Origin of the sequence: Flavobacterium sp. IMCC34852 (assembly GCF_030643905.1) — a bacterium.
In the GTDB taxonomy this organism is placed as follows: domain Bacteria; phylum Bacteroidota; class Bacteroidia; order Flavobacteriales; family Flavobacteriaceae; genus Flavobacterium; species Flavobacterium rivulicola.
In genome coordinates this window covers 2,710,001-2,767,671 of record NZ_CP121446.1, presented here as the reverse complement: position 1 = coordinate 2,767,671, position 57,671 = coordinate 2,710,001, and the positions used below count along the sequence as shown (strand labels likewise).

General features: G+C 34.6%; 43 protein-coding genes, 3 tRNA genes and 2 rRNA genes (2 of these 48 running past the window's edge). 13 read left to right on the top strand and 35 right to left on the bottom strand.

Translation table 11 applies throughout. The annotated features are described in order from the left end of the window. Nucleotides 1–371, top strand: partial view of an SIMPL domain-containing protein gene (locus tag P7V56_RS11940; RefSeq protein WP_240976675.1) — the 3' portion only. Its footprint begins 370 nt before the window's first position; the window shows 371 of its 741 coding nt (coding positions 371–741); its start codon lies off the left edge, out of view; its stop codon occupies nt 369–371. 63 nt (nt 372–434) lie between these two features. Here P7V56_RS11940 and P7V56_RS11935 read toward each other — a convergent pair whose 3' ends face one another. The 6 genes from P7V56_RS11935 to P7V56_RS11910 form a co-directional block, all read right to left on the bottom strand. After that, nucleotides 435–974, bottom strand: coding sequence for a hypothetical protein (locus P7V56_RS11935; protein ID WP_171222894.1), 540 nt, complete (start codon nt 972–974; stop codon nt 435–437). Between the two features lie 340 nt (nt 975–1,314). Then, nucleotides 1,315–1,396 (bottom strand) — tRNA-Tyr (locus tag P7V56_RS11930). A gap of 149 nt (nt 1,397–1,545) precedes the next feature. Next, entirely contained in the window at nt 1,546–1,917 is a 372-nt protein-coding gene (locus P7V56_RS11925) for a TlpA family protein disulfide reductase (protein WP_240976674.1), read from the bottom strand. 35 nt (nt 1,918–1,952) lie between these two features. Beyond that, a complete protein-coding gene (locus P7V56_RS11920; protein ID WP_171222893.1) occupies nt 1,953–2,717 on the bottom strand; it encodes a DUF4369 domain-containing protein in 765 nt (254 codons plus the stop codon). A 78-nt stretch (nt 2,718–2,795) separates the two neighbouring features. Continuing rightward, nucleotides 2,796–4,208 (bottom strand): MBL fold metallo-hydrolase, encoded by a 1,413-nt coding sequence (locus P7V56_RS11915; RefSeq protein ID WP_171222892.1) that lies wholly within the window; start codon nt 4,206–4,208, stop codon nt 2,796–2,798. 64 nt (nt 4,209–4,272) lie between these two features. Further along, nucleotides 4,273–5,058 carry a sulfite exporter TauE/SafE family protein gene (locus P7V56_RS11910; RefSeq protein ID WP_171222891.1) on the bottom strand — a complete coding sequence of 262 codons (786 nt, stop codon included), beginning with the start codon at nt 5,056–5,058 and terminating at the stop codon, nt 4,273–4,275. 206 nt (nt 5,059–5,264) lie between these two features. On the opposite strand from P7V56_RS11910, the gene P7V56_RS11905 reads away from it, so the two are divergent. After that, the gene (locus P7V56_RS11905; protein ID WP_171222890.1) at nt 5,265–7,226 is read left to right on the top strand and encodes an endonuclease; all 1,962 of its coding nucleotides are present in this window, start codon (nt 5,265–5,267) and stop codon (nt 7,224–7,226) included. Nucleotides 7,227–7,282: 56 nt separating this feature from the next. Here the strand turns inward: P7V56_RS11905 and P7V56_RS11900 are convergent, their stop codons facing one another. Beyond that, on the bottom strand, nt 7,283–9,097 hold the full coding sequence (locus tag P7V56_RS11900; protein WP_171222889.1) for a sensor histidine kinase: 1,815 nt from the start codon (nt 9,095–9,097) through the stop codon (nt 7,283–7,285). Between the two features lie 368 nt (nt 9,098–9,465). Continuing rightward, on the bottom strand, nt 9,466–9,957 hold the full coding sequence (locus tag P7V56_RS11895; protein WP_171222888.1) for a thermonuclease family protein: 492 nt from the start codon (nt 9,955–9,957) through the stop codon (nt 9,466–9,468). Between the two features lie 89 nt (nt 9,958–10,046). Here P7V56_RS11895 and P7V56_RS11890 point away from each other — a divergent pair, with 89 nt between their 5' ends. Beyond that, nucleotides 10,047–10,850 (top strand): hypothetical protein, encoded by an 804-nt coding sequence (locus tag P7V56_RS11890; protein ID WP_103804742.1) that lies wholly within the window; start codon nt 10,047–10,049, stop codon nt 10,848–10,850. Between the two features lie 1,347 nt (nt 10,851–12,197). Here the strand turns inward: P7V56_RS11890 and P7V56_RS11885 are convergent. From P7V56_RS11885 to mnmE, 21 genes are all read right to left on the bottom strand, one after another. Beyond that, on the bottom strand, nt 12,198–12,953 hold the full coding sequence (locus P7V56_RS11885; protein ID WP_171222887.1) for a phosphatase PAP2 family protein: 756 nt from the start codon (nt 12,951–12,953) through the stop codon (nt 12,198–12,200). Between the two features lie 61 nt (nt 12,954–13,014). Continuing rightward, nucleotides 13,015–13,776 carry a COG4705 family protein gene (locus P7V56_RS11880; protein WP_171222886.1) on the bottom strand — a complete coding sequence of 254 codons (762 nt, stop codon included), beginning with the start codon at nt 13,774–13,776 and terminating at the stop codon, nt 13,015–13,017. Between the two features lie 42 nt (nt 13,777–13,818). Continuing rightward, a complete protein-coding gene (locus P7V56_RS11875) occupies nt 13,819–14,697 on the bottom strand; it encodes a diacylglycerol/lipid kinase family protein (RefSeq protein WP_171222885.1) in 879 nt (292 codons plus the stop codon). Then, the gene (locus P7V56_RS11870) at nt 14,697–16,658 is read right to left on the bottom strand and encodes an LTA synthase family protein (protein ID WP_171222884.1); all 1,962 of its coding nucleotides are present in this window, start codon (nt 16,656–16,658) and stop codon (nt 14,697–14,699) included. The genes P7V56_RS11875 and P7V56_RS11870 overlap by 1 nt, the downstream gene beginning before the upstream one ends. Nucleotides 16,659–16,734: 76 nt before the next feature. Then, entirely contained in the window at nt 16,735–17,157 is a 423-nt protein-coding gene (locus tag P7V56_RS11865) for a PepSY-like domain-containing protein (protein WP_171222883.1), read from the bottom strand. Between the two features lie 87 nt (nt 17,158–17,244). Then, entirely contained in the window at nt 17,245–19,659 is a 2,415-nt protein-coding gene (locus P7V56_RS11860) for a TonB-dependent receptor (RefSeq protein ID WP_317174654.1), read from the bottom strand. 60 nt (nt 19,660–19,719) lie between these two features. Next, nucleotides 19,720–20,985 carry a sensor histidine kinase gene (locus P7V56_RS11855; RefSeq protein WP_171222882.1) on the bottom strand — a complete coding sequence of 422 codons (1,266 nt, stop codon included), beginning with the start codon at nt 20,983–20,985 and terminating at the stop codon, nt 19,720–19,722. Then, nucleotides 20,978–21,655, bottom strand: coding sequence for a response regulator transcription factor (locus P7V56_RS11850; RefSeq protein WP_171222881.1), 678 nt, complete (start codon nt 21,653–21,655; stop codon nt 20,978–20,980). Before P7V56_RS11850 ends, P7V56_RS11855 begins: the two co-directional genes overlap by 8 nt. Before the next feature lie 149 nt (nt 21,656–21,804). Next, complete coding sequence (locus P7V56_RS11845) at nt 21,805–23,832, bottom strand: Piwi domain-containing protein (RefSeq protein WP_171222880.1); 2,028 nt, start codon at nt 23,830–23,832, stop codon at nt 21,805–21,807. Between the two features lie 18 nt (nt 23,833–23,850). Continuing rightward, nucleotides 23,851–24,489, bottom strand: a complete 639-nt coding sequence (locus tag P7V56_RS11840) for a DUF4391 domain-containing protein (RefSeq protein ID WP_171222879.1) — start codon at nt 24,487–24,489, stop codon at nt 23,851–23,853. Further along, on the bottom strand, nt 24,486–27,713 hold the full coding sequence (locus P7V56_RS11835; protein ID WP_171222878.1) for a helicase-related protein: 3,228 nt from the start codon (nt 27,711–27,713) through the stop codon (nt 24,486–24,488). Before P7V56_RS11835 ends, P7V56_RS11840 begins: the two co-directional genes overlap by 4 nt. A gap of 5 nt (nt 27,714–27,718) precedes the next feature. Continuing rightward, nucleotides 27,719–30,859: a type III restriction-modification system endonuclease gene (locus P7V56_RS11830; protein WP_171222877.1), complete on the bottom strand. Its 3,141-nt coding sequence runs from the start codon at nt 30,857–30,859 to the stop codon at nt 27,719–27,721. Further along, nucleotides 30,856–32,709: an ATP-binding protein gene (locus tag P7V56_RS11825; protein WP_171222876.1), complete on the bottom strand. Its 1,854-nt coding sequence runs from the start codon at nt 32,707–32,709 to the stop codon at nt 30,856–30,858. Before P7V56_RS11825 ends, P7V56_RS11830 begins: the two co-directional genes overlap by 4 nt. A 1-nt stretch (nt 32,710) precedes the next feature. Further along, nucleotides 32,711–34,648 (bottom strand): site-specific DNA-methyltransferase, encoded by a 1,938-nt coding sequence (locus P7V56_RS11820; protein WP_171222875.1) that lies wholly within the window; start codon nt 34,646–34,648, stop codon nt 32,711–32,713. Between the two features lie 77 nt (nt 34,649–34,725). Next, nucleotides 34,726–37,002 carry a DUF3987 domain-containing protein gene (locus P7V56_RS11815; protein ID WP_171222874.1) on the bottom strand — a complete coding sequence of 759 codons (2,277 nt, stop codon included), beginning with the start codon at nt 37,000–37,002 and terminating at the stop codon, nt 34,726–34,728. Next, complete coding sequence (locus P7V56_RS11810; protein WP_094168444.1) at nt 36,999–37,277, bottom strand: helix-turn-helix domain-containing protein; 279 nt, start codon at nt 37,275–37,277, stop codon at nt 36,999–37,001. The genes P7V56_RS11815 and P7V56_RS11810 overlap by 4 nt, the downstream gene beginning before the upstream one ends. Before the next feature lie 3 nt (nt 37,278–37,280). Further along, complete coding sequence (locus P7V56_RS11805; protein ID WP_171222873.1) at nt 37,281–37,583, bottom strand: helix-turn-helix domain-containing protein; 303 nt, start codon at nt 37,581–37,583, stop codon at nt 37,281–37,283. Nucleotides 37,584–37,704: 121 nt separating this feature from the next. Continuing rightward, the gene (locus tag P7V56_RS11800) at nt 37,705–38,775 is read right to left on the bottom strand and encodes a DUF6617 family protein (protein ID WP_171222872.1); all 1,071 of its coding nucleotides are present in this window, start codon (nt 38,773–38,775) and stop codon (nt 37,705–37,707) included. A gap of 1 nt (nt 38,776) precedes the next feature. Further along, entirely contained in the window at nt 38,777–39,883 is a 1,107-nt protein-coding gene (locus P7V56_RS11795; RefSeq protein ID WP_171222871.1) for a site-specific integrase, read from the bottom strand. A 7-nt stretch (nt 39,884–39,890) separates the two neighbouring features. Next, nucleotides 39,891–40,262 carry a helix-turn-helix domain-containing protein gene (locus tag P7V56_RS11790; protein WP_171222870.1) on the bottom strand — a complete coding sequence of 124 codons (372 nt, stop codon included), beginning with the start codon at nt 40,260–40,262 and terminating at the stop codon, nt 39,891–39,893. 218 nt (nt 40,263–40,480) lie between these two features. Further along, nucleotides 40,481–41,890, bottom strand: a complete 1,410-nt coding sequence (gene mnmE, locus P7V56_RS11785) for a tRNA uridine-5-carboxymethylaminomethyl(34) synthesis GTPase MnmE (protein ID WP_171222985.1) — start codon at nt 41,888–41,890, stop codon at nt 40,481–40,483. Nucleotides 41,891–42,029: 139 nt separating this feature from the next. On the opposite strand from mnmE, the gene P7V56_RS11780 reads away from it, so the two are divergent. Continuing rightward, complete coding sequence (locus tag P7V56_RS11780) at nt 42,030–42,863, top strand: universal stress protein (protein WP_171222869.1); 834 nt, start codon at nt 42,030–42,032, stop codon at nt 42,861–42,863. Nucleotides 42,864–42,917: 54 nt separating this feature from the next. Here P7V56_RS11780 and dnaN read toward each other — a convergent pair whose 3' ends face one another. The 5 genes from dnaN to P7V56_RS11755 all read right to left on the bottom strand — a co-directional run bounded on the left by dnaN (nt 42,918) and on the right by P7V56_RS11755 (nt 47,756). Then, on the bottom strand, nt 42,918–44,036 hold the full coding sequence (gene dnaN, locus P7V56_RS11775) for a DNA polymerase III subunit beta (protein WP_171222868.1): 1,119 nt from the start codon (nt 44,034–44,036) through the stop codon (nt 42,918–42,920). Nucleotides 44,037–44,098: 62 nt separating this feature from the next. Further along, the gene (gldG, locus tag P7V56_RS11770) at nt 44,099–45,781 is read right to left on the bottom strand and encodes a gliding motility-associated ABC transporter substrate-binding protein GldG (protein ID WP_171222867.1); all 1,683 of its coding nucleotides are present in this window, start codon (nt 45,779–45,781) and stop codon (nt 44,099–44,101) included. Then, a complete protein-coding gene (gldF, locus tag P7V56_RS11765) occupies nt 45,781–46,506 on the bottom strand; it encodes a gliding motility-associated ABC transporter permease subunit GldF (RefSeq protein WP_171222866.1) in 726 nt (241 codons plus the stop codon). The genes gldG and gldF overlap by 1 nt, the downstream gene beginning before the upstream one ends. 119 nt (nt 46,507–46,625) lie before the next feature. Then, entirely contained in the window at nt 46,626–46,922 is a 297-nt protein-coding gene (locus P7V56_RS11760; protein WP_171222865.1) for a putative quinol monooxygenase, read from the bottom strand. Nucleotides 46,923–46,931: 9 nt separating this feature from the next. Further along, nucleotides 46,932–47,756 carry an SAM hydrolase/SAM-dependent halogenase family protein gene (locus tag P7V56_RS11755; protein ID WP_171222864.1) on the bottom strand — a complete coding sequence of 275 codons (825 nt, stop codon included), beginning with the start codon at nt 47,754–47,756 and terminating at the stop codon, nt 46,932–46,934. Between the two features lie 123 nt (nt 47,757–47,879). On the opposite strand from P7V56_RS11755, the gene P7V56_RS11750 reads away from it, so the two are divergent. The 4 genes from P7V56_RS11750 (at nt 47,880) to P7V56_RS11735 (ending at nt 51,324) form a co-directional block, all read left to right on the top strand. Next, the gene (locus tag P7V56_RS11750) at nt 47,880–48,833 is read left to right on the top strand and encodes a PhoH family protein (protein WP_171222863.1); all 954 of its coding nucleotides are present in this window, start codon (nt 47,880–47,882) and stop codon (nt 48,831–48,833) included. Between the two features lie 342 nt (nt 48,834–49,175). After that, nucleotides 49,176–50,123, top strand: coding sequence for a phosphoribosylaminoimidazolesuccinocarboxamide synthase (locus P7V56_RS11745; RefSeq protein WP_171222862.1), 948 nt, complete (start codon nt 49,176–49,178; stop codon nt 50,121–50,123). 148 nt (nt 50,124–50,271) lie between these two features. Beyond that, on the top strand, nt 50,272–50,646 hold the full coding sequence (locus tag P7V56_RS11740; RefSeq protein WP_171222861.1) for an ankyrin repeat domain-containing protein: 375 nt from the start codon (nt 50,272–50,274) through the stop codon (nt 50,644–50,646). 195 nt (nt 50,647–50,841) lie between these two features. Beyond that, nucleotides 50,842–51,324, top strand: coding sequence for a hypothetical protein (locus P7V56_RS11735; RefSeq protein ID WP_171222860.1), 483 nt, complete (start codon nt 50,842–50,844; stop codon nt 51,322–51,324). Nucleotides 51,325–51,398: 74 nt separating this feature from the next. Here the strand turns inward: P7V56_RS11735 and P7V56_RS11730 are convergent, their stop codons facing one another. Continuing rightward, nucleotides 51,399–52,487 (bottom strand): M42 family metallopeptidase, encoded by a 1,089-nt coding sequence (locus P7V56_RS11730; protein ID WP_171222859.1) that lies wholly within the window; start codon nt 52,485–52,487, stop codon nt 51,399–51,401. 81 nt (nt 52,488–52,568) lie between these two features. On the opposite strand from P7V56_RS11730, the gene P7V56_RS11725 reads away from it, so the two are divergent. The 5 genes from P7V56_RS11725 to P7V56_RS11705 all read left to right on the top strand — a co-directional run. Beyond that, a complete protein-coding gene (locus P7V56_RS11725; RefSeq protein ID WP_171222858.1) occupies nt 52,569–53,240 on the top strand; it encodes a DUF4294 domain-containing protein in 672 nt (223 codons plus the stop codon). A 511-nt stretch (nt 53,241–53,751) separates the two neighbouring features. Beyond that, nucleotides 53,752–55,267 (top strand): 16S ribosomal RNA (locus tag P7V56_RS11720). An 87-nt stretch (nt 55,268–55,354) separates the two neighbouring features. Continuing rightward, nucleotides 55,355–55,428 (top strand) — tRNA-Ile (locus P7V56_RS11715). Between the two features lie 84 nt (nt 55,429–55,512). Further along, nucleotides 55,513–55,586, top strand: a tRNA-Ala gene (locus tag P7V56_RS11710). A gap of 183 nt (nt 55,587–55,769) precedes the next feature. Continuing rightward, a 23S ribosomal RNA gene (locus P7V56_RS11705) occupies nt 55,770–57,671 on the top strand; it runs 972 nt beyond the window's last position. The 16S and 23S rRNA genes sit together here with 2 tRNA genes alongside, the layout of an rRNA operon.

Below are 57,671 nucleotides of genomic sequence, written 5' to 3'. Positions count from 1 at the left end.
AAACTTTGAGCATCAACCTAAAAGATTTGTCAAAGTATGATGAAATTATGATGGGATTGAATGATGCCGGGATTAATTCAATTCAGGGTGTTGAATTCAAATCTTCTAAAATGGAGGATTATGAAAGAGAAGCCAGAAAAAAAGCCATATTAAATGCCAAACAAAAAGCTAATGATTATGTGTCGGTTTTAGGGCAAAAAGTGGGCAAAGCCATTTTGATTACAGATAATTCCAGTGTTCACATACCAATGCCTTATTTTAAAGGAAACATGATGGCAATGGCTGCAGAGGCTGATGCACCAAGAGAAACATTAGCTGTAGGTGAAATCGAGATTGTTACAAATGTGAGTGTAGTTTTCGCATTGGAGTAATCAATAATTTCAAATAAAAAAATCCCGTCTAAACAAGACGGGATTTTTTTTATAAAGATTTTTTTATTTCGGTAATGGAGCTCCAACCGCAATACCACATTGGTGTCCGGGTTGTCCGTGTGGCGGATTCATGCCGGGAACCGTGGTGGTGGTTTGTGCACCGTCAGGATTTAATATCGCAGGAGCTCCGGTTGGCTGAGTTGCTGTTTGAGTTGTGAATTTACTCGGATCAATTTGTTGTGTAGTAGCTGAACCTATTTTGGGCTGGTTGTTATTCCCTGCAGGAGAATTTAGTGGTGCACCAACCGCAATATCACAGCGATGTCCCGGTTGTCCATGTGGCGGATTCATTCCTTTTTTGGTTACTACTTGTTGTGGGTTAGGAGTTAAAGTTTGACTGGCCGTAGCAGGTTGGTTTTGACCCGGAGCCACATTTTGAATAGCGGGCTGTTGGATGTTTGTTTGTGCCGGGATTGATTGAACCCTTGGCATTATAATTTCTTTTGGAGCATCACTTGTGGTTGCGGCTTCTTCTTCCTTTTTACAAGAAGTAAACACAAAAGTTACCGTCAATAGCGAGCCAATAAATAGATTTGATTTCATAAAAACAATTTTTTAGAATTTCAAAGATACTTTTTTTGATTATATGTTCAACAAAAAAAGCATTAGCTATGGGATGTAATAGTGTTAAAGTTTTATAATTAAGTATTTATAGGATTTTGCGTTTTGGGGAGAGCAGGATTATTTCATGATTCGTAAGGGTTCACCCTTACGAAAGCATTGTAAAAAAAACATCAAGTGAACTTGTGGTTTTTTTGTTTAAAATACTTGTGGGGAGAGCAGGATTGCTTCGCTATCCTGAGCAAGGTGCCCTTGCTTAAAGCAAAAAGTCCATAACATTTATAAAAGTAAACTTTTAACATGTTATAGACTTTTCATTTTGTGGGGAGAGCAGGATTCGAACCTGCGAAGATGTAATCAGCGGATTTACAGTCCGCCCTCGTTGGCCGCTTGAGTATCTCCCCAATGCTTATAGCGACTGCAAATATAAAAACACTTTTGAGCTTGACAAATAAAAAAGGCACTTAATTCTTTAGCTTTTTTTAAGAGGTTGGTTTTAAATGAAATAAAAAAATCTCCTTGGGGAGATTTTTTTATTTTTTATCGTTTTGATTTATTTTGTTTTCAAAAGGGCTTGGATTTTGGCCTTCAATTCCTCGTGAGGTAAATCAATTCCAACAATTTTTCCTGATGCATCTAATAAGAAAGTGGTAGGGATTAACTCTATTCCGTATTGCTTAGCAATCGGGTCTTCCATTTCTTTTAAATTGGAAACTTGTGTCCAAGTTAGTTTGTCTTTAGCAATGGCTTCTTTCCATTGGTCTGCATCTTTATCTAAAGACACACTGATAACATTGAATCCTTTGCTGTGAAACTCGTTGTATAAAGCGACCACTTTTGGATTTTCTTTTCGACATGGCATACACCACGAAGCCCAAAAATCAATCAAAGTTACTTTGCCAAGACTTTCTTTTAAAGACACCATTTTTCCATCGGGATTTGGTGCTTTAAAGTCGGGCGCTATTTGATTAACTCTGAGGGTTGATTTGGCGTCGGTTTTTTTTTTAACGCGTCAAGATTCTCTTTTATACTTTTTGCCGGCTTGGTTTTCTTTAAAGAAGCATCTAATGAATTGAAAACATCTTCAATGTTTTTCGGTGTAAACTTCGGATTACTCATCATCATTTGAACAATTAACACACTGATGAATGATTTTGGGTGAGTTTTAGCATAACCAACCGTAAATTCTTCCATGTTTTTTTGAATCTCTTTTTGAATAGGCTCATATTCGGCTCTTAGTTTGTTTGCAATGGCTGTGTCTCTTGTTTTTTCAACTTGCTCAATCAAGGCTTTATTTTTGGCTTCAAAAGCTTTCATTTTCTTTTGTGCCGCTTTTTGCATCTTGCTTGATTCAGTATTGAAATTAGTAAACTCTTCATTATTGTAAGTTCCTGATAATTTTGATTTGAATAAGGTGTCTTTATCTACTTCAATATCAATTTCACCACCTTCTAAAATTAAAGGAAGTTTGTTTTGTAGTTTATCAAATCTGAGGTAATGAATTTCCGGTTCGCCGGTTTTACCTTTAATTTCAAACTTTCCATCTTCAATTTTCACAGTATCTATAGCAGTGAATCCCATGCCCATTGGACTTTGTTTTTCTAAGAAAATCAAACCTGTTTTCATGCCTTTTACATTTCCTGTGATAATGTATTCTCCTTCTCCCAAATTATTACAGGCAAAAAGAACTACAGCTACTGCTACTAAAAGAATTATTTTTTTCATTTTTTCATTTTAAATTTTAAGATTGCAAATGTATTTAAATTGCAATAGTTTAAGTGTTTTTTTTGTTTTTTTATTTAATTATTTTTTAGTCGAAGGACAAATAAATTGGGTACATGAAACACCGGTTTGCCTGATACCATTCATTCCTTTTTCTACGTTTACAATATTGTGAATTCCTCTTGATTTTAAGATGGATGCCATGATTACAGAACGATAACCACCGGCACAATGTAAAAAGAAATCTTTACCTTTTGGGATACTTTGAAAATTTTCATTAACCGTATCTAACGGGATGTTAAGTGCGTTTTCAACATGTTCTGCTTCATATTCACCCGGTTTTCTGGCATCAACCACTATGCTTTGATCGTTTAATTGGTTTGAAAATTCTTCAGGTGAAATGGATTGAATACTGTCGGTTTCAAAACCGGCAGTTGTCCAAGCTTCAAGACCACCATTTAAATAACCTAAAACATGATCAAAACCAACTCGTGATAAACGAGTAATGGTTTCTTCTTCTCTTCCCGATGGAATAACCAATAACAGTTTTTGGTTGACATCTTTCAATAAAGAACCAACCCATGGTGCAAAATTACCTTGGATTCCGATAAAAATGGAGTTGGGAATATGTGCTTTTACAAAATCATTTTCATGCCGAACATCTAATACAATTACATCGTCTTGATTGGCAATAGCCTCAAACTCATTGGGTGAAAGTCCGATATTACTTTTTTGAATGATAGTGTCTAAACTCTCATATCCTTTGATATTCATCATTACATTTTGAGGAAAATATGCCGGTGGTAAGCCTAAACCATCCAATAATTCTTTGGTAAATTCCTCTTTGGTCATATCCGATCGCAGCGCGTAATTGGTTCTCTTTTGGTTGCCCAAAGTATCGGTAGTCTCTTTACTCATATTTTTTCCGCAAGCACTACCGGCACCATGGCTCGGATAGACGATTAAATCATCGCTTAAGGGCATAATTTTGTTTCGCAAAGAATCATATAAATAAGAAGCTAATTTTTCCTGAGTCAATTCTTCGGTCAAAGCTTGTGCCAAGTCAGGTCGGCCTACATCACCAATAAATAGGGTGTCTCCGGTAATTATGCCATGTTGTTTGCCATTTTCATCGGTCAATAAGTAACAAGTACTTTCCATAGTGTGTCCGGGTGTGTGAATGGCTTTTATAGTGTAATTCCCAACTTTGAATTCTTGTTGGTCTTCGGCTATGATAGCTTCAAAAGCAGGCTCAGCGGTTGGACCATAAACAATTTTTCCGCCACTTTTTTGGGCTAAATCCAAATGACCTGATACAAAATCAGCATGGAAATGAGTCTCAAAAATATATTTTATACGGGCATTGTCTTTAGTGGCTTTGTCCAAGTAAGGTTGCACTTCGCGCAGCGGATCAAAAATGGCAGCTTCTCCATTGCTTTCCAAATAATAAGCTGCTTGTGCAATGCATCCGGTGTATATTTGTTCGATTTTCATAATGGTAATAGTTTATGCAAATTTAAAGATTAGATGTGTAGTTGCAATTTCAATTTAGAATACTTTATGAAAATAATTCTCGGTAAAGAATAAGTATTGACATCACAAAAACGAAATAGGAAAATATCTTTTTGAGTAGTTTTTCATTGAGGTATTTTTGGGCAAACAATCCGATAAAAATTCCAATCACAGACAATGAAGTAAAGCCTAACAAGAAAGACCAGTCAATAGTGATAGTTTGTACATCTCCTAAAAAGCCTATTAATGAATTGATGGTAATTATTAATAATGATGTCCCAATAGCTTTTCGAATGGTCAATTGGGCCAAAGTCATCAAAGCCGGTATAATTAAAAATCCACCACCGGCACCGATTAGCCCTATCAAAATACCAACCAAGAACAATTGAAAAATCACCAGATATTTGTTTTTAGGAGTATTTACCAAGGGTTCTTTGGTTTCTTTCAGCATCGAAATGGCAGCCAAGAGCATGACCATAGCAAAGAGCAACATCAAAAAAGTGCCTTTACTCAATTGAAGCGATGCAAAATAAAATAGCGGATCAGGAATTGCAGGGACTATGAATTTTCGGGTCAAATAAACTCCGATTACCGAAGGAATGGCGAATTGCAAGGCCGTTTTGGGTGCTACTAAATCTTTTTTAAAATTTTGGATTGTCCCGAAAGCCGAAGTGGTTCCCACAATAAAAAGCGAGTAGGCTGTAGCTGTAATGGGATGCAATCCTAACAAATAAACCAATATAGGAACGGTCAGTATAGAGCCGCCACCGCCGGTAATTCCTAATACGATACCAATTATAAGTGCTCCGATATAGCCTAAAAATTCTATCATGATTTGTATTACATAATCAGGGTAAAAATAGTGTATTTATGTTAAAAAAGTTCTTTGATTTTTATGTGCTAAAATTCTTCTACGAAAGCTAATTGTTTAAAGTATTTTCTTAAAAAGATAAATCGTTATCAGCCAAATGGTCATAATTAAATTGATTTTAACTTTAAATAGTTTGCATATCGATAAATTTGACAAAATTTCAATTAATGCTTAAGAAAATATTGTGCTATCTATTGGTGCTGTCCACATCAATGATACAAGCTCAGGTGGTTATCAATGAACTTGATTCTGATAACCCAAGTACTGATGATAAAGAATTTATCGAGTTAAAGTCGGCTACGCCCAATTTCTCACTCAACGGTTATGTTTTGGTCTTTTTTAACGGAACAGGAACATTAGCTGATAAAAGTTATTACACCATTAGTTTGAATGGATTAACAACTGATGTCAACGGCTTAATTCTAATCGGGAATAATTTGGTATCTCCGGTTCCTGAACGAATTTTCACCAACAGCTCTATTCAAAATGGTCCTGACGGTGTTGGACTCTATCTGGGTTCAACAGCTGATTTCCCTATCAATACTACGGCTACAACCGTTAATTTGATTGATGCTTTGATTCATTCCAATAACAATACGCAAGTCCCTTCTTTGCAAACTTTGTTAGGTGTGACAACCCAAGTTAATGAAAATGCTAATAGTTTAGGAACGACTCAGTCTATTCAACGCAAATCAGATGGCACTTGGGAAGTAAAAGCACCAACTCCCGGAGCTAACAATGACGGAAGCGGGTTTATTTTTAACGGAATAATCATCACGGTTGATACAACCCACAAGAATGAAAACGATAGTTTTACCATAACCTTTACTGCAGATACTAATGTGACTGCTGATTTGACTTTTAATTTTTCCTTAGATAACGCGGGTTTCACCACAGCGGATTTTACTGGAAATACAACGGTTTTTATTCCTCAAGGTTCCAATACATTTACGACCACCTTAACGCTTGTTGACGATGTTTTAGATGAAGGAGATGAAGTATTGAAAATAAAATTCGGGACCTTGCCTTTTGGTTATAACCGAAGAAATGACAATATTGAGATAAGAGTAGTTGATAACGATTTTACGACTTCACCGTTCGGTACACCTTTGAATCCAACTTATGGAAATGTTACAGCAACCATCCCAACAGGTTACTATGATTCATTAGAAGGCTTATCGGGCAGCGCTTTAAAGCAAGCGTTACAAAATATTATCGCCAATCCTTCAGTAGTTCGGGCGCACAATTACGGTGATGTTACGGATATTTTAAAAGTAGCCGATCAAAATCCGTTAAACAGCAATCAAGTGTGGTTAATGTATGTTGAAACACCCAGAGCTAAGTTAGATTTTCAAACTACATCCAGTAATGTAGGTTTTTGGAATAGGGAGCATATTTACCCGCAATCTCGAGGTGGATTTGCCAACGCGACAGATGACGTAGCCGATGGTATAAATATTTGGTTACCTACCAGTGCAGATGATATTACCGCCGGACATGGCGATGCACACCACATTCGTGCTGAAGATGGTCCGGAGAACACTTCCAGAAGTAACCGTGATTATGGTTTGACGGGATACAACGGACCAATCGGAACTCTGGGTTCCTGGAAAGGTGATGTGGCTCGCTCTGTATTTTACATGGCGGTTCGTTACAATGCTTTGAGTGTCGTGAATGGTGATATTCCTGATACAACTGTGGGTCAGTTGGGTGATTTGGCTTCGCTTTTAACATGGAACCAAACCGACCCGAGAGATGATTTTGAAATGAATCGCAACAATTACATCTATACTTGGCAGTACAATCGAAATCCTTTTATTGATTATCCTGCTTTGGCTGATTACATTTGGGGAGCTAATGTTGGTCAGGCATGGTATGCGGCGTTGGCGGCTAATGAAAATACAACCGTCAAATTTAGTATTTATCCGAATCCATCCAGTGAACGCTTTACGATTTCCGGAATTGATACAGAAGCTACGTTAGAACTTTTTAACAGTATCGGAATGAAAGTATTTGAACAAAAAATCGTTGGGGAAACTACTATTGAACCGAACGTAATCTCGGGTATTTATTTGGCCAAAATTAGTAAAGACAATAAAACATACACCAAGAAAATTGTTGTCAGATAATTGTTTCTAAATAAAAAACTGTTCAAAAAACCTATTGGTCTTTTCAATAGGTTTTTTTATTTGAAATAAATTTTAAACTTGGTTCCGACATTTAGTTCGCTTTCGGTTTCCACTTTACCGCCCATGGCATCAATCTGATTTTTGGTGATAAAGAGTCCGATTCCTTTAGCATCGGGGTTATTATTGAATGTTTTATACATTCCGAAAAGGTTTTCTCCGTTTCTTTTTAAATCAATACCTATTCCGTTGTCTTCAATCTGCAATATTTTATGCGTTTCGTCAAAGCTTAGTGTAATTACCGGTTTTCTCTCAGGATGACAGTACCGAATGGCATTTGAGATAAAATTGTACAATATGCTTTCCAAATATGCAGCATTGTAGTCAATATAAACATGAGTCGGTACTAAGTTGTTAACTGTAGCCGATTTATCCTCTATTTGTCTGCTGAGTAAATCCAGTGACTTTGTGATGAATTGGTGTAAATTTAGGTTTTCTATCGTAAGGTTGATGTTGGTTCTGATATTTACCACATCATTTAAGTTTCTCATTGTCTCATCTAAAGATTTAGAAACTTTTTTCAATAAATGGAGCATTTCATCTTGTTCTTCTTCAGTCTTTACACCGTCTAAAAGATTTAAAATTAATTCGATGTTACTGGTATGTGATCTCAAGTTGTGTGAGATGATATAGGAGAAGTTGAGCAACCTTTTATTTTGTTCAGAAACCAGTTCAAAAGATTGATTGAGATCTTCCTCAACTCTTTTTTTATCGGTAATGTCTTCAACGATGGCAATGTGATTTAAAACTGTTTTGCCTTCTTTCCATAATACGGCTACTACTAAATTAACCCATACAATTTTTCCGCTCTTGTGAATGTATCTTTTTTCAATGCAAAAATTATCAATCTCACCATTTTTTAGTCTTTCCATATTGCTTAGATCCAACTCTAAATCTTCAGGATAGGTAATAGTTTGAAAGTTTTTTTGCAACAGTTCTTCAGTTGCGTAACCTACAATTCGGCTGTATTCTTGGTTGATGGTTATAAAATTTCCGGTCGCGGTATCAATTTTTGCGATACCAACCGGAGCTTGATCAAAAATAGCTCCAAATTCGGCTTCTCTTTTAAGGATCTTTTGGGTTTGAATTTCTATCAAACGTTGAAGTTCGGCAGGTTTTTTTAATATAGCTGTTACCCACAATCCAACAATCACCGCCAAGAGTAATCCTAGCGAAATAGAAGTGTAAAGTTGTCTGATAATGTCATTTTGATTTCTGGAAATCAAATACAATTTCCAATCACCATCAGGAATTTCAACCATTAAATAAGATTTGTCGCTCAGGGTTTTATTATGAGATAAGAAAAACTCTTCTTGCTTGGTGGTGGGATTGGTTTTTGAAAATTGAAAGTAATACTTTGAGTCATCTATTGCGTTGACACCCGATTCTTTAATTAAAGTTTCTAAGCGAATTACCACCGCTGAAAATCCCCAAAATTTATCATTTTTATAGACCGGAAGTCTGCCAACAACCCCAACACCGCCTTGTTTTAATTTGAGCGGTCCGGCAAAATACATCAATCGTGATTTTACTGATTTTTGAGCTTCATATTGTAGATGTGGAGTGTGAAATATGTCGTAATCAATGACCGATTTATTCTCTTCATACGGGTAAACATACTTTATGACGCCATTCGGTACTAATTGAACCGCATCTATTGATTGGTTATTATCAACCAATTGTCCACCGATTTTTTCAAAGTTTTCGGGAATTCCTTTATCATTCAAAGTCATGGCCAATGTCAAAGCCGAAGTGTAGCTGTTTTTAAGAATCTGCTCAAAATTTTGTCTTACAACATTTAAAATGTTAGACATTTCCCGGCGCTCATTTTCTTTAACCACCTCGTACCTCAGTTTGACTACAAAACTTAGTAGTACTACCATGATTATAAAGATAATGGTACCGGTTGTTTTTGGCCTGACTAAAACCCAGCCGGATATTTTTTTCAAAGTTTCTTTGAAGCTCATAAAGGGTTAGACATAAATTAGGTTATTTGTCAAACTTAAAAATAATAATAAAAGTTGAGAGTGTGCAGTAATTTTTACCTGACAAACGGATATTTATTTCCCGATACAATATTTGAAGGTTTTAGTATTTACAATAGTTGCCGAAGATTGGGCAACAAATAGCCATCAAACTGGGCTGAACATCAATAAATACAAGACAAATATAGACAAAATATTTAAAATTTGTTTACTATTGAATATAATCCTTTTGAACTGTTTTTAGCTTGTAAATTCCATTCTTGATACATTGGAAGCATTTCACAAAATACTTCATTATAAGGCTTTGCATAGCCTTCTTTTATCATTATTTCGTTTAATACTCTACCATCATTTAGAATTAAATAGCCTAAAAGTCTTCCATATTTATCAACTAAATTATTTTGTTCCTGTACTAGTGTGCAAACATCACCCAAATTAACTTGATCTTTTAAAAAGTTAAATGATAAATAACCAAGTTTGATTAGTAAAGCAGCTGGAACTTGTAATTCAATTTCGTCTTTTTTTATCTTGTTGCAGTAGTTTATTTCTGGTGCATCAATGCCATATAAACGAACTTCAAATACTTTTTTTGATACAATATCTTCCAAAATTATTCCATCTCCATCAACAAATTTTACAATTTTGAGCAGACTTTTTGTAATGGTGGTTTCTTTAGCATTTAATTGCATTATATTGCTTTATTTAAGTTGTTGTTTATCAGTTAATTACAATGTAAATTTAATAAAAATTATTGTATAATTGCTAAAACACACAACAAATGGCAAAACAAAAAGGACATATTAAATATGTTGGGACGTTAGGAGAAGTTCGTCACTTCAAAATTAAAGGTAATGAAGGTTACTTTGCAGGTCTAAAAGGTGGTCCAACTGCCGAGCAAGTAAAAACTGCACCAGGCTTTATTCGTACTCGTGAAAATATGTCCGAGTTTGCAGCTTGTGCTAATGCTGGTAAATCAGTGAGAATTGGTTTATCTGCTTTAATGAAACAAATGACAGATAGTCAATTTACAGGAAGACTAACTGCTATTATGAAAAAAATAAATATTGAGGATGGTTCAGAGGCAAGAGGTCAAAGAGCCGTTTTGGTTTCGCAACAACCACAATATTTAAAAGGTTTAGATTTCAATAGAAATATTTCATTTAATGGCATTTTTTCTGCTCCGTTCACTTTAACGGCTAACGTAGACAGAAACGAAAGTACTTTAAGTGTTCCGGCATTTAATCCTTTGAACTTTTTGAATATTCCATCAGGTGCAACACATTTCAGAATTATCAATGCTTTATCAGTAATCTCGGATTTTGTTTTCAATCCTGCAACTGGAGCTTATGAGCCAGCAGAACCAATGTTAAATGAAACATCAAACATTTCATATTCGCCTTACACACCTGTAGACGCAGTAACAACTTTAATTGATGTTGTTGCAACTTTACCAGATGCTCCAACGATAACAACAAATGTTGCTGTTTTGGGAAGTATTGGGATTGAATTTTATCAGCAAGTAGGAGTGAACTACTATTTATTCAATGCAGGTAATGCTATGAAAATTCAAGAAGTGTTCTAAAAAAGACCATCAGTTTGTAAAGTTTACTACTTTAAAACCAATTACCCTTTCGAAAGAGAGGGTTTTTTGTTTTGCATTAATTTGTCTATAATGGCGACTTATATAGGGCTAATGGTGCAAATAAGTGCGGAATATCTATCAATCAAGAGAAAAGAAACAAATCCTTTTTTTATACAAAGAAAAATCCAAGTATGCCCGTAACTTTCCATTTATCAATCAACATTCGGATAAGAGTCAACTTGAGCTGTTTTTTTTGAAATAATGCTTACCGTGTGCGTTCAATCGGGAGAAAAAAGTTCTGGCATTATTTTAAAAAAAATTGCATCCAAAGGGGTTTGGGGAAATGGGAGATTTCCCCAACTGAACTTACCTAGTGCGTTGGCAGTAGCGAAACAAGGGTATAGTTTTTTATTTGCTTATTGGATTGTTGATTTATATTTTGTGGTTCTGGCAAATGAAAAACTATACTCTTGTGGGCAAATTTGATTTTTGAGGATGCCTTATTGTTCTTGCGAAATGAGGTTTTTCTATTTTATCAAAATGTTATTCGGAAATGTTATGGCATCTTCAAAAAACAATGAAAACTCTTTCCTAGTGCGTTGGCAGAGGCTCGAAGTAAGGGTATTCTTTTTTAATTGCTTATTGGGATGCTCTGATTGGTTTTCTTGGCTGCTTGATGCCTGCACGTAAATAGAAAGATAAAACTTGAATGTTACTACAATTATTGTTTTGAAAACGCTAGGTATCAAGCAGACGGAAAGCCAATTACTTGGGGTTTTGTGGCAAATAAAAAAGAATACTCTTACTGGCACTATTGGGATTGTGGGTATAGAAAATTGCTTTAACCAAAAAAACAATAAACACAAAAAGCAATTTTTATACTTACAATGTCAATATGAAAATACTTCCTATTTCTTTTTATGCGGTTCGATTGTCTGCGTCTGTTTGGTTTCGGAAGAAGTTATGCGGAAAGATAAATGTTGTATTTAACGTAAACGTGATGCGGAGGTTTACAATTGCTAGTAACGGCTGGCTTTGCGTCTGTTGGGGATTTAAGAGCAGCGTACTTTCTGCTTTGTTGATTAGTTCAAAAGCAAGATATAACGTCTATTTACCACAACTGCCCCAATAGCGCAAAACCACCGTTACTAGCAGTTGTTTCTATTTATTCCCATATTCACACAAAGTATATTTTATCTATTTTGAATTAGCGAAATGAAGCAAACAAAGAATTGATGCTAGGAATACTTGGACTAGGAGCAATTTTTGTGCAGTTGAATGAGATAATGATTTAAAAAAAGATACTTCTCTTTAACAAAAAGTATCTTTTTAAATTAATAGTAAACATTAAAACGTTTTTATGAAACCAACACCCAATTGTTTGCTGTTGTAAAAAGGAGCGATAGCTGACATACTATTTTTTTCTTTGGATTTGAATATTTTTTCCTGAATCCATGGATTGATCCAATAGGCAACTTTTGTACTTAAAATTCCAATTCCAGCACCTGCAACCACATCGGTTAGCCAATGTTTGTCGTTGTAAATTCTGAATGCTCCAGTACCAGCAGCCACAATATATCCTGAAATTCCATACCAAACAGAAACGTCTTTGTATTCTTGCCAAAGAAATTCTGCTCCTGCGAATGCAGTTGCTGTATGACCAGATGGAAAGGAATTGAATGCAGAACCATCTGGACGTTCTACTTTAGTAATGGATTTTAAACTTAGTACAGTAGCTGACATTAACAAATAGGAAGTTCCTAAAATAATTGTTCTATCTTTAAAGTTGTGTTTGCCTTTTATCCCCATTGCATTGAGACCATAAACCGATGCCGCTGGTAAGTACTGTGAAAAGTCATCGATTGTTATTTTCTCATCGATATTTTCGTTTACTTCTTCTTTTATTCCAGAATTTACGAATTTCAATCCATCGCTTTCAATACCAATCACTCCATATCCAATTAAAACTGTTGGAATAATAAGTTGTTTGAACTTAAACTTTTTGCTGTTCTCTTTTGGTTCATTGATAGTTATTGTATCTGTTACTTGCTGCGCAAAACCGACTGAACCAATCATAAAAAATAAAAACACTTTTAAATACATACTTTAAGATTTAGAATTAATAAAAGTATTTTTTGGCATAAGCTTTTTTTTAGATTAGGAATTAATTTGAATTCTGTTCATAAAGCTTTTTATGAGAATAGTAGATTAACAATGTCATTATTATAATTGAAACTAATGATGCTTGTAACGTGCCTAAGTCTAACCCTCCTTTTGCTAGTGGTTTGGTTAAAAAATCTCCAAAAGTTGCACCAAATGGTCGTGTAAATACAAAAGCCAACCAAAATAAGAACACTTCGTTAAGCTTGGTGTAATAGTGTAGCAAAACCACAACTATAATGATTGAAGCAGTTATCAAAGCGCCTTGAAGGTAGCTTAGTCCAATAACATCGCCTAAATAGTCGCCAAATGCTGTTCCAAGACTGTTTGAAAATAATACAGCAATCCAGAAGTATATTTCTTTTTTGTTTTCTGTTATTGGATTAACATTGAGATTTTTATATTTTGAATACCATAAGTATAGTGTAAAAAGTAAACCTGACAACAACACTAAACTTCCTATTGTATAACCCAAGTGTAAGCTGCGGTCAATGAAATCTGAAATTTCAGTACCTAAAGTTGTAGTTGCTATAATAACCAACCAAAAAGGAAACGGTTGGTATTCTTTGGTTTTAAGTTGATTGAATAGCAGTATAATAAAAAAGATAACAGTTATTACTATTCCTGCTAAATACCCCAAATTCAAAGTCATCGAAATAAAGTCGCCGAGTGTTTCTCCGAGCGTGGTTGCTACAATTTTCATAATCCAAAATAATACTGTTATTTCAGCTATTTTGTTTATACTTTTTGTTTCTACTATATTCATTTTAAGTAATGTATTTGATGGTTATTAAATTATTTTGACCAATTAAGACACAATTTCAAGTCCGTTTTTGATGACTGATACTTCAATTTTATTTGTTTTTAAGTTGTGGTATTCGCCATCTAGTTGTATGTCAACAAATATTTTTTCTGGTAATTCGATAGCTATGTTTTCAATCAAACTGTGCTGTGCCATTTTAAAAACTTCTGCTTTTTTTGAAACCACATGAAGCCCCAGCTTGATTTGATTGATTACACTTATTTTTGGAATTAGCACTAAATTCAGCTTTCCATCAACTAGACTCGCATTCGGTGTTAAGCTCATTCCATAACCCATTTCGTTTGAATTGGAAATAAAAAGCATGAAAGCATTGCTGTTTATAATTTGATTATTGAATGATAGTATTGATTTTATTGGTTTAAATTTTAGGCTAGCTTCTAATGATGCTTTGATGTAAGCCGATAAAGTTCTTCTTTTATAGTTATCGTATTTTTTAATTATTAAGGCATCAATGCCAATTCCCATATTGCTAAAAAAGTAATGTTCGTTTACCTTTCCGATGTCGATGAATTGCGTTTTTCCATTTCTAATAACTTGTGTTGCTTCTTCTAATAGTTTTGGAATTTTAAGATTTGAAGCTAAACCATTGCCTGAACCAATTGGAATTATACCCAATTTAATTTTAGTGTTCACTAAGCATGATGCCACTTCATTTATGGTACCATCGCCACCGCATGCCACTATATAATCAGGGTTTTTGGCAACTGCGTTATTGGTTAATTTGATGGCATGGTGTTTATGATTTGAATAGTCAACAGCAATTTTGAATTCTTTTTCAGAAAAATACTTATCTAAAACTGTTCTACTTAAATTATGTTTTCCATTACCAGAAATTGGATTAATTATAAAATGAATGTATTTCATTATTTAAGCAATTTGTTGGTAAATAAATAATCGGCTGTTTGATACCAAGAAATTGTTTCGTCAAGGAAATTTTTATTCATAGGTAGTGGTTTCAGACTATTATCTTGTTTATTCCATGAATAAAATGCTTGCTTTTTTTGGTCGGATAAAATCATCACCTGCTCTTTTTTCATCAGCACTAATTTTCTATATGTTCCTACCAAAGCACGCTCTTCAAAGTTGGAATGGAATATGTCTTTACCATAGAAATTGCTCTCGTAGCTCCAATTCATCATTGAAAAAAAAGTTGGGAAAATATCTATTTGTGAACATTGCTTTTTCACTTTTTGATTTAGTCCTTCCGGAAAGTTTACTATAAATGCCGGAATGTGATAATTGGCAACATCTATTTCGTCTTTTCCAGCACTACTGGCGCAATGATCGGCAATGATTATGAAAACCGTATTTTTGAACCAAGGTTTTGATTTGGCTTTTTCAAACATATTTTTAATTGCATAATCCGTATATTTCACAGCACCTTCACGACCAGTTCCTGATGGAATATCGATAGCATTGTCTGGGTAAGTATATGGACGATGATTGGAGGTTGTCATTACAAAATTGAAAAAAGGTTTATTACTCTTGTAATGTTCATCCGCGACTTTAATCATTTTAGAGTAAATGTCTTCATCGCAAATTCCCCAAGCGTTTTCAAAAGTTACTTCCTTATCATTTATATTGTTTCGGACTGTTTTGATTTTATCGCTTAATACACTACCGCGACCGCGATCATAGATTGTAAATCCGTTTCCTCCAAAATAAGCGTTCATATTATCAAAATAACCATCACCGCCATAAAAGAAATTGGAATTATACCCTTTGGATTTAAATACATTGGAAACGGTATAAAGATTTTGATTTTCGGGACGTTTTACAATACTTTGTCCGGGTGTTGGTGGAATGCAAAGTGTCATTGCTTCCATACCACGAACGGTTCTTGTTCCAGTGGCATATAAGTTATCGAAAAAGATGCTTTTCTGCGCTAAACTGTCTAAAAAAGGCGTTATATTTTCTTTATTACCAAACTCTTTCATAAAACTGGCACTCAAACTTTCAACCAAGATAAAGACAACATTCTTTTTACTTGGTTCTTGGTTGGTTGTGTCTGTTATTTTTCTATGAATAGATAATCCTTCTGTTTGGTATTTACTGTTTTTATCATTTAATTTATTTCTGATAACATCAAAAGCCACTTTATCATCTACAGATGTATAAAACTCATTGTATGCCATTTGATTGTTTCTGAAGGCAGCAAAAAAGGAGTAAATTCCCGATTTTGATATTTCAGCATTGTAGCGATTGGAAGACCATTCCGCTTGATTGTTAGTAATAAAAATGGAAAAAAACAATGCAGTAATTACTGTTGTTCCTAAAACAATGGTTCGGTCTTTTAGACTTGCTGTTGTACTAAATGTTTCCTTAAAAATATTTAATTTATAATAGGTAAAAATGATAAGACCAGTTATAGAAAGTACACCTGCAACTAGAATAGGTAATGGATAGGATTGTTGGATGTTGGCAATTACTTCATGTGTGTAAATAAGATAATCAACCGCAATAAAATTAAAACGCGTTTTGAATTCATCCCAAAATGTAATCTCTGCAAAGAAGGTAAAAACTAATATAAAAATGGTAAGCGATGTGAAAAACCAAACAAGAATTTTATCAATCCACGAACCAATCCATCTATTTGGAAATACAAAATAATAGATAACTGATGGAATAATTATGAAACTTATGGTTCCGATGTCATAAAATAATCCTGTTAGAAAAGTTCCAATAACTGTAAATAGATTGAAGGAAACTTCATCGTATTGCCAAATAGTAAATATTATTCTTAGGAGGAAAGAAATTACTATAAACCATGAGATAAATGCAAGTAGTAGACTAAAACGATTGCTGATTTTTATTTTGTTGAACATAGGTATATTATTTGGTTATTTTAAAAACAAAAAAAGCACTCACACCAGATGATGTGAATGCTCAAACATGAAAAAATTAACTAACTGAAAGCAGTTTTCCGTTTTCATCAAAAAGTAAATCTTTTCCTTTAATTTCAGCCTCGTAAGTAATGATACCTTTATCTGAAATTATCTTTGCAGCTTCTTTTACTTTTTGATCTTTATAGTTTTTACCTATGTAATTAAGAATTGATTTTGGTAATTGCGCAGTGGTTATTTCAACTTCTGTTTCGATGATTTTACCACTAGCATTGAATAAAACAGAGTTTTTTGTTTTATTACTTTCAAAACTGGCTTCATAATTATTTTCTTCTTTATCCCATTTTACTTTTTTAGCATTGGGATATTTTGACATTAGTGATTTTAATACAATCTCTGGTACTTTTGTGGATTTTACTTTTTGAGCAAAAGCTATTGTAGATAACACTAACGCTACTACAATAATTACTGATTTTCTCATGACTATTTTTTTTTTGAATTAATAATAGTCAAAGGTGTAAACCAATTTTGTAGAAATATTGAATTTTGAATTAAAGCAAAATAAAATTTAAAATTTATAATTGTAACCCAATCGAATTACTTGAGTTTCGTAGTAATCATTACTAGTGTAACTAAAGTTTTGACCTTGAATTTCTTTTTTGATAACTAAAGTATTTAATAGATCTGTTGCATTTATAAAGAATTCTCCTTTGCCGTTTTGAACCGATTTTTTTAACCCCAAATCAATTGAAAATCTTGATTTTATTTTGCCTTGCGGAATAATATCTGGGGCTAAATATATAGCTGTTATCTGTGCATCCACTTTTTTAGTCAAGTGTAATGTGTTGTTCCATTTTATATTTCCAGAAAAAACATCTTGTTTTGCTGCCGAAAAGGTATTGGGTTGCGGATATAGATTTTGAACCGTAAACGCACCAATTTGATTGTAATAGGCATTTAGGTTAAGGTTGGAGGAATACCATTTTGCAATATCTTGTGAAAAAACCATTTCTACACCAGTATTGGAGCTTTTATTCACGTTTTGAAATATGGCATAAATTAGATTACTATTAGGAACAGTTGAAGCTATCCTTGTAATGGTGGCATTGGAAAAACGATGGTAGATAGCGGAATATAAATAGCCTTTTTTCAAATTTCTTTTGAAACCTAATTCCACTAAATTGGTGAATTGCGGTCTTAGTCCAGGATTACCAACTTTAATAATTTCTGCATCGTCATACTTTGGAAATATTCGAATATCTACTTCGTTTGGTCGGTCAATTCTGCGATTGTAAAATAATGATATTTTATTGTCGTCATTAATTTTATAGGCAAAACGGAAGTTAGGGAATGGTTCGAAATACGAATATCCATCAGTTCTATAGGTTGGATGATTTGGATTTACCTCGTATTCTAAATCTAAGTATTCTAGGCGTAATCCAACTTCAGCTTCGATTTTATTGGTTTCATAAATGTAGTTTCCATAAACGGCTGGAATTATTTCTTCATACGTAGCTTTACCACCTGCACTATCATCTAAAGGTGAATTAGTTCCTGGAAAGAATTGCATGTTGGTTGGAATAATTCGGTTACGAAATTTAAAACCTGTTTCAATACGACCGTATTTTAATGGCTTTATGTAATCTATATTGAAGTCAATCACACTTTCATCAGATAGCAGTTTGAAAGCATCTTTACTGGTTGAAGTTGGCAAAATATTATCGAAGAAATATTTTTCATCTTCTCTGTGAAAGGTATAGTTGAAACCTATATTCAATATATGTCCGGCTTGTTTGAATTTATGTTGATAGGCAGCAGTTCCCATAACTGTTGTTTTTAATTCATCTTCTAAAAATTGCCAAAGTCGCAATCGCTCGGAATAGTCTGCATTAAAAAAAGGTTGGTCACCGTTATCAATAATTTTTTCAGAACCGAATAAACCCGAAACGGTTAGCGTATTGTAATCATCAATAGTCCAATCAATTCCCGATTTAATTGTTGTAAAATGGGTGTTTCGGTTTCTTTTTAATTGTTGGTTAATTATTGTGCCGTCATTGTATGTTCGTGTTACAAATTCATTTTTATTTAGGGTTTCTGTGTATAGATAATCGCCTTGAAAAAACGCATTAATTTTATTTTTGCGATAATTGAGTGATAGCGTAGGATTGATTTTTGGTGTTAGTGAATATTGTGGTCTTATTGTAGGCAAATTTTCTTTTCTTTCCCACAAAGCACCCAAACCCGACGTAAAACCCACTTTGCCATTAAAGCCTTCTTTTTTGTTTTTCTTATAGATGATATTAATAATTCCAGCATTACCATTGGCATCGTATTTTGCAGATGGATTGTTAATGATTTCGATTTTATCTATTGCTGAAGCAGGAATATTATCTAAACCCGATTGACTTCCGAAGCCTGTTAAAGCGGTTTGTTTACCATCAATCAATACGGTCACTTTATCATTACCTCTAATTTGTACTTTGCCGTCTTGGACAGTAACACCAGGTAAGTTTTGCATGGATTGTAAAACCGAACCGCCACTTTGACTAATATTGTCAGCCATTGAAAACGTTTTTTTATCCATTTTATCGCTGACGGTATTTGTTTTAGATACTACCACCACTTCTTGTAAGGTAGTAGCATCTTCTTCCAATTCAATAGTTCCTTGATCTAAAAATTCGGAAAGTGAACCAACATAAACTGATTGTGTCTTGGTTTTATAACCAATAAAGGAGAATTCTAAAATATAGTTACCCGATTTTATATTAGCCAATGAAAATCGACCTTCCTCATTGGTTATTGTTCCGGTAATTAACTTATTATCATTTGAAGTTTTTAAAGAAACATTTACAAATGGTAATGCAAGTTTCGTTGTCTTGTCTTTTGTGTTACCCGAAACTGTTACTGACTTATTTTGTGCCCTTAAATTTGCTACCAATAACAGCAGCATTGTTACTAAAAGAACGTTTTTAATTCGCATCATACTTTTCCCTTTTATTTTTTTCAACAAAGGTCTGCATGGAATTTGAAGAAATATTGAATTTTAAAAAACTATTTCGAAGGTGTGCATTCTATCTATAAAATAGTAGTTGACCGCCCAATGGTTCGTGTCAACAATTTTTTTAATGATTGATAATCCTAAACCATTACCTTGCGAGGATGGATTAGACTTAGAAAAACGCTCAAACATTTTTTCAGTCTGTAAAGGTAAAAGTACACCTGTATTTGAGAATAGTAACCTTTCATTAGTCAGTTTTATATTAATCTGACCATCGAGAACATTGTGATTTATAGTGTTTAAAAATAAGTTACTGATTAGCATTTCTGCAAGGAAATGATTTGAACTGATTACAACATTTTCCTGTAGTTCGGTAGTAATACTTATTTTTTTTGAAAGTGCTTGTTCACTAAAAAAGGTTAGTTGATTATTGATGATTTCGTGGAGATTTATTTTTTCAATCTCATAGTATGAATTGCTATCAATTTTTGATAGTACTAACAAATTTTTATTAAGCTTGATCAGTCTTGTAGTAGTATTATTTAGGTCATCAATTAATTTGAACTGCTCAGAGTTTAAGTCTTTTCGTTGTAGTATATTTTCTAATTTTCCTTTAAAAATAGCAATTGGTGTTTGCAATTCGTGTGCTGCATTTTCTATAAACTCTCTTTGACTTTGATAGATACTGCTGTTTTTATGGATTAAGCTATCTATGGCATTATTTAATCGATTGAATTCTTCCGTTGTGCTTTTAATTAATTTACCAGCAGTTGATTTATCAATTTCAAATTGTTCCATTTTGTCTAAAGCAGCATAAAATGGTTGCCATAATTTTTTTGAAATTATTTTTGTGATAATGAAAAAGCCTATGATTAAAAGTATTAACAGTGAAATGAAAAGAAATACAGTACTTCCTATTAGATTTTCTTTTTCGACCATATTTATTTTAGCGGAAAAAGTAAACCATTTGTTTTCAATTTTTATTGGTGAATTGAGAACTCTAAATGGTTCATTGTCTTTATTAAGTGCATCATAATAGCTGTGGTCGAATATGCTATCCTTTTGATTGCCATTGAATTTTTCGATAGTAACATTTCGATTGAACTTGTTCCAGAGTGTTATGTCCTTTATTGTTAAGTCTTCTTTAGTGAAGTTATCAAACTGCTTTTTTATGGCATACAAATCCTCATTGGCATCATCTTCATATAATATATTGGAAATAATATAGAATACTGGACCAACTGTGATCAGTATTATTATAGCATAGATGAAATAATAATTAAGTGTTTTTTGAAGTAGTTTTTTATTCATCTTCCCATTTATATCCTGTTCCGTAAACTGATTTTAGGTAATCGGCCGCACCCATTTCTTTGAGCTTTTTTTTCATGTTTTTTATATGTGCATATACAAAATCATGATTGTCTAGCATATCCGCCATATCGCCAGATAAATGCTCGGCAATGGCACTTTTGGACAAGACTTTATTTTTATTACCAATCAAAAATAATAATAAATCCATTTCTTTTTTGGTAAACTCGATTTTATTTCCTTTGAATTTGACCGACTTGCTTATCGTATCTATTTCTATTTCATTAAAGGAAATCACATTGTTTCCATTGAATTGTTTTCTTCTAACTAATGCTTGAATTCGTACTAGTAATTCCGATAAATGAAATGGTTTTGTAAGGTAGTCATCTGCACCAAGTGTTAGTCCTTCGATTTTGGTTTCAAGAGTGTCTTTGGCAGAAATTATAATGACTCCATCTGTTTTGTTTTGCTTTTTTAATGCTTCTAAAACTTTAAATCCATCACCATCCGTCAACATCAAATCTAAAAGAATACAATCATAGGAATATAAATCGATCTTTTCTATTGCTATTTTTAGTGTGCTTGCCGATTCACATACAAAATCATTACTACTCAAGTAGCTTTTGATACTTGTGGCAATTTCGATTTCGTCTTCTATTATTAAAATTTTCATATTGCAAAGAAACTAATCAATTTTGAATGAAAGTTGAATTATGGAAATAATTCTAATCTAATTATAAATCCAAAAAACAACAAAAACAACAATTTGACTTGGACTAAACCTAGATTTCGTGCAGATGAAAGCGGTAATGGCTATTTATATTACAAAAACCAAAGGTTATTTTTGCCGAAATCAGGTAGTTTGTCTCCTTCGAAGTGTGGGAATATTTGCGCTACCATTTCTGGGTATTTTATGGTTACTGGTAGGTTTTGTTGTTTTATTGATTTCCAATACATTCGGCTGAATTGATATACTTGATCTATTAACTCTTTTACTGTTGGAATGTCTTTTAAATATTCTTCATCTGTGCAGCTTAATGCTAACTTTACTGGAAACGGATAGTCTTTTGTTGTGCCACTTTCGCTGTATTTTGCATTATTGAATAGTAAGTATTTTAGCTTTGCAATTTCTATAATTGTACCGCTTAATGGCATCAACGCTTCGCTACTAGTATCGAATGCTACATAGTCGTTTGCTTCTGTTTTATTGATTGTAATTATTATTACTGGAATATTTAAATTTAATGTTTTTAATACTTTTTGAATTGGGTCTATTTCTTCCTTACCCATTGGTTTGTAGTAGTGGATTATTAATCTTTCTACATCGTTGCCATTATCTACTACAAATTTTAATATTTGTTTTCCAATTGCACCAGCTATTAAATCATATTCGTTGTCACGGAAACAATCGAAGCCTTTGAATTCTCCTTTGTTATTAAAACAAAAGGCACTGCCTACAAAACGTGTATTGGTTTCGACTGATTTAAAAGCACCAACACCTACAATTAATTCTTGTTTTAGTTCTCTATCTAAACGCCACGGAATACCATCTATTTTTGCTAATAGCGCTGGTGTTATGTTTGCTAAAAACTCTCCAAAATAGGCATTGTTGATGCTTTCTTTATAGATTACTTGTGAGGTTATTTCGTGTTTTAATAGTTCTTCTTTTACTTGGTAGTATAATTGTTTGTTGTCCTGGTCTTCTTTATGAATTGGACTTATATAGATTGCTACATATCTTGTATTTGGAGTTTTTTCTAAATTGATTAGATGGTGTTTAAGTTCTTTTACAGCAGTAGTTGTACTTTCAAAAGCTAAACTGGTATCTTTATCCATATAGAATGGTTGTTTGATATGGGTTTTTAGCGGAGGAAAAAAAGTTTTATATCCTTTTTCAAAATAGCTAAATAATGGAATTACATACTCTTTACGGTCTGGTTTGTGGTATATAAAGAAAAATCGAACGTTTGGGTGTGGACTTGCTTGATATGGTCCAAAACTTTTCATACCTCCTCTTGGGTCGATGCTAGTATTATTGAAAAACCTTAAGTTGTTTGAGTTTTGATGTGTTTTATGAATGTCTTTTTCAGGAATAGTAAAAAAGCCATTTTCATCTAATGGTAGCATCTTTTTAAACGCTTCTGTGTTTAAATACTTATTGTAAAAATCGTTTATGTAGTTGAAATATGGTTTGTATCTATTTCCTTTTTTGGGTACGCTGTGAGGTATGCTGAGGTGGTTTTTTATTGGTATGTTTAGTAATGGAAATACTTGTTCGAGGTTTTGTTTTGCTTCTTCTGACAGTAAATCGAATTTGAATATTTCTTTTTTATATACTACTGTTTTAAAATAGTTTGATGGAATGTCTATCTTATCTATACTTGTTGTTGCAATTTTGGAAGTTCCGTCATAGGAAAGGAGTAATGCAGGACTTTTTGTTAGACCAGAAAACTCTACTTTTAAAGTGTATTTGTTATATGTTTTGAAAGTCGTTGCTACTTCTTTAGTATCTATAAACCAAACCTCAATATCTTTAACGTAATTGAATTGTATGGCATCGGCAATAGCATAAAAATAATTGTACACCAATCTTGTATAATAATGTTTTGCAAAAGTAGTGCTGTGAAACATATCTACTGATGCTGTCATATCACAATCTTGTGTGTCTGAAAAATTGGAATACAAGAACTTGAGGTCTTGTAATTCTGTCTTAAAATTATCCCATATCTCATTGGGCAAATCTCCTCTATGAATAGGATAGAAGCCGTCTTTTTTTTCTTTGTAAAAACCAAACTCTTTCTTTGCTGAAGGATGTTGGAATGGGATGATGTTTATTTTAAGGTTTTCCAAATTGATTTTTTTAGTATATTATTTCAACTCTTTATATTCTTTTTTAAGCTCTTTTAGTTTTTGATTCATTTCTACTTTTAGATTGAATTGTTTTTCTTTTTTAATCTTCACTTCAAGTTCTTCGATTTGCTTTTTAAACTTTGTTTTAGAGCTGTCTTTTTCAATTATCTCTTTTATATTTTTACTTTGAAATCCTGATATTTGAGAACATAAATCGGTGAAAATAAAATCTATACTTTCTTTTAAGTTAAGCGATAATTTTTTCTTTGCATTAGGCTGCCATTCTGAAATGAAATTCCAATCTATAACTGCTGTATTTTCATTATTTATGTGATTGTGTTTCTTGGATGTGCTTAAATAAGTTTCTTCACCAAATGTTACTATAAAAACAATGTGATATGGAATTGCTTTATCAATAACATTTAGTAATGGCTGAATTTTTTCTTTTGTTTTTAATTTGATTTCAAATATTTGAATTTCCTTTACATCATTTCCATCAAGATTGATCGTGTCCTTTGACAATTTATTTAGCCAAGTGATTTTATCAATAGTATCTGTAAACTTCTTTTTTTGCGATGAATTAGTATAATCATCAAAAGCGTTTTTAGGTATAAATCTATTTACAATAGTAGATTTTGGAAGTTCAAAATAGGTCATTTTATTACTACGAATGAAATTAAACTAAAATCTTCTAAACCTTTCACATTATTAGTTAATGCTGTTGTACCGCCAGAACGGAATAAACTTTTAATATCTTTATCTGCTTCGGTCTTAACGATAGAACCAATTGATTTTTTTAATAAATTGGAATAGAAATCCATATTTTTGAAATCATTTGTTTCATCACAAAACTTGTCGCATAATTCTGTTAATGGTTCGTAATATCCTTTACAATGTAGTCTGATTGCATCTAATGATTTTTTCGCATCAAAATGATTGTGGATTATTTCGCCGTTTTCTTTAATGTAGATTATGTAATATGGATGCAAACGATTTTGTTTATCAATATTTACTTCATTATTGATATTTCTTAAAACAAAAATTACTCCTTTGCTTTCTTCATTTTCTGCTTCTGCAACTGCATAAATTCCTTCTGGGATATTTTTTAGTTTTCCATATTTTTTGAGGAAGTTTGATAAATCTACTCTAAAGTCATTCAATCCTAAATCTGTTATGCTAACTCCTTCTCTTAGATCTTCAAGGTCAACAACTTCTTCTTGTAATTTTTTTAATTGAATTTTGCGGTATTCTAAATCTTTATCATCGGTTTTTAAAATGTTATCATCACCTGTACTAGCCATATTACTAATAAGCATTCTATCTTCAACACGTTGCTTTAAATTTATATATGCATCCAAAGAAACATCTGGCCAAAAGTTGACCATTGTAATACTTGAATTAATAGAGCCTATTCTGTCTATTCTACCAAATCGCTGAATTATTCTAACAGGATTCCAATGTATATCATAATTAATAAGAAAATCACAATCTTGTAAATTCTGTCCTTCTGAAATACAGTCGGTTGCAATTAGAACGTCAATACTGTCTTCAAGATTTGGAAATATATCCTTTTTGTTTTTTGAAATCGGAGAAAAACAAGTTAACAATGTATTCAAATCAGTATTAATATTTTTACTAGTACATAATCTTTTTGAACCGGTAATTAATGCTGTATTGATATTATAATTTTCTAATAAAGTATCTTTTAAACTATTATATAAATAATTAGCTGTATCGGCAAAGGCTGTAAAAATTATTACTTTTCTATTGTTTTCGTTTATTGGATTTTGAAATTTTTCTTCAACAACTTCCATCAACTTTTTTAGTTTAATATCGCTTGAACGGCTAATATTACTAACTTCATCAGATAATGTTTGTAAATTGTCTAAATCTACTTCTAAATCTTCAATCCATCTTGTCTTATCTAAATCCTCAACTCTAACTTTTACTTTTTTACCAATTATGTTTTCTTCATCACCCCAATCTGCATCCCAATCAACATTTTCATTATCTATATCCCATTGCACACTTGAAACTGAATCTGTATTTTCTTTTTTTAGTAATTCTAATCTAGTTTTTATTTGAGATAAAATATCATTTAAAGTCAAACGAAATGAATCAATGGAACTCTCAATACGCTTTAATAAATTAATGCGCATTAATAACTGCAAACTTTTCTCTCTGTCTACTTGCGTAAAAGTTCCTGAACCTGATTTTACTTTTTTATCATACTTATCAGCATACAACTGAACTTTACTTGGTAAAATATAATTTAATGGAGAATAAACAGAAAGGTTTAAAAGCGTTAATCTTTCCGCAATATTTTCAAAATTTATTTTCTTATCTGTTAATGGGCTGTGAATAGATACAGGTTTATTCCTTACTGGAAATTTACCAATATCTGAAGTATCATAATATTTTGTGATATGTTTTCTAGAACGTGCAATTGTTAAACTATCTAATATCTCAAAAAAATCAAAATCAAGCATTTCTAAAAGCTTTTCAGTTGTTCTATCGTCATTAGATAATTTAGACCAAGTATTAAAAGACTTTTGCGCTCTAACAAAAACTGTATCAATATTTCTTTCGGTATTTAAACGATCATTAATTTCAAAAGAAGCTCCTTCATAAGCAATAGCCAATTGATTTTTTAAATCATTAAATCTATTATTTACAGGCGTTGCTGAAAGCATCAAAACTTTAGTTTCAATTCCTTCTTGAACAATTTTTCTTAATAGTTTTTGATACCTATTTTCTTTACCTACCGAAGTGCTATTGTTTCTAAAATTGTGCGATTCATCAATAACTACTAAACCATAATTACCCCAATTTACTAACTCTAAATTACGACCATTACTCATACCTTTTTCACGTGATAAATCGGTGTGAAATAAAACATCGTAATTGAATTTATCCTTCGCTAAAAGATTATTTTTATCGTTTTGTCTAAATGTGTTCCAATTGGCTTCTAGCTTTTTAGGACATAAAACCAAAACATCTTTATTTCGCTTTTCGTAGTATTTAATAATTCCTAATGCTGTGAAAGTCTTACCTAAACCAACACTATCTGCAACTATGCAACCATTGTAACGCTCTAGCTTATTTATAGCGCCAATAACGGCATCTTTTTGAAAGTTAAAAAGTTTGTTCCAAATTAAAGTTTCTTTGAAACCTACATCATCATTTGGCAAATTATCGGAATTAATATCTTCTAAAAAGTCATTGAAAATATTATATAGAGTAATGAAGTAAATGAACTCAGGACTATTTTCTTTGAAAGCATTTTCAAAAAACTCTTGAACTTGTTCTGTTACTTCTTTTAAGTATTCTTCATTATCCCAAATTTGTTTGAACCAATCTACATAAGCTTTACTATTTGGGAAATCTACTTTTTGAATTAACGTTGGAAATCCTTGTTTGTGTGTTACTCCTAAATCGGAACTTGTAAAACCTGTAATATTTGAATAACTAACCGATTGTTCTCCTTTTTCAACATTTATTAAGCCGTTTAATGGAAGATTATTTTGTTTATTGGATTTGAATGTTACCTTTTCTTTAATCCAAGTTGAACATTCTTTTGCAATGGCTTTTTGATTTAATTCATTTTTTAATCGTAGTTCAAAATCGCCACCACATAATTGACTTTCATTGACAATATGAGGTATATAAAACTCTCTTGAAATCTTTTGAAACTTATCTTCAATAAAGGTTGGTGAAGTAAAAATAAATTCTAATTCGTCAATACCTTTTAATTCTTTTTTAAGTGCTTCAAAAGCATAAATAGAAAATGAGGAAGCTGCAATACTTAATTTGCTTCCCTTTGTAATCTCGGCTTTTAAATCCTCTCCAAGTCTTGAAGTTATGTTATCAATTATTTTCATTCAAATTATTTTAATTGCACGATTTCCATCATCTTTTCATACGAATTAACAACATCAAATTTCACTTCATTATCGCTAATTACTGGAAAATGTACTTTGGCACAATGTATTTTAAGTTTTTCAATACTTCTTAAATCCATTTCAGAATCAGAACCTTTAGTTTCAGCAATAAAGTATATTTGTCTTACTTTATCTTTATCAAATACAATTGCCCAATCTGGATTATAAGTGCCATTCGGTATTGTTATTTTAAAACCACTTGGAAGTTTGGCATAAACCGTCACTTCTTCGCTAGCTTCTAATGCATTTGCAAAATCTCTTTCTACTTTTGAATCGGATACAAGATAATCGTATATGTGTTTTTTTAGTATTTCTGTTTGACGTAATGATTCTTTCGAATTGGTAAAAACCGTTTTAGCATCGTATCTATCTTCTGTTTTGTGATAAACAATGTTATTGATAATTAAACTTGCTTTTGTTTCATTTATCAACTTACTGCATTTTGCAATGAACTCTTCGGGATTTTTTCTAATCAAATAAAATTGATTTGGATTTATCTTTTTAAGAATGGTTACAACTGTTGTTCTTTTTAAGTTTGTTGCATTAACTATTTCACCTATGATGTCATAAACAGTATTAGTATAAACATCTGTATCTAGTTTTTTAGTAGCACGACTTGTAACTTGTATGGCTTCGTTATTGTCAATTTTTTGTTTGGTTGTTTGTTCTAAAACTCCTTCTTTAACTTCATAACTTCTGTCAGCAATATGTAAATCTTTATTGATTCTGTTTTTACTATCTTCTATAAGTTTATCGGTATCAAATTTTACTTCATAAATAGATTTAATATTAATTTTATTCCAAAGGTCTTGAAACTCTTTTTTATGAAAATTACTATTTACTGCAACTTCAACGTTGTTTCTGTCATTTTCTATATTGATACCATCGCCTGTATAGATTGATTTTAAAAGCTTCGTTATATCTTCTCTAAATGGTTCAAGATTTTCTGGCAATGGAACTTGATTGCTTTCAATTTTTACTTTTCCATCAGTTGTTATTTTATCTTCATCATCAAGTATGTCATTTTTGTATAAAAACTTGTTTAGCTTTTTTGAAATCTCTTCTGTTAATCTTATACTTTGTCCTAAAGTATCTGTAACTAATTTCCCTATAAAGAAATCGACTTCTGCTTTTTGAGGTCTGTCTTTTAAAGTTGCAGCAATTTCAGACTGTAAGCCCTTTGCAAATTCCTCGTAACTCTCAGAAGCAATAACTGTTAATCTGTTTATTTCGTGAACTTGTTCACCAACGGTTTCAAAATCTAATCGGTTTCCATGTTCATTTACACATAAACGCATCCCACGTCCAACTTCTTGCCTTCTTCTTATTGTAGCATCAGAATGTTTTAAAGCACAAATTTGAAATACATTGGGATTGTCCCAACCTTCTTTTAAAGCTGAGTGAGAGAATATAAAACGTGTTGGTTCATCAAAACTCAACAAACGTTCTTTGTCTTTCATAATTAAATCGTATGCCGAAATATCCTCTGAATCTTCTTTGCCACGTTTTACCGTTGGGTCAATCATTTTGTTTTTCTTATCGATAGAAAAATAACCATTGTGTATTTTGTCGGCTGAATCTCTTTCTACATAACTAAAATAATTGCTCGGCATATATCCTTTATGAACATTGCTTGGATCACTTTCTTTTAGATATTCGTTGTATTCTTGATGAAATAAATCTAAAAATTCACTTCGTAATTTATTGTATTCCTCTTCAAATATTTTGGCATATTCACCTGCAATTTCTTCTCCTAATTCGTTGTATTGTTTGTATTTTTCAACAGAATCAATAAAGAATAACGATAACACTTTTATTCCTTTATCGAATAATTGTTTTTCTTTTTTAAGGTGTGAATAAATGGTTTCTCGGATTTGAATTCTTCTAAAATCTTGTTCGTAGAAATCGCCAATCACTTCGCCTGCAAACAATTCTAAACCATTAATTACAATTTTATTATGATAGCCGTCAATTTCTTGAATGACTTGATTTTTGTATTGTGGCATATTACCTGATAGGTCAAATAAATTTGCTCCTTTAGATAGTTTTTGTCGAATACGTTTTGTTGCTCCACTTGCATTTCTTACTTCATATTCAACTGCTGCAACTGGTGCTTTGTCTTTGCTAACTACTATATTTTCTAAATACAAATATCCATTTGTTCCTGTTGTACCCTTTAAGTTGATTCCCTTTACTTGTATTTTTTTTACTAGTTTTCTGTTATAAGCATCTAAAGCATCTAAACGGAAGACTTTGTTATACTCTTCATTAATTGCGTGGGTTGCAGAATACCTTAAACACATCATAGGATTAAAGTCTTGCATACTTTCCAAAGTTTTAGAATCTTGCTTTCCTACCGATTGAGGTTCATCAATAATTAAAATAGGATTTGTCTGTGCAAGTATTTCAATTGGCTTTCTTGAACCAAATTGGTCTAATTCCATCTTGATACGCCTAGCATCTTTACCTGTTGCTGCAAAAGCTTGAGTGTTAATAATCATTACACTAATGCGGCTATCTGAAGCAAAATTCTCAATGTCTTGTGGACGAGAAGAATTATAAATAAATGGTGTTATTTTATGCTGATAAATTTCTTGAAAATGGTCTTGGGTTACTTCAAACGATTTGTAAACCCCTTCACGAATGGCAATGCTTGGGACAATTATTATAAACTTGCTCCAACCGTATTCTTTATTCAATTCAAACATACTACGGATGTAAGTATAGGTTTTTCCTGTACCTGTTTCCATTTCAATCGTTAAATTGTAACCAAGATTTAATCCTTTTGGTCTTTCTAATTGTGTGCTTTCTGGGATATCGTTTGCAAACTGAACTCTTTTAAGATTTTCTAAAATTTGATTATCGGTAATTTGAATAGGTGTATTTCTATACCCTATGTTTTCCATTACTTCTTCTTCTAAACCTGTTTTAAGTTGACCTTTAGCCAATTGTTTGGCTTTATTGATAATATCTTTTGAGCGTTCTAAAGTGAAGCGATTGGTTTTGATAGGTTGCCCTGCAAAACAATCAACTACTGCTTTTACTGCATCAATTTGAAATTGTTGTTCTTTGAATTGTAATTTCATTCGTTGTTTGTTTCTGGAATTTTGTAAGCTTGTTCGGGATGATTGATCATTTCGGGATATAAATAAAAAAGTTGTTTCTCTTTAATCATATCACTCAAATATTTTCTTTTTAGATAATCATCCCCTTTGTTTAGATATTTAGCTATCTCTGAAGCTTTCATAGTTTTAAAAGCACACAAATCTATTATAATGCTTTTTACCTTTTCTATATCGTGTTCTCTATCTTTTATTTGTTCTATACGTTCTAATATAGCCAAAGGTGGTGTACTTAAATCTTGAGGTGGTGTACTTAATGAAGCAAGTGGTGTACTTAATGAAGCAAGTGGTGTACTTAAATCTTGAGCTGGAGTACTTACAGTTGCTATAGATGTTAGCATTACTTTTCCTGCTATATAATAGGTTGCTTTACCTTTCCCTTTTGGAACAAATAAATTATATGATTTTAATACTCTTAATTCATTACTTGCTTTAAGTGTATCACAATCGGTCATTTGACGATAAGTTTGGTTGTCTATTGCACCTACTTCACGAACAAAAATTAGTGCTTGTTTTTGACCATCTGTTAATTCTAAATGGCTAAAATTGTGTAACCAAATTAAATCTTTTTCATCTAAAAAATGATGCAATAATAATCTAGACACAAAATGGTTGCTATTTCTATCTGAATCAAAAGTTGGTGGCACTAAATGTGCTTGAACCATTAATTTCCGCATTGCTCTTATTCCTGAACCCTTTGTTTCAGCAAGATTGGTTTCGTGAAAAACTGCTGCTATAAATGGATTTCTGGTCTCACTACCAGGTTCACCTAGTCGCTCTTCTGACTTTAAAGAATAACCCGGATTAATTATTTCGATACGATTGTCATATCGAATCACTTGGATAGGTCGGTGTTCTCTATACGACCTGTGCATTACGGCATTGACAATAGCTTCTCTTAATGCTTTTGTAGGCAAACCTGTTGAAGTTGCTTGTAAACCATCTTCCGGTAATAGAAAACCTTTGGGCAAATCAGCGTTTATGGCATCCATAATTCTGTAAATCAAAGTAAGTAAAGGTCCTCGCATATCGATAGTAGTAAAACGATTGTCCGGATCTTCTACCCAAATATTGCCTGGTACTCTCACATAGTCTATTCGAAGCATAGGATAAAAAGCGCGCAAAGCCTTAGAATGACCAAACAAGACCAAACCTGCTAAATTTAGTTCGGTTTTATTTTCTTTATTTAAACATCCTAACGCTTCTAAAAGTTCAACATCAGTATAACTTAATTCTTCGGCAACAGGATTAATACGTTCTCTTAATGTGCGGTATTTGTTTATTGCGTTTTCGTCAATATCATTGATGCTAGAACCTTTGATTGTGGATTGGTCATAACTAGTGCCATCTGCATAAAAAACTCGCATATCATCTTCTGTGCAATGCTGGTCTGTTGGTCCTATTCTTCTGAAAGCTCCTTGAGGCAAACCTTCACTTTTAAAATAAATAGGTTTTTGATTGGATGGTAATTCTGCTACAAATATTTTTATAACCGTATCGCCGTGAATCCTTTCTACTGTTACCTTTGGGCGAACAGGAATATTAAACATAGAACTGCATTGCGATACAAAATCACGTTGAAATTTATCAGGATCTGAAATATGGTTGGTTTTGTATTGCGGAAAAAGCGCTGTTTTATCTTCGGCTATTCCTAAAATAATATAGCCACCACCCAAACCAGGTTCGTTAGCAAAAGAACAAACGGTTTCCATAACAGAATGAGAACTTTCGTGTCCTCCTTTTGCTTCAATCCAATCGCATTCGTCTTGTTGGTTTAATAACTGAAAAAGCTCTTCGGCACTATATTCGTTCATATTATATTACTTTCATTTCAGAATCAGGGCTTAACTGTTTCAGTAATTGTTTTACGTTTTCTTTTGCGGTGTCGTCTTTGAATGATTTATCTCTAAAAACTATTCGTAACGGTTTTAGTTTAGCTATTTCTTTGGCAAAAGCTTCGTCAATACCTTCATCAAAACAACATAACAAAGCATCATCAGCAACTTTGAACACTTCTTTGTTGGCTATTTTGGTTTGTTCAATTTTTAGTGATAAGGGTAAACCCCAATCTAACATAATTTGAGCTACTAAATCATCTGAATTTCTATCGGGTTTTATGTTGTCTTCTAATAAATCTAGTTGCCCTTGTTCATATTGATTTGGTGTATAATATACATCTTGCATATTACTGCTATCGAGTTTGTATACTCTGAAACCTTTATCTAAATTATCAATAGAAAATTGCAAAGCATTAATTTCTGATTGTAATAATTCTATTTTTTCTTCATCTTTTATTAAATCGTTTTTCTCTTCAATTTTTTCTAATTCTTCTCCTTTTTGTTTGATTAATGCTTTTTGATTATCTATGATTGCGTTTCCTGCTCGACGGATGCGTTCTTTACCAATTTCACAAATGGTATCATAACCTGCTTTGAAAGCTTCACTTTTTTCATCTGTTCGTTCTGGAACTTGTACCATAATAAACTTTCTGTTACCACCATCTTCTGCATTTAATTGTATTACCGAATGAGCTGTTGAGGCAGAACCTGAAAAGAAATCTAAAATAATTGCTTTTTTATCGCTACCAATTGTTACAATATTTTTAAGAAGTTTAGTTGATTTTGGGAAATCAAATATTCTATTTTCAAATATTTTTTCAAGATTAATACTTGCTTCTTGATTGCTACCGAAAGTTGTATCCCAAAAATCATTTGCTATTTGTCCAGTAGATTTATGTAAGTAAATTTTGCCATAAGGTTGTTCATCTCCACTATTAGTCCAAAGTATTTCATTATTTCTGTCTTTTTCTAAAAATTCATCTTCTTTAATCATCCAAGGACCATTTAAAGTATTACCATTTTTTGTTGTAACATCATAATAATGTCTTCCTCTAGTTTTGTGAAGTAAAATAGCTCTTCTAAAAAAACCTTCAGAATCTTTGTAACTATATTCTTTTTTTGCTTTATCAGTTAATGGAATTTTATTAAGGTTTAATAAATCTTTTCTTTTCGTGTAACACAAAATGTACTCTTTAACCCTAGCAATGTTTCCTATATTAGCTTGATTGTCAGATTTTCTCCAAGCTATTTCAATAACAAAATTATCATCCCCAAAAACTTCATCAGATATTTTACGTAGATTATGCACTTCGTTATCATCAATCGAAATAAAAATCACGCCATCATCAGTTAAAAGATTTCTGGCTAATTTTAATCTTGGGTACATCATTGTTAACCAATCAGAGTGGTAACGTCCTGAAGTATCTGGGTTGGCAACTAATCGGTTGTTGTATTCGTCTTTTAGTCCGGCTTCTTCTTGGTATTCGTCTGTATCTTGTGTAAAATTGTCTTTATATACAAAGTCTTTTCCTGTATTGTACGGAGGATCGATGTAAATCATTTTTATTTTTCCCAAATAACTTTCTTGCAATAGTTTTAAAACTTCTAGGTTGTCGCCTTCAATGTATAAGTTTTCGGTGTTGTCAAAATCTACACTTTCTTCACGAGCTGGACGTAAAGTTTTGTTAATGGGCAAATTGGCTGTAACGATAGCTTCACGCTTTCCGGGCCATTCTAGTCGGTAGCGTTCTTTGTTGCCTTCAACAATATCTTTGGATAACTCTTGCTTTAATTGGTCAAAATCAATGGCTAAACCATTGGCAGATTCTGTAACGCAATTAGGGAAAAGTTGGGCTATTTTTTCTATGTTTTGGCTTACCAAGTCTGGTGAAGTCATATCGAGTTTGTCTGACATATTATGGAAATTGTGAATAAAACTGTAATCTCCAAAAATAGTAAAATTTAATTTCTTTTTTTTGTTTTTGTTTAACTTTAGATGATTTTTGTATATGCCCCATATTCAGGTTGTTGTAAATAATTGCCTAAACAAGATTTTAGAAATGAACCGACTGTTCTTTCTGCTATATTAAAGGTACTACCTAATTCCACCGCTTCTTTTCGTGTGAAGTTATTTGGTAAGGCATCAAAGAATAGTTTTTTGTTTTGCCCTTTTTTGAAAGGTCCATTTTCTTCGTCTTCCTGTTTTGGTAGGTTTTCGAACATTAGAATGTTGTGTTTTAAATAGACTTCAATCAGTTGTGATGCTGTTTCAAAATCTTCGTCTAAACATTGAATATCAGTGGCTTGTTCTTGTGCTTGGAATTTACGAATACTTGTAAAAATCATACACATTCGATACAAAACCAATCCTAAACGTTTTACAATACTTTGAGCATCTTCGGAAACAAAGGCACTAATTTGACTTAAATACTCGCTGAATGTTGGGTTGAATTTGTCCCATTGTTCTTTGGTTAAATGGATTGTTGTTTTGCCACTATCGAGAAACAAAACCATTTCGTACACTGCAATAGATAGCTTTGCAAAATGGTCGGTTAAATTTACTCTGTTGCCATACGGAGAAGGGTCAATCCATTTGCTGTTGGTTTTGAAAACATAAAAAACAAAACGACTAAATAAACCATCTTCGGCAGATGCAATAATGTTATACACTTGTTGAGGTGTTCCCGAAAGTGCAACAGCTAAACGTGGATTGTTGATTTCGAAATACTCATTATTGGTTTTTCTTGAAATGGATATTTTTTCACTATGGAATGCTTTTCGTAACAAATCGGAATAAGAACCCCAATCGTTTTTGAATACTTGTCCTAGCGTATCGGCTTCGGTTTCGCAAATAATACCTGTACCTTCATTTTGTTGTAAGTGTTGGATAATTTTTGCATTACTGGTATTGGCAGGAATGAATACTACTTTGAATGGCGGTTCTTCTGGAATTTCTTCTTGTGTATTGTCGTCTTTCTTTTGAAAACGTTGCGCTTTTTTGTAAGCTGCCATTTTTAGGTCGTATTCTTTTTTTTGCTCTCTTGAATTTTTTAGGACTTCTTCGTGGTATTTATCGGCTAACTCTTTAGAAGATTGTAACGCACCTTTACCTGATGCAGCAGGAGCAAGAATGAAAGAAAATAAATGAGGATATACGGTTCTGCCACCATACTCACCAGTAACATTTGGTAAGCAACCTGATAGAATTGCTAAAGCACCTGTTAGAAACGTATCTCTTTCTCTTGGTTCGGAGAATGCTTCTGCGCCTTGTTTAAGAATAGGAGGCAAGTTGTCGTAAACTGATTGCGGAATGGTTGGTGTGTTTAATAAGTAATTTTCATCGTCAATAGCTTCATTTTTTGCTTTGGCTTTCGCAACAGGATGTTGTTGAGGTTTGCGGTTGGCAAAGTCGGCAAACTTGGCAAAATCTGCCGACTGATTTTTATAGGCACTTTGAACCGATGCTTTGATTTCTTTTTCGTCCAAATCGAAATTAGTAGTACAATAGTCTAGCGTATCGGCTTCGTAAATCCCGAAACGATTGGCATTGGATGCAAATAGATGAATGAAGTTATTTCGATTGCCGTTAGTGTATTGTTCTTTTTGCTCTGTGAATTTTAGGCATTTGTCCAATAAAGTGTCCGTTGCTTCAAAAGAAGTTGTTTCCACTTTTTGCGGTTTTGGAAGTGGTAGTGCTTCTTCTTGAACTTCAAATATTGTTGCATCTTCCTTTATATAAATCTCTGGATCATAAGAAACAAAACACAATCTGGTAATGTCTTTGCATTTTGCATCAAAATCATAACCTGATAGGTTTTTATAAAAAGTTGCCACTTGATTGTATGCGGTAGTGTGTTGTGTTGCATTGGAGTTGATTTTAATGAATACTTTAATACCTTCGCCACTTGGACTAATAAACGATGCGAACGTGTATTTGCAGTCGTTTATTAGCTTTACCAATGTGTAGAGTTCTGTAACTGGAATGTGGTCGAAGTCTAATCCGATTATTTGAGAATAGGTGTTGAGGTTGGCTTTGGTTCTACTTGTTCCAAATGTGCCGGACATTGTAAAACCATTTAAGCTGCTTTTAATTTCATCGGCTGTTTTCTCGTCTCCTTTGTGTAATGCGTATCGAATAGAATTTACTTCACTTTGGTATTTATCGGATTTGATTTCTTGAAAAACATCAATAAGGTTTCTTTCTCCTAAGTTGTATTTAAATTCTTTATAAACGCTTACCATCATCTGTTTGTTTACTACTTCACTCATTTTTTCTTCGGTTTATAGTTTTCGTTAAGTAGGTTTTGAATGTCTTTTAGGCGGTAATAGATTTTGTTACCTAACTGACAATAGCCGATAAATCCGCTGTCTCTCCAACTTTGCGCTAATCGTTTGCTTATGTTCATAATTTTCATAAACTCTTGATTGTCGCAGAATAAGTCGTCTGGGTTCATTTGCTGTTTTTCTTTAAGAATAACAGTAATCTCTTTTAAATGTTCTTGGATTTCTTGGAACATTTTTTCTGAAGGTTCGTAGAATGGCATCGCTTACTTTCTTTTGTGAGTTAGTAAATAGTTGGCTGCCATTGTCTCGATTTCATCGGTTGATGTTTGACGATTGCGTTGCAGCCATTCGTCTAATTCGGCGCGATTGAAATAGAGTTTTTTACCTTGAGGACAGAAATGTGGAATTGATTTCTGACTGGTCAATTTGTAGAGGTGTGATGCGCTTATGTCTAAATAGTTGCAGGCATCGTTGAAGTTTAGAACTTCTTTCATTAGGAGATTTTGTTCTCCAATTCTTTGCTCTAGTTTTTCGAGCTTTTCTAAAATTAAAATTTCGTTACTCATTGCGTTACGTTTTTAATGGTTTAACAATCATTTCTGACGGCTAAATTATTTTGTAACACACTGGTAATTAATTAGATAATTATATCTAACTCATATATCTAACACAACTAACTGTTTTTATTTACAGATGATTAAATATGTTGTCTATTTCTGCTTTTTTATAAGGTTCTCTTTGGTTGGCATTGTATAAACTTCCTTTTTTGATTGCATTTCCTTTTTTGGAATAAAACAAGTTTGAACTGTCAATTGATGTTGGATTAAAATTTGAAAATGAAAGTTCAAGTTTTTTAACGATATAGGAAAACTCTAAAGTTTCACATCCTATAAATATTTGTGCAGCACCAATCTTCAAATCTCTACTTGTTAAAACACTAACTAAATCGTCTACTGTAGTTTTGTCTTCGTTTAGTAACTCAATATCACGATTTAATAAAAATATTACCGATTTTAAGTTGTCAGTTTTGCCATTAAAACCAAAAGAAAAACGATTACTTTTTTCAAATTTATAATTGTCAATACCTAAAAGAATATTGTGAACCGTTTGAAATTCAGGAGTTGTTTTTTCAATATTGATTTCTGGAATTGGTTGTTTTAGTAATTCTCCAAATAGTTCATTTTTGGTTGATGGTATGTCTGCCAAATATTGCGGATATAATTTTTCTGTTTCTATTAAAAAACGGATTACGTTAGTAATAAGTTGAGGTATTACATAAGCGGTTAATTCTGTTTTTGGAAAGTTTTCTTGGTCTGTTCCAATACAAAACAAAATATCTTTACACGACTTTACAACGTTTTGTATGATCTCTTTTTTTTGAATTTCGTCAATGTCTTTGTTCATAGACTTAAAAACTCTATCAGTCAATCGTGCTGCTTCGTTGAATATAAGAAAATGATAAAACTTTTGTGTTGTTGTTATCGGTTCTGCCAAAGTTACTTCTACTAATGGATGTAGTATTTCGTGACTTATATCTGTGTTTGGTTGCGCCATATAGATTTCTAACCCATCTTCTTTGAATAAGTTGGGTTTGTCCTTGTGAAGCTCTTTTAATGCTTTGTAGTACTCGTTTATAGTTGGTGTAGGCTTGATAAAGTTTGTTGATAGATTTTGTCTGTAAAATTTATCATTTATAGCGTTGCTTGCCCAGGGTTTTAATTCACCGTAAACAATGCTTTTAAAAATAGTTAGTTCCATATCAAAAATCGAGTTTAATTCTGTTAGCTGCTTCCATTTTCTTTTCGTCAATTATTTTGGCATATACTTGAGTAGTTCTGATGTCTTTATGACCTAATAATTTTGATACCGTAAATATATCAGTTCCTAACGTGAGTTGCAAAGTTGCATAAGTGTGACGCGCACAATGAAACGTAATTGTTTTACTTATCCCGGCTTTCATAACCCATTGTTGTAATTTTAGATTGTGCCACGCACTGTATTTTAATCCTTTGAAAACTCTTTCTTCTGGTTCTCCGACTTCTTTTAATAAATCACGAGCTTGGTCTGACATTGGTAATGTTTCCGCTCCTTTGGTTTTCTTTTGTCTGAAACGAATGTACCAACCGTAATCATTTGAGTGCTGCACTTCTGACCAAACTAGCTTGTTTATATCTGACCATCGCAAACCTGTTAGGCAACTGAATATAAAGGCTGTTTTTAGGATTGGAATTTCACATTCGTGTTTGAGTATGCTTTGTAATTCTTCTAATGTTAGAAACTCTCTTTCGCTGTCGCCTTGTGGTAAACAGTCTACTTGCTCGGCAGGATTGGAACGGATAATTCCATCTTTAACGGCTTGTTTTAAAGCTGCTCTGAATTTGTTGAAATAAGAGTGTGCCGAATTATCAGAAAGGTTTTTATTGCTTGGTGTCTTTGCTGTTTTGGTTAAGTAGTCTTTGAAACCCTCCACAAATTTCCTATCCAATTGCCCGAAGGAAATATCTTTAGGACAAAACTTTCTTAAATGCTTGATAGTACTATCCCAGTTGTCATAATTGCCTTTGCTTTCCATTCTCATTTCGGCAAGTGTTTCCATATAGATAATGAAGAAGCCTTTTAACTTCTCCTGGTCATTGAATCCATACATTCCGTTTTGGATTTCTAAATGTCTTTTAGAACGAACACTTTCCGCTAACGAAAGGATTTTTTTGTTTTCGTCTTTTTGCGCTTGTGTGAGCTTTCCTTTTTCGGGTTCTGGGATGAGGTATAAACCTAAATATTCATATTCTCGTTTACCATTTTTATAGTAATCAAGATACAAGCTTATTTTGTTTGCTTTCTTTCTTTGTCTTAATGTAACTTTCATAATACCATCAATTAAAAAGTTTATCTATCTGTGTGCGTTGAATTATTTTCTTTCTGCCAAACTTGTGAATTTGTAGTTCTCCACGTTTTATCATTCTATTGATTGTCCATCGACTTACTCCAATTAGTTCTGCTGCATCTTGAACGGATAAAAAGTTTTTAGATGTGAGAGAGTTGGAGTTTGCAGTTTGCAAGGTTGGCAAACTTTGCATTGTTTGCTGTTGCTTGATTAATGAGATTTGAATTTTGTCTTCCTTTACTTTTTGCTTGTAGTGTCTGGAATTACAAGTATGGCCACAATATCTGGTTAAAGTGGTTTTAGCTATAAAAGCCTTACCACAATAAGAACAGGTTTTCGGAATTGCCATATTGCTACTCATAATATGTTGCGTTGTGTTGCATAATGTAGCGAAGTGTAGCAATATGTAGCATCATTTCGCCAAGTTTGTTGCCTTTGAATTTGGGCAACAAAATCTATCATTGGGCAACAATAGAACAACAAATATAACGAATAAAAGGTTATTGGGCAACAAATAAAAGAAGAATATTTGTTATAAAGTCAACAAAAATAGGTAGTTAACAAATAAAAGAATGATTATTACTTTCCGATACAGAAATTGGCAAAAATATTACCCAAAAGTTCATCATTGGTTACTTCGCCTGTGATTTCGCCAAAGTAATATAACGCTTGTTTAATGTCGATTGCCATTAAGTCGGAGGATAAATTGGTATCCATCCCAAAACGTACTTTCTGAATTTCTTCCAAAGCTTTTAACAGCGAATCATAATGACGGGTGTTGGTCACTATGGTTTCATTATTGCGTAAAGCGCCAGTGTTTACAAATGACAGGAGTTGCTTTTTTAATTCGTCTATACCTTCTTTGTTTTTGGCGGAAATATAAATGGTTGTCGGTTGTCCGTTGTCTGTTGTCAGTTGGTTGTTTATGGTTGAAAGCATTTCTGGAGCAATCAAATCTTTTTTATTGATGATGATTACAATTGGTTTTAAGGGAAACTGATTTCGAATTTTTTCGATTTCAATTTTTACGTTTGTCAAACTCTCAACTGATAACCGAGAACCGTCAACTAATAGCAAAACCACCTGCGCTTGCTCAATTTTCTCAAAAGTTTTTTTGATACCGATGCTTTCTACCAGATCTTTAGTCTCGCGAATTCCTGCGGTATCTATAAATCTGAATCCGATTCCTTCAATAACCAATTCATCTTCGATAGTGTCACGAGTTGTTCCGGCTATGTCGGAAACAATGGCGCGTTCTTCGTTTAATAAAGCGTTGAGTAAAGTCGATTTTCCCACATTGGGTTCACCTACAATCGCTACAGGAATCCCGTTTTTGATGACGTTACCCACGGCAAAGGAATCGATTAGTCTTTTTAAAACAAATTCAATTCGGTTGAGTAATTCTTTAAATTGGGTTCGGTCGGCAAATTCTACATCTTCTTCAGCAAAGTCCAATTCGAGTTCAATTAGCGAAGCAAAATTCAACAACTCTTCACGCAGTTTCGCAATTTCATTACTAAAACCACCGCGCATTTGCTGCATAGCAATTTGATGACTGGCTTCATTGTCTGACGAAATCAAATCGGCGACGGCTTCGGCTTGCGATAAATCGAGTTTGCCGTTTAAAAAAGCGCGTAAGGTGAATTCTCCTGCTTGAGCCATTTTGCAACCTTTTCGCAACAATAATTGGATAATTTGTTGTTGGATATAAGTTGATCCATGACAGGATATTTCAATCACATCTTCTCCGGTATAAGAATGCGGATTTTTAAAAATGGAAAGCAAAACCTGGTCGTACACTTTTCCTTCATCCACAATATGCCCAAGATGTATGGTATGTGTTTTTTGTTGGCTGATGGCTTTCCCGGAAATCGATTGGAATACTTGCTCCGCAATGGCAATAGCGTTTTTGCCTGAAATTCGAATCACAGCAATCGCACCGGCGCCCGAAGGTGACGCTAAAGCTACTATAGTTTCCTGAGAAATCATCGTTTTAATTTTTTGGGCAAAGTTAAGAAAACTTCTCAAGTATATTTTAAAAGCCTGAGACAGTATTTTTAGGACTGATAATTGTCATTTTTATGGTGAGATTATGGTTATATCTTTGGTTAAATAAAAATCTTTAGGTATGAAAAAAATATTAGTTCCCGTTGATTTTTCCGAAACTTCGGATAACGCTTTTGTGTATGCTTTGGAAATGGCCAAACGATTGAAAGCGGAGTTGGTTTTGTTGCATACTTTTGAAATTCCGGTTGTCGACAGTCAGGCGATGCCGATTAATTATGCTACGATATACGATACTATTGAATTGGCCAATTTGGAGCACTTTAAAGAAAGATTGCCCAAGTTACACGCTATAGCCGAATCGCGAAATCTCAATCACATCCAAATGAGTCACATCATGATGGATGGTGATTTGTTGGTCGCCATCAAGAAAGTCATTGCTCAGGAAAACATCGATTTGGTAGTTATGGGTACCAATGGTGCCGAAGGTTGGTGGTATAGTTTTATCGGTACCAATACAGGTTCGGTAATTGCCAATGTATCAGTTCCGGTTTTGAGTGTTCCGGCTGGTGTCCAATTTCAAAAAATTGACACCATAGCCTTTACCACCCGATTCCGTAAAAAAGACATAGAAGCTTTAATCAAAGTACTCTTCTATGCCAAACGATTCCATGCCAAAGTCAAATGTTTGTATGTTAAAACCCCTGATTCTGATGTTACGGATGATACCATTCGCCGTTGGCAATCTCATTTTGAAGATGAAGAGAATCTTCAATTTTTCATTATTCCAAATGCAGATGTAAAAGAAACGATTGAAGATTTTTTAGTTAGCCAAGAAGTCGATATGTTGGCCATGCTGACTTACAAGCGCAATTTCTTTATAGAGTTATTTACTACTACGACTACTCAAAAATTATCTTATCATTTACAAACGCCGATTTTGGCTTTTCACGAATAAAAAAAACGCCTCAGTTTAAATTGAGACGCTTTAAGGTATAAAGGTTAGTTTATATTAGTTATTCAACATTACCGGCATAACCAACATGGTTACGGTTTCGCCTTCATCTAAACCATCAATAGGCGTTAAGATTCCGGCGCGGTTTGGCATTGACATTTCCAACATGATTTCGTCCGATTGTAAGTTGGTCAACATTTCAGATAAGAATCTGGAGTTGAACCCAATTTGCATGTCATCACCTTGGTAATCACAAGTCAAACGCTCTTCTGCTTTGTTAGAGTAATCAATATCTTCGGCAGAAATATTCAATTCGGCACCGGCAATTTTTAAACGAATTTGGTGTGTAGTTTTGTTAGAGAAAATCGCAACACGACGCACGGAGTTCAATAAAAGAACACGGTTAATCATCAATTTGTTCGGATTCTCTTTCGGAATTACCGCTTCATAATTCGGGTATTTTCCATCAATTAAGCGACAAGTCAACACGTAACTGTCGAAAGAGAAAGTCGCGTTAGAATCATTATATTCAATCGTTACATCAGATTCTGAGGTTCCTAAAATACCTTTTAAAATGTTCAAAGGTTTTTTGGGCATAATGAAATCCGCTACTTGCGACGCTTTTACGTCAGTTCTGGCGTACTTCACTAATTTATGAGCATCAGTGGCCACGAAAATCAAACCTTCCGGAGAAAATTGGAAAAACACTCCGCTCATTACCGGACGTAAATCGTCATTTCCGGCAGCGAAAATGGTTTTGCTGATAGCGGTTGCCAATACTTCTGAAGGAACTACGGTTGAAGACGGATTGTCTAAGCTCACCGATTTTGGAAATTCTTCTCCCGGAGCATAAGCAATGGCGTATTTTCCGGAGTTGGAACTGATTTCAATCGTGCTGTTTTCTTCTACCGTAAAAGTCAATGGTTGCTCAGGAAATGTTTTCAGAATGTCTAATAACAATTTCGCCGGAACCGCCACACTGCCTTTGCTGGTTGAATCGATTTCTAAAGTAGCCGACATGGTTGTCTCTAAATCAGAAGCCGAAACAGTTAAGGTTTTATTGTCTAATTCGAATAGGAAATTATCTAAAATAGGCAAGGTATTGCTACTGTTGATAACGCTACCTAAAACTTGTAGTTGTTTTAATAAGTATGAACTCGATACTATGAACTTCATTTCGTTTTATTTTTTACAAATATATCTTAAAGTAACAGATTTCAAAAAGTTTTTTATTAACATTACTTGCTGTATTTTCGCTTGCGCAAAAGGGTAAAGGCTACACCAAATAACAACAAGATTACTATTGGAACTGCTACAGTTACGACTTGCGAATTGGTGTAATTGTCATAGACTTTTTGTTTGTCCAACATCGGTAAATCAACTTCTTTGCTTCGAATGTTAATAAGTCCGTTGTCATCTAACAAATAATTGACACAATTCATCATAAACTCTTTGTTGGCATACAAGTTATTGGTCCATTTGTCATAACCCAATTCGAGCGGTACTCCGTTTTTATCAAACTGATTTTTGATGATGTCGCCGTCTGAAACCACTATCATTTTATTGGCTTTGCCCAAATTTTTAAAAGTCGCATCTTTAAAAGGCAAAACCCGGTTTTCATACATCGAATGGAATTGGCCTTCCAACAAAACCGCGACAGGATAATTGCCTTTTCCGGCAAATTCTTTTTGTTCCGGACGAAGCGACACTACTTCTAAACTCACTTGCGCCGGCGTACCTACTAACCTGGAAACTTGCGAGGATTGTAATAAAACCGTTTTCTTAATATCATTGCCTAAAATCTCAATCGGACTGGCAAAGTCAAATTTAATACCGTCCAAATTACTCACTATCGGATGATTGGCCGTTGGATAAATCAATGGTGAATAAAACCAAGGATATTGGGTGTATTGCGTGGCGCTTCCTTGCTCACCGGTGGCCAAAGCAATAGGTGTATTTTGCAAATCAAAAATCAAATCGGGACGAATTCTGATGCCATATTTGAAGAACATATCGTTCAAGCCTAAATCTCTCGGAAAAGCCAAGTTGGAACCGGTTTCATTATACAAACTATCCATTTCCATATTGACTTGGTCGACCAACCAAAGTGTTTTTCCACCGTTGATGATGAATTGGTCTAAGACTTGTTTTTCTTCATCGGAGAAAGCTTCTGTGGGTTTGGCAATAACGGCTAAATCGTATTTGTTAAGGTATTTTAAAGTCTCATTCGGACTTTTGGCTACAGAATCCAAAGTAAATGGTCCGATGTAATAATTGTCTCTTACGGTGGTGATAAAATTGGCTATGTATCGGTCTTCTAATTCACCGTTTCCGTTTAGGATAACCACTTTCTTTTGTTTGGCTTTAGCCACAGTATTGATGGCATTGGCGAAAGCATATTCTAAATGTTGTACCGAACTCACTACTTTTTCGGCTGTGGAAGCGCCCATCATATTTTTTAACAACGGCACTTTTACGACTCTGTCACCGCAAGTAGCTACAGCCCATGGGAAAACGACTTCTTGGGTTTGTTGGCCTTTATCGTTTACGGTTACATTAACCGGCGTCAAACCTCTTTCTAAGAACGATTGGATTGTGGCGTCTCTTTGTTCTTCGTCTTCCAGCGGATTGACAAATTGAAAGATGATATTCGGGTTTTCGGCTTTGAATTCTTCCAGTAACTGTTGGGTTTCCGTTTGTAATTTTTTGAATTCACCCGGAAATTCTCCTTCTAAAAAAACATCAATATAAAGCGGTTCTTGTACTTCGCTAACAATGTTTAAAGAAGTTTCAGAAAGCGTATAGCGTTTGTCAGCCGTTAGGTCAAAACGTTTGTAGGCAAAATGACCGGCAAAGTTTAAAACCACTACAAGTACAAGGGTAATGGCAATATTTTTCAAATTGTTTTTCGGTGCACTCATTACGATTTCAGGGATTTTAATTTATACACGGTAAACGATAAAAATAAAAAGGCTACACTCACAAAGTACAAGATATCCCGTGTGTCTAAAACGCCTCGAGACATGCTTTTGAAATGGTAATCCATTCCGATTTTGGCTACGATATCTTCAAAATCTGAGGCATAATTCGAAACGCCTTCAAATCCGTAATAAAACAGAAAACACAAAAAAACTGAAACCAAGAATGCTACGATTTGATTTTCGGAAAGGGTAGAAGTAAAGATGCCGATAGCGGTGTAAGAGGCCACTAAAAATAACAGCCCGAAATAGGAACCCATGGTGCTGCCCATGTCGATGTTGCCTTCGGGCGAACCTAAACTCGATATCACGTAAACATAAACCAAGGTTGGAACAAGTGCGATTACAATCAATAAAAAAGAACCTAAAAACTTTCCGTTTACGATTTGCCAAATCGATAATGGTTTGGTCAACAAAAGTTCAATAGTACCTTGTTTTTTTTCATCCGAAAAACTTCTCATGGTCACCGCCGGAATCAGGAAAATCAATATCCATGGTGCTAAAGTGAAAAACGGACTCAAATCGGCAAACCCGCTTTGTAAAATATTGTATTCTCCATCAAAAACCCAAAGGAACAGTCCGTTGAGCAACAGAAAAATGGCAATCACCAAATAACCGATGGGTGAACCAAAGAAGGATTTTATTTCTCGTAATGCGATTGATTTCATGTATGTTTTTGTTTTGTTTTAATTTGGTAATTTGAGGCCAAACTTACAACTCGTAATTCATAATTTATAATTTATTCCGTTCCACTCCATATAATTTGCACTTCGTGCTCGGGTCATAATTAAGTTAGTGAAACTAACTTATCCACACTCCAGGCTTCCGGTTTGTCGTTGAATAGTTGTTTGGTAAATGTCCAAACTTCGTCAAACAAAGCCGAACGTCTGTAATTTTCTAAATCCTCTTCGGTTTCCCAATAACTGTAGGTGAAGAAAATGCAGGGATTGTATTTGTCCTGATACAATTCAAGGAAACGATTGCCTTCTGAACCTCTTATTTTTTCTTTGATGCTATCAAAATTCTCCAAAAACTTCGGAATATTTTCTTCATGAAAGCTCATTTTTACTATTCTGACAAACATAATTTTTATCTAGTTCTTAAAATCGATAGTTACCAAATCTCGATAAGTCAATCCCAATAACGAACTTGCAGAGCCAACCGTATCAGGATTACTTCTGAAAATGGCAATTTCTAAAAAGCCGGCTTCGTTGAATATCGCTAATTTTTCGCCTTCATAATCTTTCCAGGAATATTTTTCAGAAATGACAATGTCTGAATATTTTGGAAGAATGGTCTTGATGGTTTGGTTTTTAAATTTGATTTCATAAGGTCGGCCTTTGCCCATTTCCAAAAATAACTTTTTAGAAATATTAGTCACCGCATTGCCTAAATGATCACTGTAAATGACATAGCCTTTGATTTGATTGTCTTGTGCAACGGCTTGTAATTCAGTTACCTCTTTAATGGTGCTAATTTCTTTGCCAATAACATTCAGCAAACCACCTTTGGCTAAATGGCAGGCTACTTTTACAAACACATCCAAATCGGTAGCATCGCTGGGCAATCGGTCGTGAATGTTAATAGTCACTAACTTTTGAGGAACAATTTTCTGAATCAGCATACTGAGAATGCCATTGTCGGCACAAACAAAATATTGATCGTTCCATTGCATGGCAATGTGTTGGTTTTGCGAACTTAATTCAATGTCAACCCCAATCAAATGCACTGTTCCTTTTGGGAAACTACCATAAGCAGCTCCGATAATATAAGCCGCTTCCGCTATATTAAAAGCATCGATGTGATGCGAAATATCAACAATAACCGCTTCGGGATATTCCGTCAACAACTTTCCTTTCAAAGCCCCGACAAAGTGGTCTTTTAATCCGTAATCGGTGGTTAAGGTAATTATTGACATAGATTGTTTATAACTTGATTGAAATTGGGGTCAAAAATAGTAAAACCTATTCTTTTATTTGATTAAATTTGGATACAAAGCTAACAATATATAGCTAATTATTTTAATTTAATACTGCTGCTTTTGAACGAACGTATCATTGAATTACACGACATTGCACCCAAAGAATTTTGGGGCGCTCAAGATGCTCATCTTGAAACCATTAAAAGATATTACCCTAAACTCAAAATCGTAGCCCGAGGCACTACCCTGAAAGCTTTCGGAGAGAAAGAAGAGTTAGATGAGTTCGAAAACCGTTTTAACCGTCTGATGTTGCATTTTACCCGCTACAATAATATTGATGATAATGTAATTGATCGAGTGATACAAAGCAATTCACAAGAAGAGCAACGCATGCCCGATCATGATAAAATTTTGGTACATGGTTTAGGAGGAAAACTCATCAAAGCTATGACGCCCAACCAGCAAAAGCTGGTAGATTATGTGGCTAAAAATGATATGGTATTTGCCGTTGGACCGGCCGGAACCGGGAAAACCTATACCGGTGTGGCTTTGGCTGTAAAAGCTTTAAAAGAAAAACAAGTCAAAAGAATCATCTTAACTCGCCCGGCGGTTGAAGCAGGAGAGAATCTTGGTTTTTTGCCCGGAGACATGAAAGAAAAACTAGATCCGTACATGCAACCTTTATACGATGCTTTGCGTGACATGATTCCGCCACAAACTTTGGAAGACTATATTTTAAAAGGAATCATTCAAATTGCACCTCTGGCTTTTATGCGTGGACGAACGTTAGACAATGCTTTCGTAATCTTGGATGAAGCTCAGAATACTACGCATTCTCAAATGAAAATGTTTTTAACCCGTATGGGTAAAAATGCTAAGTTCATTATCACCGGTGATCCGGGACAAGTAGATTTACCAAGAAGAACCATTTCCGGTTTGAAAGAAGCTATTTTGGTTTTGAAAGACATTGAAGGCATAGGTATCATTTATTTGGATGACAAAGACATTGTTCGCCATCGATTGGTGAAAAAGGTAATTGATGCTTATAAGAGTATTGAGAATAACGATTACTAAATGTTCAGAAGAAAATTATTATTTGGGTTGTTTCTGGTTTTAGTGGTGTTTTTTTTGATTGGAAGAGAAGTTTATCTTTTTGATACCGTTACTTCTGTGATACCGGGTTGGCATACCACAATTTACTCACCTTGGCAAGTTGGCTACGGTATTTTGTTATTTGTCATTTTTTTGTTGTCATTAATTACTTTTTTAAAAATTATGAAGAAGTTGTTTCGGAAAAGATAAAGTATTAATTTATAACCCTGTCAAGTCAAATGATAGGGTTTCTTTTTATTTTTAATTGTTGTCTGAAAAAGTAATCTCAAATTACTATTTTTGCACCCACAACAACACAACAACATGAATACAATCACTACAACCCATTTTCAATTTCCGGGACAAAAATCCGTTTACCGAGGTAAAGTACGAGAGGTTTACAATATCAACGACGAAATTTTAGTCATGATCGCCACCGACAGACTTTCGGCCTTTGATGTAGTTATGCCTAAAGGAATTCCATACAAAGGTCAGATACTAAACCAAATTGCCACCAAGTTTATGCACTTGACTTCAGATATTGTTCCGAATTGGTTAATCGCTACTCCGGATCCAAACGTAGCAGTTGGTCATCTTTGTGAACCTTTTAAAGTTGAAATGGTAATCCGAGGTTATCTCTCAGGTCATGCAGCCCGTGAATATGCAGTCGGCAAAAGAGTGCTTTGCGGAGTCACCATGCCTGAAGGTTTAAAAGAAAATGATCGATTCCCAACACCAATTATCACTCCAACAACCAAAGCGGATAACGGTTCGCACGACGAAGACATATCGCGTGAAGCGATTTTGGAAAAAGGCATTGTTTCCGAAGCGGATTATTTGGTATTAGAAAATTACACCAGAGCTTTATACCAACGCGGAACTGAAATTGCAGCCAATCGCGGATTGATTTTAGTGGACACCAAATATGAATTTGGTAAAACCAAAGACGGTGTAATTGTTTTAATTGACGAAATCCATACACCGGATTCTTCGCGTTATTTTTACGCCGACGGTTATCAGGAAAGACAAAACAATAATGAAGAACAAAAACAATTATCAAAAGAGTTTGTTCGTCGTTGGTTGATTGAAAATGGTTTCCAAGGCAAGGAAGGACAACAAATACCCAATATGACCGATGCTTATATCGAAAGTGTTTCAGAGCGATACATTGAATTATATGAGAATATTATAGGAGAACAATTTGTTAAAGCTGATATTTCTAACATTAATGAACGAATTGAAAAAAACGTTGTTGATTTTTTGAAATCGTAAATTAAGAGTAAACTTAAAATGATGAACCACGCTAAGGCGTGGTTTTTTTTGTATAATGTTAAAATTTTGTTATTCTTAACTATTTGATGCAACGAAAATTAGGGTTGTGACGTCTAATCAGCAATCAATAACTTTTAAATCATTCATCATGAAAAAAACAATCATTTTTGCAGGCTTAGCTCTTGTAGCTTTTACTAATGTTGCTTTGGCAACCAATGTTTCAACAACTTCTCATCCAACCGAAGTTATAATGTATGATGTTACGCCACTTTGTAACGCTATCGTTAAAGGAGATTTGGCTACCGTTAAAAAATTTATCGAGTATGGCTCAGATGTGAATGAATCTACGAACGGAACCACACCATTAATGTTGGCGGCTCGTTACAATAAAGTGGAAATCATTAAAGTATTATTGGATAAAGGAGCAAAATTAGACGCTAAAGATGAGAAAGGGTTCACCGCATTAAAGTATGCAGAGCTCTCAAAAGCCAATGAAGCGGCTGCTTATTTGAAACAAGTTTAGTTGTAACAAATCAAAGCGCTGTTTGTTATTAAACAGCGCTTTTTTCTCAAAATCAACAAGTTGAAATTATTTAAAAGTTAAAATTATGTTAAATTTAAGTACTATGCAATACAAGATACTAGTTTTTAGCCATATATTTGCATAGGATATTAATAACAATACCAAAAATCATCATCAAAAAATAAATCAATCATCATGAAAACAACAATCATTTTTTTAGGACTAGCTGCTTTAAGTTTTACTAACGGTAATGCAGCAAATGAATTAAACGCTCAAGATTTAGTTCAACAAGATTTAGCTACAGTAAGTGTAGACAACGCTCAAAAACAAAGTCAATTGACTTTGGTGAAAAACGAAATGTCTCAATTCACTATTGATAATACCGGTGAAGAAGTGGTCATTTTTAATCCGGCTTCGGTAATCCAATCAAATTATACCAAATCAGTTGAAGAGGTTATTGCCGAAAATATATTGATTACCGAAACTTGTGAAGAAGCGTACCAACCAATTGTATTAGAAATGTCATTGGAAGACAAAATTGCAGAGAGCAATCAGATTATTGAAAGCAATGTAACTACGGAGTACTTTCCGTTAGATTTTGAAAAAATCAATCGCTTGTTAAAAGGCAACAAAGCATGTAACAATAACATGGCGGTTACAATTGATTTGAAATTATAAGGTTATGGGTTATAGTTAGTTTTGCAGCAATGTAAATGTAAAAAGCATCCGTTAGGATGCTTTTTTATTTCTGATTATTTAAAGTAAGAGAAGGAGTCGTTGTTTTCTATCTTAAGCAAACTCTCATAAATCAACTTAATAACATTCTCTACATCTTCACGATGTACCATTTCAACAGTGGTATGCATATAACGCAAAGGAAGTGAAATCAGAGCGGAAGGAACTCCGCCATTACTGTAAGCAAATGCATCAGTATCTGTTCCAGTTACTCTGGAAGTCGCATGACGTTGAAAAGGAATTTTTTTGTCTTGTGCAGTGTTTACAATCAAATCCCTCAAAGTATTATGAACGGCTGGTGCATAAGCTATAACCGGTCCTTTCCCCATTTCCAAATCGCCCTCAATTTTCTTGTCTATCATCGGAGTACTCGTATCATGACATACATCGGTCACAATAGCAACATTAGGATTAATGGTTTTGGTTATCATTTCGGCTCCGCGAAGTCCAACTTCCTCTTGAACGGAATTAGTAATATACAATCCAAAAGGTAATTTTTTCTTGTTTTCTTTCAGAAGTCGTGCAACTTCAGCTATCATGAAACCGCCCATTCGGTTGTCAATGGCACGACAAACAAATTTATTGCCATTCAAAATCATAAATTCATCCGGATATGTAATCACACAACCAACATGAACACCCAATGCTTCAACTTCTTTTTTATTTGCGCAACCGCAGTCTATAAAGATGTTGTGTAAAGTAGCCGATTCTTCCTTACCTCGGTTTCTGGTGTGAATGGCAGGCCATCCAAATACACCCTTGACAATTCCTTTGTTGGTATGTATATTAACTCTTTTAGAAGGAGCAATTTGATGATCAGAACCACCATTTCTAATTACATAAATAAGCCCATTGTCGGTGATGTAATTGACATACCACGAAATCTCATCCGAATGACCTTCGATAACAACTTTATACGGTGCGTCAGGATTAATTACACCAACAGCAGAACCATAAGTGTCGGTAATAAAAGTGTCAACATATGGTTTCAGATAATTCATCCAAAGTTTTTGACCGTCTGATTCATAACCGGTAGGAGAAGCATTGTTCAAATAACGCTCCAAAAAGGTAAGCGACGATTTGGTAAGTATAGATTTTGTTGCCATAAATATTTTTTTGCTAAAATATAAATTTGGCATTACAGTTGTTAAGGATATTCTATATTTTTACCCTAATATTTATTATTCATGAGAAAGTTATTTTTTTTAGTTTTTGCCTTGTCGCTAACCTTTAATCTTAAAGCACAAGTTACTTCAGATTCCATTCAAAAAAGGGAAGTGGTTAACGATGAAAATGACACCATAGTAAAAGACCCTATTTTATTAGAAGAAGTAGTGGTTTACAAAAACAAATTATCACCGGCAGAAAAAAAAGAATTCCTCTTGCTTCAAAACAGAGTTTATAAAGTGTATCCTTATGCTAGAACAGCTGCCGATAGATTGACTGTTCTTAATAAGAATATGGACAAGATGAAAACCAACAAAGAGAAAAAGAAGTATTTCAAAATTGTGGAAGACTACATGGAAAATGAATTCACTGCCCAATTAAAAAAACTCTCCAGAAAACAAGGGCAAATCTTGGTCAAACTAATACATCGCCAAACCGGTTATACCACTTTCGAACTCATCAAAGATTACAAAAGTGGTTGGAAAGCATTCTGGTCTAATAATACAGCCCGACTTTTCGATATCAATCTCAAAACAAAATACCTACCCTATGAAGTCAACGAAGACTTCCTCATAGAATCTATTCTTGACCGAGCATTTAACCGAGGAAGACTTATTCCTCAAAAGCCGGCTATACCAATAGATATCGATGAACTTACAGATCATTGGGAAAAACAAGTCTTGAAAAAATAGTTTCAGGAGCGTCAGGTTCGGGACTTATCGGTGTTCCGTATTCCCGCTTTGCGCACTACATGGTAGTTGCTCCAATCGGGGCTAAATAGCGGTCTTTGGGTTTGTGTTTGTTAAAATAATCAGAAATATTGTTTCCAAAAATCATGTTTTCAGTGTTTTAAAAAAAAGATTGAAAAAGGTTTGATTTTTATTTGGATTGGGAGGTAAAAGATTTTTATATTTGCACCCCGCAAGAGAGGAAAAGCACATTGAAAAGCTGTAAAATGAGGAATTTGAAATAAATTCAAAAATAATTTCGAAAAGCCTTGTTAGTTTAAAAAAGATGCTTACTTTTGCACCCGCTAATCGAGAGATTGGTTTGATAATAAAGAAGACAACGTTCATAGACATATTGAATTGACAGCCGTTCTAACAGAGATGTTAGAACAACAAAAAGAGAGTAAGGAAATCTTAGGATTTTTGAAAAGACTAGCCTTTGTCTAAAAAAACGATGCGCGAGCATCAACAATATACGATGAAGAGTTTGATCCTGGCTCAGGATGAACGCTAGCGGCAGGCTTAACACATGCAAGTCGAGGGGTAGAGGAAGCTTGCTTCCTTGAGACCGGCGCACGGGTGCGTAACGCGTATGCAACCTACCTTTTACAGAGGGATAGCCCAGAGAAATTTGGATTAATACCTCATAGTATATGTTTTTCGCATGTTAGACATATTAAAGTTCCAACGGTAAAAGATGGGCATGCGTCCTATTAGCTAGATGGTAAGGTAACGGCTTACCATGGCAACGATAGGTAGGGGTCCTGAGAGGGAGATCCCCCACACTGGTACTGAGACACGGACCAGACTCCTACGGGAGGCAGCAGTGAGGAATATTGGACAATGGGCGCAAGCCTGATCCAGCCATGCCGCGTGCAGGAAGAAGCATCTATGGTGTGTAAACTGCTTTTGTACGGGAAGAAACACTCCCTCGTGAGGGAGCTTGACGGTACCGTAAGAATAAGGATCGGCTAACTCCGTGCCAGCAGCCGCGGTAATACGGAGGATCCAAGCGTTATCCGGAATCATTGGGTTTAAAGGGTCCGTAGGCGGTTTATTAAGTCAGTGGTGAAATCTGGTCGCTCAACGATCAAACGGCCATTGATACTGATAGACTTGAATTACTGGGAAGTAACTAGAATATGTAGTGTAGCGGTGAAATGCTTAGATATTACATGGAATACCAATTGCGAAGGCAGGTTACTACCAGTGGATTGACGCTGATGGACGAAAGCGTGGGGAGCGAACAGGATTAGATACCCTGGTAGTCCACGCCGTAAACGATGGATACTAGCTGTTGGGGGCAACTTCAGTGGCTAAGCGAAAGTGATAAGTATCCCACCTGGGGAGTACGTTCGCAAGAATGAAACTCAAAGGAATTGACGGGGGCCCGCACAAGCGGTGGAGCATGTGGTTTAATTCGATGATACGCGAGGAACCTTACCAAGGCTTAAATGTAGATTGACGTATTTGGAAACAGATATTTCTTCGGACAATTTACAAGGTGCTGCATGGTTGTCGTCAGCTCGTGCCGTGAGGTGTCAGGTTAAGTCCTATAACGAGCGCAACCCCTGTTGTTAGTTGCCAGCGAGTCATGTCGGGAACTCTAACAAGACTGCCAGTGTAAACTGTGAGGAAGGTGGGGATGACGTCAAATCATCACGGCCCTTACGCCTTGGGCTACACACGTGCTACAATGGACGGTACAGAGAGCAGCCACTACGCGAGTAGGAGCGAATCTATAAAACCGTTCTCAGTTCGGATCGGAGTCTGCAACTCGACTCCGTGAAGCTGGAATCGCTAGTAATCGGATATCAGCCATGATCCGGTGAATACGTTCCCGGGCCTTGTACACACCGCCCGTCAAGCCATGGAAGCTGGGGGTACCTGAAGTCGGTGACCGTAAGGAGCTGCCTAGGGTAAAACTAGTAACTGGGGCTAAGTCGTAACAAGGTAGCCGTACCGGAAGGTGCGGCTGGAACACCTCCTTTCTAGAGACGATATAGGGGATAGTCCTCAAAAAGTAGAATTTTTTTACTCTCGCTGTTAGTTCAAATAATATTAAGCAAAGAAAACAGAGTCTCGTAGCTCAGCTGGTTAGAGTACTACACTGATAATGTAGGGGTCGGCAGTTCGAGTCTGCCCGGGACTACTTTTTTTAGCTTGGAAATTCTAGGGTTGAGGGGTTATGGATTGACCAATTCATAATTCATAATTCACAATTCATAATTAGATTGGGGGATTAGCTCAGCTGGCTAGAGCGCCTGCCTTGCACGCAGGAGGTCATCGGTTCGACTCCGATATTCTCCACGAATCTGTTGATTCGTTTATGCGGTAATTTGTTGATTTGGGAAACCAAATAGCCGAATAACCAAATAACCCAATCCACACAGATAAAGTTCATTGACATATTGAGATAAGAAAATTTAAAAAGTAGAAAGAAACACAGTTTTAAGCTGTCAGCTAATAGCTGTTAGCTTTTAGCTAAAAGTACAATAAGCAAAATAAGGGCGTATGGGGGATGCCTAGGCTCTCAGAGGCGAAGAAGGACGTGATAAGCTGCGAAAAGCTACGGGGATTGGCACACACGAATTGATCCGTAGATATCCGAATGGGGCAACCCACTATGTTGAAGACATAGTACATCGATAGATGGGCAAACCCGCTGAACTGAAACATCTAAGTAGGCGGAGGAGAAGAAAACAAAAGTGATTCCGTAAGTAGTGGCGAGCGAACGCGGATTAGCCCAAACCAAAGTTGTTACGGCAATTTTGGGGTTGTAGGACCACGACATTTCTTGCGGATTGAACTAGAATAACCTGGAAAGGTTAACCAAAGAGGGTGATAGTCCCGTATAGGTAAGAGAAGATAAGGATAGTGGTATCCTGAGTAGGGCGGGGCACGTGAAACCCTGTCTGAATTTGGCGGGACCATCCGCTAAGGCTAAATACTCCTGAGAGACCGATAGTGAACCAGTACCGTGAGGGAAAGGTGAAAAGAACCGTGAATAACGGAGTGAAATAGATCCTGAAACCATACGCTTACAAGCGGTCGGAGCCCTTTAGTGGGGTGACGGCGTGCCTTTTGCATAATGAGCCTACGAGTTAACGTTGCTGGCAAGGATAAGTGATTAAGTCATGGATCCGTAGCGAAAGCGAGTCTGAATAGGGCGCTTTAGTCAGTAGTGTTAGACGCGAAACCGTGTGATCTACCCATGGGCAGGATGAAGCTGTGGTAACACATAGTGGAGGTCCGAACCGGTTGACGTTGAAAAGTCTTCGGATGACCTGTGGGTAGGGGTGAAAGGCCAATCAAACTCGGAAATAGCTCGTACTCCCCGAAATGCATTTAGGTGCAGCGCTGATAATAGTTATATAGAGGTAGAGCTACTGATTGGATGCGGGGGCTTCACCGCCTACCAATTCCTGACAAACTCCGAATGCTATATAATGTTTTACAGCAGTGAGGGCATGGGTGCTAAGGTCCATGTCCGAGAGGGAAAGAACCCAGACCATCAGCTAAGGTCCCCAAATGTATGCTAAGTTGAAAAAACGAGGTTTGTCTGCCCAGACAGCTAGGATGTTGGCTTGGAAGCAGCCATTCATTTAAAGAGTGCGTAACAGCTCACTAGTCGAGCGGACGAGCATGGATAATAATCGGGCATAAGTATACTACCGAAGCTATGGACTCCAATGGAGTGGTAGGGGAGCATTCTAACAGGGTTGAAGGTGTGTTGTAAAGCATGCTGGACTGGTTAGAAAAGAAAATGTAGGCATAAGTAACGATAATGCGGGCGAGAAACCCGCACACCGAAAGACTAAGGTTTCCTCAGCTATGCTAATCAGCTGAGGGTTAGTCGGGTCCTAAGGCGAACCCGAAAGGGACAGTCGATGGCCAACGGGTTAATATTCCCGTACTTCTTATAATTGTGATGGGGTGACGGAGTGATGAAAGTACCGCGAACTGACGGAATAGTTCGTTAAAGCACCTACCTATAAGAGCCGCAGGCAAATCCACGGCTTTTGGGGAAATGCGATAGTACACGGAGGCTTCGGCCAAAGTGATAGTGTACCTAAGGGCTTCCAAGAAAAACCTCTAAACTTAGATTATAAGAACCCGTACCGTAAACCGACACAGGTAGTCGAGGAGAGAATCCTAAGGTGCTCGAGAGATTCATGGCTAAGGAATTAGGCAAAATAGACCTGTAACTTCGGGAGAAAGGTCGCCCCGAGCAATCGGGGCCGCAGTGAAAAGGTCCAGGCGACTGTTTATCAAAAACACAGGGCTCTGCAAAATCGTAAGATGAGGTATAGGGCCTGACACCTGCCCGGTGCTGGAAGGTTAAGAGGAGATGTTATCTTCGGAGAAGCATTGAATTGAAGCCCCAGTAAACGG

Bases quoted from the DNA above. Each gene is read 5' to 3' on its own strand.
- P7V56_RS11935 (WP_171222894.1), bottom strand. From the start codon at position 974: ATGAAATCAAATCTATTTATTGGCTCGCTATTGACGGTAACTTTTGTG.
- P7V56_RS11925 (WP_240976674.1), bottom strand. From the start codon at position 1,917: ATGGTGTCTTTAAAAGAAAGTCTTGGCAAAGTAACTTTGATTGATTTT.
- P7V56_RS11920 (WP_171222893.1), bottom strand. From the start codon at position 2,717: ATGAAAAAAATAATTCTTTTAGTAGCAGTAGCTGTAGTTCTTTTTGCC.
- P7V56_RS11915 (WP_171222892.1), bottom strand. From the start codon at position 4,208: ATGAAAATCGAACAAATATACACCGGATGCATTGCACAAGCAGCTTAT.
- P7V56_RS11910 (WP_171222891.1), bottom strand. From the start codon at position 5,058: ATGATAGAATTTTTAGGCTATATCGGAGCACTTATAATTGGTATCGTA.
- P7V56_RS11905 (WP_171222890.1), top strand. From the start codon at position 5,265: ATGCTTAAGAAAATATTGTGCTATCTATTGGTGCTGTCCACATCAATG.
- P7V56_RS11900 (WP_171222889.1), bottom strand. From the start codon at position 9,097: ATGTCTAACATTTTAAATGTTGTAAGACAAAATTTTGAGCAGATTCTT.
- P7V56_RS11895 (WP_171222888.1), bottom strand. From the start codon at position 9,957: ATGCAATTAAATGCTAAAGAAACCACCATTACAAAAAGTCTGCTCAAA.
- P7V56_RS11890 (WP_103804742.1), top strand. From the start codon at position 10,047: ATGGCAAAACAAAAAGGACATATTAAATATGTTGGGACGTTAGGAGAA.
- P7V56_RS11885 (WP_171222887.1), bottom strand. From the start codon at position 12,953: ATGTATTTAAAAGTGTTTTTATTTTTTATGATTGGTTCAGTCGGTTTT.
- P7V56_RS11880 (WP_171222886.1), bottom strand. From the start codon at position 13,776: ATGAATATAGTAGAAACAAAAAGTATAAACAAAATAGCTGAAATAACA.
- P7V56_RS11875 (WP_171222885.1), bottom strand. From the start codon at position 14,697: ATGAAATACATTCATTTTATAATTAATCCAATTTCTGGTAATGGAAAA.
- P7V56_RS11870 (WP_171222884.1), bottom strand. From the start codon at position 16,658: ATGTTCAACAAAATAAAAATCAGCAATCGTTTTAGTCTACTACTTGCA.
- P7V56_RS11865 (WP_171222883.1), bottom strand. From the start codon at position 17,157: ATGAGAAAATCAGTAATTATTGTAGTAGCGTTAGTGTTATCTACAATA.
- P7V56_RS11860 (WP_317174654.1), bottom strand. From the start codon at position 19,659: ATGATGCGAATTAAAAACGTTCTTTTAGTAACAATGCTGCTGTTATTG.
- P7V56_RS11855 (WP_171222882.1), bottom strand. From the start codon at position 20,985: ATGAATAAAAAACTACTTCAAAAAACACTTAATTATTATTTCATCTAT.
- P7V56_RS11850 (WP_171222881.1), bottom strand. From the start codon at position 21,655: ATGAAAATTTTAATAATAGAAGACGAAATCGAAATTGCCACAAGTATC.
- P7V56_RS11840 (WP_171222879.1), bottom strand. From the start codon at position 24,489: ATGACCTATTTTGAACTTCCAAAATCTACTATTGTAAATAGATTTATA.
- P7V56_RS11835 (WP_171222878.1), bottom strand. From the start codon at position 27,713: ATGAAAATAATTGATAACATAACTTCAAGACTTGGAGAGGATTTAAAA.
- P7V56_RS11830 (WP_171222877.1), bottom strand. From the start codon at position 30,859: ATGAAATTACAATTCAAAGAACAACAATTTCAAATTGATGCAGTAAAA.
- P7V56_RS11825 (WP_171222876.1), bottom strand. From the start codon at position 32,709: ATGAACGAATATAGTGCCGAAGAGCTTTTTCAGTTATTAAACCAACAA.
- P7V56_RS11820 (WP_171222875.1), bottom strand. From the start codon at position 34,648: ATGTCAGACAAACTCGATATGACTTCACCAGACTTGGTAAGCCAAAAC.
- P7V56_RS11815 (WP_171222874.1), bottom strand. From the start codon at position 37,002: ATGAGTGAAGTAGTAAACAAACAGATGATGGTAAGCGTTTATAAAGAA.
- P7V56_RS11810 (WP_094168444.1), bottom strand. From the start codon at position 37,277: ATGCCATTCTACGAACCTTCAGAAAAAATGTTCCAAGAAATCCAAGAA.
- P7V56_RS11805 (WP_171222873.1), bottom strand. From the start codon at position 37,583: ATGAGTAACGAAATTTTAATTTTAGAAAAGCTCGAAAAACTAGAGCAA.
- P7V56_RS11800 (WP_171222872.1), bottom strand. From the start codon at position 38,775: ATGGAACTAACTATTTTTAAAAGCATTGTTTACGGTGAATTAAAACCC.
- P7V56_RS11795 (WP_171222871.1), bottom strand. From the start codon at position 39,883: ATGAAAGTTACATTAAGACAAAGAAAGAAAGCAAACAAAATAAGCTTG.
- P7V56_RS11790 (WP_171222870.1), bottom strand. From the start codon at position 40,262: ATGAGTAGCAATATGGCAATTCCGAAAACCTGTTCTTATTGTGGTAAG.
- mnmE (WP_171222985.1), bottom strand. From the start codon at position 41,890: ATGATTTCTCAGGAAACTATAGTAGCTTTAGCGTCACCTTCGGGCGCC.
- P7V56_RS11780 (WP_171222869.1), top strand. From the start codon at position 42,030: ATGAAAAAAATATTAGTTCCCGTTGATTTTTCCGAAACTTCGGATAAC.
- dnaN (WP_171222868.1), bottom strand. From the start codon at position 44,036: ATGAAGTTCATAGTATCGAGTTCATACTTATTAAAACAACTACAAGTT.
- gldG (WP_171222867.1), bottom strand. From the start codon at position 45,781: ATGAGTGCACCGAAAAACAATTTGAAAAATATTGCCATTACCCTTGTA.
- gldF (WP_171222866.1), bottom strand. From the start codon at position 46,506: ATGAAATCAATCGCATTACGAGAAATAAAATCCTTCTTTGGTTCACCC.
- P7V56_RS11760 (WP_171222865.1), bottom strand. From the start codon at position 46,922: ATGTTTGTCAGAATAGTAAAAATGAGCTTTCATGAAGAAAATATTCCG.
- P7V56_RS11755 (WP_171222864.1), bottom strand. From the start codon at position 47,756: ATGTCAATAATTACCTTAACCACCGATTACGGATTAAAAGACCACTTT.
- P7V56_RS11745 (WP_171222862.1), top strand. From the start codon at position 49,176: ATGAATACAATCACTACAACCCATTTTCAATTTCCGGGACAAAAATCC.
- P7V56_RS11740 (WP_171222861.1), top strand. From the start codon at position 50,272: ATGAAAAAAACAATCATTTTTGCAGGCTTAGCTCTTGTAGCTTTTACT.
- P7V56_RS11735 (WP_171222860.1), top strand. From the start codon at position 50,842: ATGAAAACAACAATCATTTTTTTAGGACTAGCTGCTTTAAGTTTTACT.
- P7V56_RS11730 (WP_171222859.1), bottom strand. From the start codon at position 52,487: ATGGCAACAAAATCTATACTTACCAAATCGTCGCTTACCTTTTTGGAG.
- P7V56_RS11725 (WP_171222858.1), top strand. From the start codon at position 52,569: ATGAGAAAGTTATTTTTTTTAGTTTTTGCCTTGTCGCTAACCTTTAAT.